Genomic DNA, 57,671 nt, shown 5'->3' on the forward strand with positions numbered 1-57,671 from the left:
GTTTTTTTCCGGACTGATTAATTCTCTTAATTGCTGTTCCTGTTCCTTGGTAAGTAATCGATTACCGGTATGAATACGAACAGAAACTTCATGAGAATCGTCCATGAGCTGTGAATGTGGAAACAATTTCTCTTCAACTTCTTTTAAAAGGTCAAAAAAGGAACAAGTATCATCAAGACGTAACAATAGCCCGTCTTTTGTACCTTTTATCGTGACATTTTGCGTCTTCATCATGCATGATTTCACCTCAATAAAGTAAAGTTCGACAAAAGCCAGGCAATTTCCTTTATTTTTCCTGTAAAAATCCGAAAAACAAATTTTATAAAAAATAAACTCTTTGTACAGGACGATTAACAATCAAATTTTTTCCGAAAATTACACATGAACAATCCGTAAACGCAAAATACTGTAGAGCTTTACCCGTTTCTGGAAGCGAGCGTACACGATTTGCAAAAATATATGTAAAACTCATCTTCAGAACCGTTATGATTGAAACATTCCCTCTTCTTCACTTCTGATTTTTCTTAATCGGGTAAAATACTTTTTCAGTGAATAGGAAAATAATATATAAAATGCCAGGTTTGCGCCTAGGGTTGGGAATAAGCGATGAAAAACAAAAAACTTTAGTGGCATATTGGCTATTTGTAAAATCGAAAAGACCCCATAAATCCCGAATTCGACAAGTGTGATCGCCAGCAAGCTAACAAAAGCTACAATGAAAAGATTCGCATGCCAATTTTTCATTAATTTTGATACAAGATAAATCGTAACCGGGTACCAAAATAAATATATTCCCAAAATATCAATAAACACGATATCCATGACCAAACCCGTAATCAAGGCATAAATGAGACCTAACTTTTTATCATAATATATAGTTATAAAAATCAATAATAGAAAGAGAAAACGCGGGACAACAATCCAATATTGTGAAAACAGCCGGGTTGGAATAAAATTAACAAACTGACTTTCCACGCAAAAGAAAATAATCACAAGAACCGGAATCCACCATTGCTTTCTCATGACTCATTCCCCCGATTCTTCCGAAGCTGTCATTTCCCTCTCAACGACAATGACATTTTCAAGGTTATAAAAATTCGCGGCTGGTTTCACATAAGCTGTTTGTGTCAATCCGTATTGATCAGGTTCTACCTTTTCAATTTTTCCAATGTATAATCCCTTAGGAAAAACATTTGCTAAACCGGATGTAATCACATCCATGCCCTTTTCGACTTTTTCTTCTGCCGGGATTTGTTTAATAATCAACTGCTGCTTTTCAACATCAAATCCCTCAATTAAACCGTAAATATCATGTTCGCCTTGAATAGCGACGTGGGTTCGGTTTGTCCGATCTACGGTAGAAAGTAATTGAACAGTAGAAGTTATCTTTCCGACACTTTTAATTTTTCCGATCATTCCATTAGCAGTTATAACAGCCATATCTTTCTTTATTCCTTGTACCTCACCTTTATCGATTGTTAACGTTTCTTGCCAGCGATCTTGATCACGGGCAATAACCGAAGCATGATGGATAGTAAAAGAGGCTAAATCTTTTTCCTTATCAATCAAGGCTTTAAGCTCCGCGTTTTCTTTTTCTAACCGATCCGCTTTCACTTTAATTTGGGCGTACTCATCCAATCTTTCTTTTAAAATTTTATTTTCTTCATAGGTTTGCAGTAAATCTCGCATATTTTCGACGAGGTTTGAAACAAGATGAGCAGGCTTTGCAAAAACCATCTGGGCAAAGCCTGCTGTATCTTTGACAAATTGTTCCGGCCACGATAATTGATCCCGTTCTCTTAATGAAAAACCAATCAATGCCACAAGGATAATAATCCCTGAAAGTAAAATGATAAGACGCTTATTCTTAAAAAATTGTGGCATGATTTACACCTCTTTAACTAATGGCTGATTCTTATATGTTGTTACTTGCACTTTACCGCATGAAGTCGCGAAAGCAATTGACTTTAACGACTGCTGATTCTTATATGTTATTGCAATGAACGACAACATTGAACAAATTACGTAGAAGGTAACGAGACCACTGATAAGTTTACCTTACACAATATAGTGTAGGATAAACACACTAAACCAACGAGAAATTCCTTGACAGCCTCTCCCGATATCTACTCTCCCATATCTAAGGCCAGGTGGCTAAGCAAACAAGAAAGAAACTCGTGTTCAGCTGATTTTTGTCTTTTTCAGTGACCTCGAAGTTGTTGAAAATCCAATTTTTTAAAAAACAGAAGTAGCAACATTGTTTTACAAAGGCTTCTTACATTTACCCTCTTACTTTATTTTTAAATAAATCAATATGTTCCAGAGCTTTACCGGTTCCGATAGCTACACAATCGAGCGGGTTTTCGGCAATTAAGACGGGCATATTTGTTTCGTTGGCAATGACTCGGTCCAAGTTTCTAAGTAATGCTCCACCACCTGTAAGGACAATGCCACGATCCATAATATCTGCTGCCAATTCAGGCGGAGTTTTTTCCAACGTATTTTTGACCGCTTCAACAATCGCAAATACCGTATCTTTTAGGGCTTCGGCAATTTCTTCAGGCGTTACTTCAATGGTTTTTGGCAAACCGGTTAATAAATCACGCCCGCGAATTTCCATATTTCCAATTCCCTCAGGCATACCGGCCGATCCAACTTCCATCTTAATCGTTTCAGCAGTCCGATCCCCAATCATCAAATTATAATTTTTCCGAATATAGGTAATAATGGAATCGTCCATTTCATCACCGGCAATACGAATCGATTGACTCGTAACAATTCCACCTAAAGAAATAATTGCAACCTCTGTTGTTCCGCCACCAATATCAACCACCATACTGCCGGTTGGTTCCCAAACAGGGAGATCAGCACCAATGGCAGCTGCAAACGGTTCTTCAATCGTATATGCGTCCCGTGCCCCGGCTTGACGAGTTGCATCGATGACAGCACGTTCTTCAACCGCAGTAATTCCGGATGGTACACATACCATGACATACGGTTTTCTCCCAAATCCGCCTTTATTTTTCAAAGCTTGATTAATAAAATATTTCATCATTTTTGCTGTTGTTTCATAATCTGCAATTACCCCGTCTTTCATCGGGCGGAGGGCAACAACATTTCCGGGTGTACGACCGATCATATTTTTCGCATCATTTCCGACCGCAACAATTTGCTTTGTATCCGTCTGATATGCTACAACGGACGGTTCTCTCAATACGACACCTTTTCCACGGATGTAGACAAGTGTATTCGCTGTTCCTAAGTCAATTCCTAAATCTTTTGAACCAATTCCAAACATGGTTGTATCTCCCTTTCTCATACATTCTCTTGTTCATCATGTTGTATATAAACAGCACGTTTTTATCGTTTGTCAAATGTTGTCATTTTATTGACCAATTTTCGTTTCTTACTTTTTTCATTTAAATAAGGGTTCGTTCGTTTTTTTAAAAACAAAAAAATCATACGTATTATTATATCTCATTGTGCAAAAAAATAATAGTAGTAATTGGCTTATAAATATCCTTTTTCTTTTAAACTGACATATCGTTTGTCACCGATAATAATATGATCGAGTACATCCACTCCTAAAATTCTACCACATTCGACAAGTCGCCTGGTAACCTCAATATCTTCCCTGCTTGGTTCGGGATTTCCGGATGGATGATTATGAAGGCAAATCATCGAGGCGGCTGAACGTCGGAATGCTTCTTTAAACAGTTCACGCGGGTGGACAATGGAAGCATTTAAACTTCCTATAAAAATGGTTTGTTTGTGAATCACTTCATTCTTGGTGTTAAGGAATAAACATACGAAATGCTCCTGAGTTAAGAAGCGCATTTCTTCCATGACATAGTTTGCGCCGTCTTCAGGAGAATGGATGACGTAACGTTCTTCATTTTTCATATTGGCAATTCGTTTTCCAAGTTCGATTGCGGCCAATAATTGGATGGCTTTTGCTTCACCGACTCCCTTTATTTTCGTCAATTCTTCCAGTGAGGCATTCATCAGCATTCGTAATCCTTGAAATTCTTTTATAAGCCGTTGTGCCAATTGGAGAACCGATTCATTTTTTGTTCCCGTTCGTAAAATAATTGCCAAAAGTTCTTGATTTGAAAGACTACTCGGTCCGTGATGGATAAATCTTTCGCGCGGCCGCTCTTCTTTCGGAAAATCTTTAATTAATAATTGTTGCGTAATAACTATCTCCTCCTATTCATTTTTTGGGGAAAAGTCACCGAAAGTTTTCCTAAAAATGGATTAGCGTCTTACACAAAAATCTTACGGGCATGTTAAAGAGGGGCATCGTTATTTTATCGCTGAACGGCTGAATTTTTATATTGTTTTATACCAGTTCGGGCGCCTCATGAACGACTGATTTCCATTTGATTTTATACCAGTTTGATTGCCTCACAAACTGCTTATTTTCATATGATGATCTAGGCTTGTCCTTAGGTCGGATAACCCATCTTTTTCAATGCCCGATATAGTTTTGCCACCGGTAGACCAACAACAGAATAGAAATCACCATGAATCGATTTCACCAAGATTGCCCCATATCCTTGGATCCCATAACTCCCCGCTTTATCTAAAGGCTCTCCTGTACGAATGTATCGATCGATTTCTGCTTCCGCCAATTCCCAAAATGAAACCTCTGTCTTTTCATAAAAAATTTCTTTATCGTTTCCATGTAAAATGCATGTACCTGTAAAAACAGCATGTGTATTGCCAGATAACATCATTAACATCTGCTTTGCATCATCGCGATCGGCTGGTTTTCCTAAAATCCGGTCATTATAAACAACGATTGTATCTGCCCCGATAACAAATGCATCATGATTTTCCTTTGCAACTGTTTGCGCCTTTCGTTCAGCCAATGTCATAACAATTTCTTCAGGAGGCATGTTACAATTGACCGATTCATCTGCATTGCTTGTTATAATCTCAAAGGATGCTCGCAAAGATTTGAGGATTTCCTGCCTACGCGGTGATGACGAAGCTAAAATGAGGCGTGCCATATTTTCACCTTCCTGTTTAAGATCTGTACGAGGGGGAGATACAAAATAATACTATCAAACGATACTTTTATACTCAACGACATAAAAATTAATTTTCACTTACAAAAAATCCATTTTCGACATCATTTTCTGACATAAAACATCATTTTGAAACGAAAAAGACATCAAAAATGAGCTTTTGTTATATTTTATCTATAGGTTAGCACAAAGTCCACCTTTCCCTACTATATGTAAGACAAATCGTCTCTTTATGTATACCCCTTCCCTACTTGTGTGGGGGATGAATCGGGGTTTGGATCGATGTCTCTTTAAGTACCACTGTCCCTCCTCAAAAATCGACATTTGGGTAGATAATCGACTTTAATCCCCTTCCCCACTATGTGCGGAATGGGTCGATTATTTGACGGTTGCCAAATAATTCCAATAAAAATAGCGGCTTCACACTCCGACTAAAAAGAGGCGACCTGGATCCACCTCTACGAATTGGCCGTTGAAAATAATAGCAATCCACCACTCCGAACGAAAGCTAAGTGGTGGAATGTTTTAAAATAAGTAATAGCTTGAAACAAAAGTCAATAAATATTGCTGTAGTTTTTGCCAATTCTCGATGTTTCGCTCTTTCAAATATCCATTCAATGCCTCATACGCATGAATTAAATTTTTCTGTAATTCTTGGACCGGCTTTTTTTGTAACTTTTTGAAGTTTTTCATCTTGTCAATTTCACTTGTCAATTCATCCATATTGATGTTTTGGCCATCTTGTAAATATGCTTTTGTTCCCTCTACTACTAGTTTTTCATATATTGGATAAGCTGATTCTAAAAATGTTTTTTCATCGCCCGTTAAATGCTGGATCACTTTTTCATTCATTTCTAATTTCGTTGGCCATATTTCAGTGAACGTATTTTTATAAAATTCGGTTTCCCTCATTTGTTTGCCTGTCTCGAGTGTATCTGTTACAGCAATGAAAACACGTATATTGTCCCCGGAATTTATGGAAGCAACCGGTTGATTTTCCTTTTTATAATCTTGAATGATTTTATCCACCGATTCTTGACTCTTGTATGCCCCTTGTTGCAAAATATACAAACTCACTGCGGGTAAAATAACCTGCTCATTACCGGTTGTTGTTGTACCATTGTTCGCTGGAACCGTTTGAGAGCCTTGTCCGTTTCCATTTGCGTCTTTTGTCATAAATTGTAATAAGATAATTCCAATTAAGATTCCTATTACAATGGCGGAGATGCAAGAAATAATGATAGCCGGATGGTTTCTTCCTTTTGGGAGTGCAGGTCTTTTTTTCTTTTTATTTTTTAACAGCGGAATCGCTCGTTCTTCCGTTGCTGCAACTTCCCTTTTCGCTTTCCAATCATGAATGATCAATTCCTCTTTAAATTCTTTATCTTCACCATTTATTTTTATTTTAATTTGATTTTTATTTTCCTCATCCACTATACGTACCTCCCAGCTTGCTAGATTTGTAGAATACTTCATTAGCTGCACAATTTAGAAGAGTTCCCTTCTATCCTATCATATGATTTTTAAAAAATAACAAGACTTTTGTCGTTTCATATGGAAAGGTGTTCGTGGAATTTCGACAATTTTGGTGGTGCTGTTGAATTGGGGGGACTGGTGAATTCCGACAAAAGGACAACAGTTGAAGAAAAGTAATTCCAAAAAAGCTACTGCATTAACGATGGAATTGCTAAAAAGGAACTAGTAATTAACCAGTTCCTTCCTTTTTCTTACAACACTTTATTCAAAAAGTCTTTTGTCCGTTCATTTTGTGGGTTTCCGAAGATTTCTTCCGGGGTTCCTTGTTCGACAATGTATCCTCCGTCCATAAAAATGACCCGATCGGCTACTTCTCTTGCAAAGCCCATCTCATGCGTGACAATGACCATCGTCATACCTTCTTCGGCCAATTGTTTCATAACGGCCAGCACTTCACCGACCATTTCCGGGTCGAGTGCACTTGTCGGCTCATCGAACAGCATGATATCAGGTTTCATGGCTAGGGCACGTGCGATGGCTACCCTTTGCTTTTGCCCGCCTGATAATTGATCCGGTTTTACCTCTGCTTTATCCTTTAATCCAACCCGCTCCAAAAGTTTCAACGCCGCTTCCTTTGCCTCTTCCTTCGTTGCTTTTTTCAATTCAACAGGTGCTAACGTAATATTTTCCAATACCGTTAAATGGGGAAACAAATTAAAATGTTGGAACACCATCCCGATATTTTCTCTAACTTTATTAATATCTATATTTTTATCTGTTAAGTTAACACCATGGACAATAACTTCCCCTTCTGTCACTTCTTCCAATAAATTTAAACAGCGAAGAAATGTACTTTTTCCGGATCCGGATGGTCCAATGATACAAATAACTTCACCTTCATGGACATCTAAACTAATCGACTTTAACACTTCTAAGTCGCCAAAGTTTTTCTTCAAATTCTTTACACTAATTTTCTCCATGTTTAATCCTCCTTTCCAAATGATTCGATACTTTCGTTAAGATCATTATAATAATAAAGTAAATAATACCGACGATTAACCACATTTGGAAAGATTCCAAATTTCTTGCAATAATAATTTTCCCGCTTTGTGTCAATTCATTAATTCCGATAATGGAAAGAATCGAAGTATCCTTTAATGTGATGACGAATTGGTTAATAAAGGATGGAATCATGATCCGAATCGCTTGTGGCAAAACAACTTTCGACATGGCTTTTCGATATGGAAGTCCTAAACTGCGGGAAGCTTCCATTTGTCCTTTATCGACCGACTGAATACCACCGCGAACAATTTCAGCAATATACGCACCGGCATTTAAACTTAACGTAATAATCCCGGCAACAACTGCGGTAATTCGAATGTCTAGCGCTGCAGGAACTCCAAAATAAATAAAGAATGCTTGAACAAGTAATGGTGTGCCGCGGAAAATATCTACATAGATCGTTGCAATAGCACGCAAAAGTTTCTTATTTGACACTTGGAATAAACCGAAAATAACTCCAAGGATGGTGGCGGCAACTAATGAAACAACTGTTAAGATGATTGTCATTTTTAGACCGGACATTAAACTTGGAAAACTTTCCTTTAATAATCCGAAGAAACCTGAATCAGCCTCTTCATCACCCGTTTCTAAATACTTGTCCAATATTTTTTGATATTCACCGGATGCTTTTAAGTTGGATAGTCCGTCATTAAACATTTGCAGCAGTTCGGCATTTTCCCCTTTTGCCACAGCAAATCCATATGAACTACCAGACTCTTTATCTGTTACGATTTTTAACCCGTTCCCTTGTTTAACCCCATAAGCCAAAACCGGATAATCATCAAAACAGGCGATGGAATTTCCTGTTTTTACATCTTCATACATATTGGCAGAATCATCAAATGTAACGATTTTAAATCCGTATTTATCTTGGATACTTTGGGCAAAAGCAGCTCCCTCGGTACCGGTTTTTACGGCAACTCGCTCACCTTTTAAATCTTCATAAGATGAAACCTTGTTATTGTCCTCATCAACGGCCATAATGACGCCGGAATCAAAATACGGATCCGAGAAATCGAATTTCAGTTTACGCTCATCTGTAATACTCATCCCGGCAATAACCGCATCCACTTGTTTTGCTTCTAAAGCTTGGACTGCTGCATTAAAACCAAGTGGCCTCACTTGATATTTAAATCCTTGATCTTCGGCAATAGCCTTTAGTAAGTCCATATCAATTCCGACAAAATCACCATTCTCATCTTGGAATTCAAATGGAGCAAAGGTGACATCGGTCGCAATGATATAAGTTTTTTCCTCTGCTTTTGCGTTAGAAAATGGTAAAACTAGCGAAATAATAGTAAATAAGGTGAAAATCGATAGAAACAGTTTGGAAACAATTTTTCTTTTATTCATCCACTTCTACTCCTTTTAATAAATTGAATAAGATTTATGTCAGAATTAAAAAATGATCGTTATTATTTTCATATGAATCTTGGAATCTTTACATGAACATGTATATATTGGTTGAAAATTTTGGAAGTGTAACATTGGAAAATAGGCAAATTACGATTATCTATTCAATCCAACCTTAAAAAATCCTTATCTTGATACAATCATTCAATTCAATAATATTATATTAAAAAAGGAAACCAATATCAGTCAACTATAAAACAATGGAAGTATGGAACTATCGATTCATGGATACGAAAAAGAAGGAATCCGTTCCAATATATACTGGATTCCTTAAACATTTCCAAATTACTGACCCATTTTCCGCAAAACATTTCAAAAATTAAACCACTGCCTCATGTACCAGATTCCCATCTACCATACTAGAAAAACATACCCAAATACCATTGAATCAATGAATCTGTATAAAAATAGGCGATGATTGCACCAATGCTGATGAACGGGCCAAAAGGTATCGGGATTCGTTTTTGGTATCCTTTTATCAAAATGAAGCCTAATCCAAATATGGCTCCGACTAATGAGGCAAGGAAAAGTGTCATCAGCGTGGCTTTTGTTCCGAGAACGAGACCTAAGACAAAAAACAACTTAATATCTCCGCCGCCCATTCCGCCACGACTAACGACTGCCAATAAATAGAGAATCCCAAAACCGATCACGGCCGCTAATCCAGCATCCCACCATGGTGAAAGCGGATAAATCATCCGTAAAATGAGAAATACAATCAAGAAAAACAACAGAACTTTATCAGAAATAATCATATAGGCAATATCAGAAACTGTGATAATGACGAGCAGTGAACACAGTAAAACGGCAATTACTGTTTCAAACGTCCAGCCAAATTGATGAAAAGAAAAGGCAAATAATATGCCGGTAACAAGCTCCATGACCGGATAAATGGGAGAGATCCGAGCTTTACAAACCCGGCACCTTCCCCGTAAAAAAATATACGAAAGCACGGGTATATTTTCATACCAAGACAGTTCATGATGACATTTTGTACAATGAGAATTTGGATATATGATCGACTCCTTTTTCGGAATACGAAGTCCGACCACATTGAAAAACGAACCAAAAACTAAGCCAAATATAAAGAAAAACAAAGTGACGATTTCATTCATGGCAAATTCCTCTTCAAAGATCATTTCGATTATTTACCACCATTATAATAAAAAGTAGTGATTTGTACATCTGCCGTGACAACTTGACTACCATCTTTTTCATATAAAAGCTCACGTTCAGCCGGTTTTGTAAAAGTCAGCGTATCGACACGAGTAATCCGTTCCAGTTTTTCCAATTCCTGTAAAAATAGTTGAAAATGCTCAAAATCAGGTGATACTACGGATAGATTTATCGTAATTAATTTTACATTTGTTGGTAAATTAGTTACTGTTTCATCCGTCGCTTGTTCACTTTCATCATTCGTATCGGATTCATTATCCTCACTGTTTTCATTATCCTCTGTCGCTTGTTCATCCGACTGATTTTCATCTGTTTCATTCATTGTCGGATCGTCTTTACTATCTGTTAATTCATCATTATTATTTGTATCATCCGCAGTCGCTTCGTCCGTACCATCTGTAGATTCATTATTTTCATTTGTACCATCCGCTTCCGTTAATCCGCCATCATAATTATTAAAGTTAATCGAGGCAATTTGACTGCCGCTTACCATTTCTATTTCTTGCAATGACAAGATCAGTTCATCTAATTGACGGGATAACGGCATCTTTTTTTCCAGTTTTGCTGTATTTTCCGGCTGATCACTTTCATTTTGGTTTAACCGATTTTCCAAGGCCTCTACTTCTGTTTCCAGTTGCTTCACATTTTGTTCGGCAGCATTTGCATCATCTTTTAACGGCATAAGCAAATAAAAATATAGTAACCCTAAAAGTAGAAATAAAATAATACCAATAAAAAGGATGATTTTCCGTTTTTCTTGAAAAAAATCACTCATCAGCTTCACCCCCGGCCTGCAAAAGGGACGACAGATTAATTACAATGCTCATGTTTACGTCATATCTCGGCATTTCTTTAAAATTTACCTCTTCCGCATTATCTTCTGACTCTTCCAAAGAAAAAGTAGAAATACTGTCCACTTTCACATCGGTAAAAAATTTTGATCCATTTAACTTTGACACGTAACTGGCTACCATATCCAATGATTCAAATTGTGTTTGGATTGTCACATTATTGCCATCGTAGGAATAGTTACTAAGGTAGCTTTTGTCGTTTGGCAATAAATGAATTAACTCTTTAATGACGTTTGAAGTCGGAACAGTGTATTTTTCAATATAAGCTACAGCTTCCGGATAGCCCACTACATTTGTTGCATCTTCCGTTTGCTTTTCTAGTCCCGCCTTTTGAGCTGTCAACATTTCCTCTTTTGATTGGAAAACAGCAATATCCCCTTTTATTTGGAAATATTGGATAACCATAAAGATAAGGAGGAAAACCCATATCATTGAAATGGCGAGCACGATGAACATAGATCGTTGACTCACCCGGTCTTTTTCCGGTAATAAATTAATTTCTGGAATCACTTCACTTCCCCCTTTAATGCAAGTCCCAGCGCAGGGATGAATACCCTGTCCACTTTATCTGTCTTTGCTGGTGAAAGATATGCCTCCAGAATTTCTACCGGAATCGGGACACTGGCAGCAATTTTTTTCACAATAATATCAAGTCGCGGAAAGTCACCAAGTAAGATTATTTTTGAAACGGATTTTTCCCCTTTATGTAACGAGTAACGATAAAAATTCATCATTCTTTCTAGCTCAATCATTTGGTCATCTAACAAACCGTAAAAGACTTCTTCGTCTCCATTAAAAATCCACTTTAATGAACTATCTTTCTGAACATCACAACGCCAATCTTTTAACGATATTTCCAAGTCTAAAAATCTTAAAAACTCCGGACGATTCTCTGAAAAAATACTAATCATAATCGAATTCAAATTAAGTTCAAAAAAGAGAATCGCAGTCTCTTCGTCAAAATGATTTTGCATGGAACGATAATAGCGGTAAACCCCGATGGAACGGATATCGGCGACGACCGGTTTCAAGCCGGCATCTTCAAATATCGCTGTATATTTGTTTAATTCCTCTTCCGGTACGGCAAAAAGCAAACCTTCCCTCTGACTGTTGGAAGGATCTGCCTGTGGTAAAGGATACACGTCAAAGATTGGATTATCAAACGGCAAATACAAGGTCCGTCCGAGTTCCATATAAAAATGACCTTTGACATCTTCATCATTCAATTGAGCCGAAAATTCCACCTTTTTCATGATCATAAGAGAATCCGGGACATAAAAACGGACATTGCGATGCTTGATCCCCCAATCTTGGACGACATCCTTTAAAAATGCGTAAAACTCCATTTCATCAAGAACCCGCCCATGCTCAAGCAGTCCATCTGGAATGGCTTTTTCCTTCAAGTTTTTCACTTTTGTCAAACCACCGCCCGGATAATCTACCATCCGAATAGCATAATCATCGATGACGAAATTGATAGATTTTTTGTTTGAAAATATATTGAGCATGGGTGGACCTCCTAAATTACTTTTATATATTTCAATAATTTGATTTTAATTTTATTTAGCAGCATTCTTTAATTGCTGTTCAGTAGCGGCTTTATCTTTACCAGAAATTTTATCGGATGCTGGGTGTCCGACTATAGTCCAAGTTCCACTTTTATCAGTAGCTTTTGCTTTTGTAAATTTAACCGTGTATTTATTATTTGTAATATCTACATCTACATAAGATTCCAATTCAGTTTTGGTATATGAAAATTCTGTTGCAGTTGAAGGATCTGGACTTCCACTTCCATACTCTCCGTTAGAATAAGCCATTTTTGCTGCATTAATAATATTCAGCGCTTCATTAGCATCCGCCTTATCCCTAGACTTTTCTATAACATTCCCAATCATCGGTATTGCAATCGCAGCAATAATTCCCAAAATTACTAACACAGCTAATAATTCAACCAAAGTCATCCCTTTTTGGTTTTTTAATAACTTCATACGTTTTTGCATTTTATTACCCTCCTATTTTTTTTCATTTTTCGATCTTATTTCTTGCCCTTCATATCCCATCCCCTTGGCAATCACCCCCTATAAGGATTGTTATTTTTACGTAACAAACAAAAGGTGTTAAGAACCACGAAAAACTACTAACCTATTAAATTTGCTGATAAATCGTAAACATCGGGACCATGATGGATAGAATAATTGTTCCTACGACGACAGCTAAAAGGATAATCATGACCGGTTCGATTAATGATTTCAATGTATCGACCGAGCGATCTACTTCCGCTTCATAGAAATCGGCAATTTTCTCCAACATAAAATCGAGTGAGCCGGTTTCTTCACCGATGGCCACCATTTGCGTAACAAGCGGTGGAATCACCCAGCTTTTTTCCAACGGTTCGGAAAGCTTATTCCCTTTTTCCAAACTGTCCCGTGCCTCTAACACAATTTTTCCGATGACCGGGTTATTCACGACTTTTTCAACAATCGTCAACGCTTGCAAGATTGGTACGGAACTGGAAAATAACGATGCGAGCGTTCGCGACATTCGGGCAATAGCTGATTTTTGCAATAGTTTCCCAAAAATTGGTGCTTTTAACATGGCAACATGGACGCCATAATGAAAAGCTTTATTTTGCCTCATCATAAAAGCAAATAGAAACCCTATTGCCAGTACGATTAAAATTACAAGCCACCATAACTTTTGAACGACGTTACTGACACCGAGCATAAATTTTGTAATCCTAGGCAGCTCTGCGTCAAATTGGGAAAACATATCCGTGAAATTTGGAATAATCGTAACCATTAAAAAGATAACTACAGCAATAATGACAATAATTAATGTAATCGGATAAGCCATGGTCGACTGGACTTTTTTCTTTAAGTCATATTGTTTTTCCAAATAAGTAGCCAGTCGATCCAAGGATTCATCCAAGTTACCGGTTGCTTCCCCGGCACGCACCATATTAACAAAAATTTGCGGAAAGACTTTTGGATATTTTCCCGCTGCATCCGAAAACGGAATCCCGGAACGAATATCTTCCTCAATGGCCATCAGCACTTTTTTCAATGCTTTGCTTTCGGTTTGTTTCGCTAAAATATTGGTTGAATCCACGATGGAAACGCCCGCCCGAATCAATGTTGCAAATTGGCGACAATAAATGACGAAATCCTGTTGTTTCACTTGATGTCCAATGGTAATTTCCTTATTTAATACACCTTTTGCTTCCGTTAATTCCCGTGGGCTGATCCCTTGTTCCCGCAATTTATTAATTGCCTGTGTTTTGTTAATTGCATCAACCGTTCCCCGCTTCAATTTCCCTTCTTTTGACCGACCGATATATTTATAAATAGCCATTTGTATCACCTGTATTTAAATATGGGGCGGCAAATTCATAACTGATTGTTCCGTTCTTTACTAAACTTTGAATCGACATCTCAAGCGTATGCATCCCTTGGGCTCGGCTCGTTTGTAAGACGTTTTGAATTTGATGAATTTTTTCATTACGAATTAAGTTAGCAACAGACGGTGTATTAATTAAAATTTCCGTTGCAGCCACCCGACCGCCACCTTTGCGAACCGGAAACAATCGCTGGGAAATAATCCCCTGTAACACATTGGATACTTGCAGTCGAATCTGCCGCTGTTGATGCGGCGGAAATACATCAATAATCCGGTCAATCGTTTGAGCGGCACTGGACGTATGTAATGTTGCAAGCACCAAATGCCCGGTTTCTGCAGCAGTTATGGCCGTCGATATCGTCTCCAAATCCCGCATTTCCCCGACAAGAATGATATCGGGGTCTTGCCGCAGTGACGCCCGAAGCCCATTGGCAAAACTTTTCGTATCTGTGCCGACTTCCCGCTGATTAATAATTGATTTGATATGTTGATGCACATATTCAATCGGGTCTTCCAATGTAATAATGTGTTTGGCAAAATTATGATTAATATAGTTAATCATTGCTGCAAGTGTTGTCGATTTCCCGGAACCGGTCGGACCGGTAACTAATATTAAACCTTGTGGCTTGTCCATTAAGCTTTCCAATATTTTTGGCAAGTTTAAATCGGCAATTGTCGGAATCGTTGCCGGAATCGTCCTAATTGCGATACTAATACTATTTCTTTGATGATATGCGTTAAGCCTAAACCGGGACTTTCCTTCCAATTCATAGTTAAAGTCGACTTCACCCTGTTCAATAAAATGGTCCCAGAGCGACTCCGGAATAAGGTCTCTCGCCATATTTTCGGTATCAACCCGCGATAACGGGTAACCGCCTGCCGGACGTAATTCTCCGTCTATGCGCAAAATCGGCGGGGAATTCACAATGATATGAAGGTCTGATGCCTGTTCTTCGTACGCTTTTTCCAATAATGCTCTTATGTTTGTTGTCATTGTCATCCCCCCTATTCCAATACAGCTACCCGTAAAATTTCTTCCGTCGTTGTTACTCCTTCTTTTACTTTCTTCAACCCGTCATCAATTAAAAATTCCATTCCTTTTTTCCGGACATAGTCACGAATTTCCGTGGTCGATGCTGTATTTAAAATCAAGCGTCGAATTGTTTCATCAATCGGCAATACTTCATGAATCGCCATCCGCCCGCGATAACCGGTCATATTGCAGCTTGGACAACCGCGCCCCCGCCGAACCGTTTCGATGGTTAACCCGCGACCGGTAAAAATTTGTTGTTCCCGCTCCGTCGCAGGAACGGTTTGTCCGCAATCCCGACAAACACGACGAACAAGACGCTGTGCGACGACCCCCAGTATGGAAGAAGAAATTAAAAACGGTTCAATGCCCATATCAACCAGGCGAGAAAGAGCTTCAATTGAACTATTTGTATGAAGCGTGCTTAATACTAAGTGCCCGGTCAATGATGCACGGGTAGCAACTTCAGCCGTTTCGGTATCTCGAATTTCTCCAATCATCACAATATCCGGGTCTTGTCGTAAAATCGACCGCAAACCATTTGCAAAAGTAAGACCAATATTTTCATTGACTTGAATTTGGTTGACACCTTCCATCTGGTATTCAACCGGATCCTCTACCGTAATAATGTTGACATCATCGGAATTTAACTCGTTCAATGTTGCATATAAAGTTGATGATTTTCCCGAACCGGTCGGACCGGTAATTAAAATGATTCCATTCGGTCGTTTCAGCATTCCCGTGAATTTTTCCAAATTTGTTTCTGAAAAACCGATTTTATCAATCCGATTCAAGGTATTAGATAAGTCGAGCAATCGCATTACGATCTTTTCCCCGTAAATGGTTGGCAAACTCGAAACACGAATATCGACCGGTTTAAAATTAATCGTTGTTTTAATTCGACCATCTTGAGGCAAGCGGGTTTCCGTAATATTTAAATTCGCCATAATTTTAATCCGGGCAACAATGACGTTTTGCATATGTTTTGGCAAAGATCGTTCTGTTCGTAAAATCCCGTCAACCCGATAACGGACACGCAATTCAGTTTCCTGCGGGTCAAAATGGATATCGCTTGCTCGTTGCACGAGAGCATTGTCAATGATTTGGTTGACGAGACGAACAACCGGTGAATCATCATCGGCCACTCTTGTTTCATCCAATGTTTCACTTGTTGCAATTTCTCCCATGACTTCTTCCATTGATTCCTGCAGGTCGTAATATTTTGTTATGGTCCGAAATAATTCATCTTTTGTCGCAATCGCCGGTTCAATATGATAACCGGTCGCCATCCGCAGTTCTTCAATGGCAAAATAATCCATCGGGTCTGCCATCGCCACTAATAATTTATTTTTGTCACGACGAATCGGCATCGCATAATGTCTTTTGGCCAATTCTTTCGGGATCAGTTGAATTACATCCGGATCAATCGGATACTGAAAAATATTGATATGAGGAATCCCAAGTTGGAACTCTAAAACTTCAATCAATTGCTGTTCGGTAATATATCCTTCCCGAAGTAAGGCATCCCCTAATTTTTCGTCTGCCGATTTTCTTCTAAGAGTACTGTTTAATTGCTCCTCTGAAATTAATCCGGATTCAACAAGTAAATCACCTAATCTTTTTCTTGCCAACGGGTCCACCTCCTGTTATGGAAAACTTTTTGAAACGATTACTTTTAATCCGGGAGATAAATACATCAAACTCCACAAGCCTTTCGTGCAAGGAATCTGAACTACTTAGATTCAGGACAAAGTCGCCGCATGTACTCAGATTTTTCCATCTATTTTACAACATTCGGTTGTTCATAGATTGAATCATCTGTTGTTGCCGCATGATTAGCGTCATTGCTGTCAGTAGCATTCATTGTATTTCCCGGGCCGGTTGTTGTGTTCGTTTTTTGGTCAGTCGGGACTGTCCCGTCTTCAGTAGTCGTACTTGCTTCACCCGTCCCCGCGTTCTCGCCGGTTTCCGTACCATCACCGGTTTCCTCAACAGCAGGTGCGAGAAGCAAAATTTCCGGTGTTGGTAAATAAAAATCTTTGCTGATCAACTCTTTATCAATCTTTTCTCCGGTTGAAGAAACAGTGATTCGATATACTTCGACCCGTTTCCCTTTCTGTCCCGGTTGAAGCACTTGCCTGTGACCCGGTTGCAAATCTTTGTTATATCGGTTGATTGTTCGATAATCAACATCGAGACTATTTTCAATACTGTAGCGATATGTATTCTCCGGCTTTTTGGACCGTAAACCCATTTTCAACACATTTCCCGTTTGTTCTGCCGTCACGCGAATCTCATTCGGTCCCGAGTTATACACAATGAAATCCTTTTTTTCGTTTTTGCTTACCTTTGCCTCAATCCCCGGCTCTGAATAGCTTGGAATGATTCCTTGTGAATGTCGTTCAACAAATTCTACATTTGTTTGTAAAAGAAGGGCATATAGCATAGATACGACAAAATTTCCTTCTGCTTCACTATAGTAACTTACCTTGTCGGCAATCGATTCAAGATAAGAAAAAGATGAATTAGCAGGAATGGAAATCCTGTTTAATTCCTCAAGCAGTTCATCCATAAACAGATAATCACTCGGTATTTCCCAAGAAGTTTCCGCAATTGTTGCTTCCGCATCGTTCTGATTGGAAGAAACTGCCGTTATTTTATGCTGGCCAAGATAAGAAATCGTGTTTTCTATTAATTGAACGGTTTTTTTAACATCAATCGAGTTTCCAAATTTATCAAGCAGTTCATCAGTAACATCAACACTCACGGTAAGTGGCAATTGTTGCGGTTCAGACTTGGTAAAAAAGGCGTACCATGGCTTGTCAATTTGATTTGTCATTTCCTTTACGGAGGCTTTTACATCAAATTTAATATTTTTATATGGGATGACTACGGAATCATTCGCTGTCTGGACGATAAAATCCCCTTCATTTTTCCAACGTTCAATTGCTGACAATAATAAGGAAACCGCCTCATCTTCCGTTTTTTCTCCCACATCAATTCCGCCGATGGATGATCCTTTCGGGAATGTGGTGGCTGCATAAGCAAAATGATTTGAACCGACTTCATAAAAACCAAATGAAAAAATAAAAATACCGATAAGCAAAACGTAAAGTCCCTTTTTCTTTTTCACCATAGCCATTACGAAACCACCTTACCCTGAATATTTGAAATTTATATGCCGAATGTCATGTATAACAGTTCATTGATACACAAAGTTCTTTTTACCTATATCAGACAAATGTCATGTTATATGGTTAATTCAGATAAAAATTTAGTTTTTCTATTCGTTATATTCGCAAAAAGGACTAAGTCGCCCTGAATATTTGAAATTTATGAGTATATTGTCATATTTTAGTAGTCTAATTTTCCTAATTTAGGTATTATATAAATAGTACAATTATTGTCTAATATTATTTTAACCTAATAATTAATATAAATAAATTGGTAAATTTGCCAAAAACTTGAACATATAATTTGAATTTAACTTAATTTTAATGTTTTCGATAACAAACCGCAACACTTTTTGGGAAAATAGAACTATAACAGATACTAATACAATTTTACTATAAAACGATGGAGTAAAAATTGATACAAATTACAAACAAAATTATTTCGGGGAGGTTGTCCCTGTGGGGAAACGTTTTTCCAATAAACAAGGATTTACTTTAGTGGAAGTCATCGTGTCAATTACGATTCTATCAATCATTATTTTAACTTTCTCAAGTATTTTCTTATTTACAAATAATACAGCGAATCGAAACAACGAAAAACTTGTTGCGGTTCATTTGGCAAAAGCAACGTTGGAAAGTGTAAAAGGAAATCCATCTTATTATTTTGTGTTAACCGAAACCGGCATTACCCCTGCAGAAGGATTTCAAATTGAGGATGACGGCTCAATAAAAATACCTCAAATCATTAATGATAAGGACTATGAAGTTAGAATTAAACCAAGCCGTGACAACGATCAAAAAGATTTAAGCCTTGTTCATGTATTAGTCGAGACAAAACTACTCGATTCAAAAGTGCCGATTACGTCGAAAGTGGAAGGATATGTTAATTATGCAGAATAAATTCATCCGCTCAAATAACGGGTTAACATTAGTCGAACTTTTAGCGACGCTTACGATTTTGTCATTTATAGGAATCGTTATATATTCTGTATTATTTAATGGAATTCGCTCCTACGAAAGAACAATGGAAGAAACAAAATTGAGAGATGAAGCTGATTATATTATGGCTAATTTTATAGATGAGTTTTTTACTTTAAAGGTGAGTGACATTGATATAAAACAACTTCCCAATGAAACGAATAATTTATCCTATATTACAATCAAAAAAGGGACCGAGGAAAAACAATTAGGATTTAAAGATGGCAAAGTCGTTTTAATAAATAAAGAATTAGAACCACTAGATTCGAATGTAGAGTTATCTAATGAATCGAAAATAATAGCAACAAATGAGTCTGAGTATATGGTTGCACTTGTTCTACAGACAAAAGATACAAAACGTAAACTGGAGTTGACAAGTATATTTAACATTCTTGATGATCGAAAGGAGGTTAACCAAAATGCGTTTAACAAATAATGAAAAAGGCTACTCCCTTCTTTTAACGATGTTTGTCTTCATCCTTTTTACTGTACTCGCCATGGCGCTATTAACAGCAACGTTGACAGGATCGAAGCGAAATCAAACAAGTGAACACAATATCCAAGCGCAAGAATTGGCAATGATGGGCATTGACCATTTGACGAATCAAATTAATAAGGACTTGAAGAAAGGACTTGGCGAAAACGGGCTTACGCAGGATCAATTTAAGTCAATATTAGAAACTACTCTCAATGATTACAAATCCGGTATTACAAGAAGTACAGGAGAAACGGGTTCTTATGAGGCAAAAATAACTAATATTGATTCAGTTAAGGATAATTCACTAAAAAAGCGCACAACTATCGTCAGTACCGGAATAGCTGACGGAAAGAAAAAATCAATAACAACAAAAGTCGTATTTGGAGCACAGTCGACACTTGACACTTTGAAATATACTGTTGGTGCATATAAATCAGATGAACTTTCTAAGAAATGTAATACAAATAGCAAATATTGTGTTAAAGGGGAAGGAAACTTGTTCTTACATGGAGGTGTATCGATTAAAGGCGATTTCAAAGTTGATGGAAATATAATTACTACTGACAGGGGCTATGCATATATAAGAGGTCAACAGTGGATTCCATCAGTATTGCCAACTGCTTCCCCTGTTGAGGGACAAAAAGCATCTCATATTGTTTTGAAAGGTAATGTATATACTTTTGACCATAATCCTGATTACGATAAACATATTGAAACGACCAATTTTAATCAAGGAACTACTGATAAAGATTGGGTGTGTACCGGACCTTGGTTTTGGCCAAAATGTAAATATGTTGAAAAAACCATCGACAGTAAATATGTAAATACAACCGGCGACCTTTCAAAAGCTTTTTCCGGGACACTACCGGTCATTACACAGAGAGAACCAGTACGGGATGATATTCAGATTGAAAACCAAAAAAATGTTTTTTATTTTCCAGAGGGCCCTAGTGTCATATATGCTCAAACTTCAGATTCGAGTAATGTTAAAACCTTTTACAATGACTTGAATTTTAAAAATAATTATGTCTACCCACAATATAAAGTCAAAGGATATACTTCAACAAATGAAGATTTTGAGTTTACAGGTAACAATTACTTCGGAAATTTTGCAACAAAAAGAGATCTATATATTCGCGGCTCAAAATCAAACTATAAAGAAACGAAATTTGAAAATGGTGCGTATATAGGAGGAAATTTAATCATTGGAAATACTAATATAACAGAAAAGAATGATCCGAGTGATTTTGATAAAATAAAATTAGATGGTCCCATATTTGTTGAAGGAAACGTGACAATTCACGGTGTAAATGGCCAATTTAATACGATTATGTATGTAAAGAAAGATGTAACTATTGAGTATTCAGTAATTAATGGGTTAAACAACACAGGCTCTTTAATTATTTTTGCGGGGGGAGATATTAAAATAGTGAATAACAGTCTCTACCAAGACAATCCCAGTAATATAAAGGGTTTCTTTTATTCTGAAGGAGCACTAGAGATGTTCGGAGTCGGGTCGAATATTAAAATTGAAGGCGGTGTTTCTGCTCGACGAATTGTTTTAAATGCCATTCGAGGTAAAGCAAGTAAAACTTCATTTAGTGGTTCAAAAAAAGTAGATGACGACTATTATGAAGGACAGGCTAGTCAACTGAATCTGCCACCAGAAAAATCTCGCCTTCAAATCATTTATGATCCAAACATTATGAACACATATGCCGATTTAAAATCAAGGGAACCTATGGTGATAAGCGTCGATCCACCTCAAATAACAGAAAGAAAATTAGAATAAGGATATTTTACTTTATTAATAATAAAATCCACTATGCTTTCATAACATTAGTGGATTTCATTTATTCATTCCCGGTTTATGAAATAAAAATATTAGGTAAGTCGTCTTGCTAATCTTTATGAATACTTCATATGTAAGCAGGAGCGTTCCGGTAGTTAAGAGCGACGCAAATTTTGATAAGTTTTTTTACATGGTCACAAATTTTATACCTCTACCTTCTACTACAGCTCTACAGCTCCTGTTTTTTTTTCGAAGCTGCAATGGATTTTTTCTAAAAAGATTATGCAATAGATACAACTTAATCCATATGTACCAATAGCTCACTTTAATTGCATAACTTTTCACAAAAGCTTGCCAGTCTCATCTTTTTATAAATAGCAACAATATCCGTTTTACTTAAATCTTTTGTCTCACTATTTACACGTTCCCATTTTTTAAAATAGGAATAATTTTGTTTCACCTCACCCCACATACTCCGCCACTTTATTCCTCCCTACTCTTTTTGCTCCAAGATAGAGGGCTCGGTCGGCATAACGAATTAAGCTGATGGCGTTATCGGTATCCGCCGGGGCTGAAGCGACGCCAATACTTACTGTAATTTTTGTCGATATTGTTTTTCGTTCATCTGCTAAATTATCGTGCATATAAAAAGAAAAGTTTTCAATCGTTTGACGAATCGATTCACCCATTTGAATGGCTTCTTCTTTTTTAACATCCGGTAAAATTATAATAAACTCTTCACCGCCATAGCGAGTGAGCGTCCCTCGATTTCCAACAATTTCCCTAAGAAGATCACTCATTTGAATAAGGATTTCATTCCCGCTTTGGTGTCCATACTGATCATTGATTGATTTGAAATAATCAATATCGAGCATCAATAAAGAAATACATTTAATTTTGCCGGTATGCAAAAGGTTGAATCCATCTCGTAATTTCCTTCTGCACACTCTGGCATTATATAGTTTGGTTAACGGATCTCGCTCACTTTCCTTTTTCGTTTGTTCATAATGTCGTGCATTTTCCAGTGCCACTGCCAAATATGAACAAAGAATATAGAGAATCATTAAGTGGTATTTTTGATATTCTACCTTAATTTGCGTTCCAAGGAAGAGTACTCCTGAAACAGCATTGTTTTTTATGATTGGGACAACAAGCACACTCTCCATCTCATCGGGAATTCCCTCGGTGTTGATGTTTTTCCACTGTTGTTTATCCCGATAAAATGCGAACTGTCCGGTCGCCCATACTTGTCCGATGATACCCACGCCTTTTTTTATTAGAGAAAATTTTCGCGTTATAAATTTTCCGTTTTCATAACATCGAACTGCTTGTAAACGGTCATCATTCATATCGTCGAAAATGTACAAATAATCAGCAGGAAACATATTTAATAGATGGTCGATAAATGTGTTCAATACTTCTTCAAACTTTAGCCGTTCGGTCAAACGATGACCAGTTTCAACGGCCTTTTGTAAATATTGATTAATTTCCTTACTCGTATTATATTTTAACAAAATTAGTTGTGTACTAATGATCGGGGCACCTACCAGCAGAAAACTTGACACACCGACTAAATCATATAAAAAGAACAAAGTAATACCTACCGGAAAGGCGATTAGATGTATAAGCCCTTCCCAAAGAAATGCTTTTGTTATTAATGGTTTCCTTGTTTTATACAAAAAAGAAAATGCACCGGTGAAAAGGATTTGATTGATTATGAAATAAGAAGCCATATATAGCCCTGCCAGCACGACAAAATTTATCGTTAAATTTCCTGCTTGAACATGCTCTCCACCGAAAATGTAAAAGATAGCACCGCTTACCAAAGATACGATCATAAACATGATAGAATTCAGAGGAAAGTTATACCGCTTTTCTTTTGGTAAACGTAATCTTAACAAGACGATAAAGGTGATAATTTGAGCCAATATTATTTCAGCAAATAATCCGTATTTTAGAAAAACAAATAAAGTTAACCATTGTGTAACTGAAAAAGGAATTTGATTTACGACGATCGGTATCAAAGCTACGATGCAGGAAAGACCAGACGTGACTAAAAAATCAAAATGATGATAGAAGTGCGTAGGGGGTGAAATTTTATATGCGGTCCATAATCCTATCGGGAAAACGGCAAACCAAGCAACCCATATAAAAATTTGAGTTCTTCTATCTACAACCATTCTATCTCCCCCTCCTTTTGGCATGGGCATTTTTACCTATTATTATAATATAAAAATATTTTATTTAAAGCAAAATTTATGAACATTTTAGCAAACAAGTGACTGCTTGTCGTTGCGATACTATTGAAAATTCCAAAAGGTTAATCGTCAAACATGATATCTGGTTTTTAGGCGGTTCACTTTTGCTGTACAGTGGCCTTGCCGTTGCACTGGATTATTAGCTCGTGAAATTCTTCTTCTTTATGATCGGACCAACGACCAATAGAAGAGGGGTAACGGTAACGATACCCCTCAATCATTTTTAATGTAAAAAAAGAACTGTGTCTGGCTCCGAATACTGATCGCTTTTCTTAAAATACCTTCTTTACTTCTTTGATGAAATAAAGAGAGCCGCAAATGACAAGGAGTTCATCAGCTTGCAATTGTTTTTCTTTTATAAATTTTGGCCAATCCAATACAATTTCTTTTTGAGAAGCATTTGAGAGATCATATAAGTTCTCCGCCTTTGTTGCTCGATGATGGTCAAATTCAGTAAAGTACAAATGATAGTTTTGTTCATCTAGTACGTGAATCATTTTTTTCAAAGGTTTGTCTCTCAGTGCAGAAAATAACACATGAATTTTTTTATCCGAAAAATGACGCTGTAAAGTTGCAACTAGCGTTTCGATTCCTTCCCGATTGTGAGCACCATCAAGAATCACTTGTCCACGTATTTCAAATCTTCCCGGCCAAAATGCCGTTTGTAATCCGGTTTGAAGATGTTCGTTTTCGATATACAATGCGTAAAATTGTTTTAAATATTCTGCTGCCATTACAGCCAATGTCGCATTTTCAATTTGGTGCTTCCCTAACATCGAAATGGAAAGTTCAGTATATGTTTGGTAAGGCGTTTTTACCGAAAATTGCTCACCGGTTTCCGTTGTGCCAAGATCTTTATATGTAAATTCACGTCCCAGTTGATATACGGTGGTCCGTTTCGCTTTTGCCGTATCTTCAAAAATATGAAGGAGCTCTGGATCAGTTACTGCGGTGATGACCGGGGCACCGTTTTTTATAATTCCTGCTTTTTCTTTGGCAATTTCAGTCAGTGTATTGCCAAGGATATTCATATGATCATAGCCAATATTGGTGATGATAGAAAGAAACGGATGAATAATATTTGTGGCATCTTTTCGCCCGCCTAGTCCGACTTCAATGATTGTTATATCAACTTTATGTAATTTACCAAAATAATAGATTGCAATAGCGGTAAGCAGTTCAAATTCTGACGGATAGCCAAGCTCTGTTTGGGCTAATTCATCAGCTAGCGGTTTAATGGCGTTTGCTGCTTTTATCAAATCAGCTTCCGGGATAGGTTGGCCATTAATACTAATCCGCTCCAAAAAAGATTCAATATAAGGGGATGTATATGTCCCTACTTCATAACCCGCCGTTTGTAAAATGGAACGAAGGAATGAAACGGTTGACCCCTTTCCGTTTGTCCCGCCTATATGTATCGCTCGTACAGTTCGCTCCGGGTGATCCAGTTTTTCCATTAACCACAGCATCCGCTCAAGTCCGGGTTTTATCCCTTGATTCAGTTGACGATTAATCCAATTGATAACTTCTTCACTTGTTTGAAACATTGATTTCCACTCCCCTGTTGTAACAATTTTATTTATGCATTCCCGCTGTAAGGAATAAGATGTACATGGATTGAAGGATTTGCATGATGTTTCCAATTCCTATTCCAGTCAAAACAACCGTGTCAATCTTTCCTTCCTCTGTTATTTTGTCTATTTTCCTTCCAGACTAATTTTACTAGTTTTTGGATTGAACGGTCCTTCGATTGGCTTTTTGCCATTTTATAAGGTGCCAACATAGAAACTCTTTTTTATTATACCAGATTGTATAAAATTCCAGCAGAAATGCGAATTCGGCATTGTGATAAATTTTAAGATTAAGTATATGTACATAGGAAGAACTTCGAGATTATAGGCTACGTAGTTGGTGAACTACGGCCTTTTACTGGAACCCGTCGGATGGAACGACGTACAACGGGTATTCAGTGAATATGATCCGGTTACCGGTGAGAAACTTTCTTTTGGTGACCGTCTACTTGCGGGAGGTTTTCTGGCTCTCTCGTTACTTCTCCCGGCAAAAGCAGTAGGGGTTGGCGGGAAAATGTTGATAAAAGGTGCCGATGCAGGAATCCCAGCCCTTGCTAAAACACCGGGAGTGCTCAAGAAAATTCGAAATGTCTTAGATCCAAAGAAATTCCAGCAAGCCTTTCGCTCCGTGTATGATCAGGTAGTAAATGCACCAATTGCCCTAACCAAGGTCTGGTTTGATACAATAAAGAAGAAGATTGGAGAAATTCGACTTCCGCAAGTAGCACAAGAAGCCTATGCAGGAATCGGTGCAGCTGAAAGAACCGTTAAGGATGCGTTTAGTGATGCAAAGGACCTGATCCAACGAATCAAAAACACAAAGCTAGATGAGCTGGATGTTGGTGAGGCAGGAGGGGCTACTAAGGGTACGGGTAAATTCGGGGCAGACAATATTGCATTGCATGCTAAATACAAGGAAATTCTTAAAGCTACTGAATCAGCAAATCCACTAATTGATAGTTTAAAACAAACTGGAAAATTACCTTCAAATTATGTTAATAAGGACGTGGCTGCATTAAACGGCTGGAAACCAGGAAAACCACTTAATAACTATGTATCTGGTGGGCAACTTGGTGGGGATGTATTCAAAAACACAACAAATGTAGTACCTAATGCCCCAGGAAGAGTGTGGTATGAAGCAGATATAGGCTTAAATAACACTATAGCAAGAAGTAAACAGCCCGGTTCAAGACTACTTTATTCTAATGATGGGCAAATGTATATTACAACTGATCATTATAAAACAGTTCATTTTATTGGAACTTATAAATAAAGGAGGAGATTTTATTGAAGTCAAAGGAGAATGGAGCAAAACATGATAAGCTTATATTGGATGTGAGTACGGTTCAAAATTCAACTGAACTTCATTGTTTGTTACAAAAGAATCTTGGATTACCCGATTTTTATGGAATGAACTGGGATGCTTTTTGGGATGCAATTACTGGACTAATTGAATTACCTGAAACTTTAATTTTTGAAGGATGGAATAACGTAGAAGAGAAACTACCAAAAGATTCCCATATCTTGATTAATCTCTTAGATGATTTTAACGAACAATATCCACATTGGAAATGCAAAGTCGTCTATAAATAAAATTCTAAAAACCTTGATTGGCTTTTGCCTTTCAAGGTTTTTATATAATGTAATATGGATTTACGGTTAATCCCATATTTAATATTACATATTCATGGTAAGTAGATATATCAGATAGGTTTCAGCGAATTTCCAAGATAAAATTGATACGACCCAAAGATTAATTAGTCTCACGGCTGCCGAAATGGAAAAAGATGAACAAAAGATGGGTAACAAAGTAAGCGAGTTTTTACTGGAACTCATCGGATGGAACGACGTACAACGGGTATTCAGTGAATATGATCCGGTTACCGGTGAGAAGCTTTCTTTTGGTGACCGTCTACTTGCGGGAGGTTTTTTGGCTCTTTCATTACTTCCACCGGTAAAGAGTACGGGTAATAAAAGTAAGATTGATATTGGTAAAACTGATATAGATGTACAATAGAAAAAATGGAATGTTCCAGAAACTGAAACAGTTGCAGTTGGTAAGACTGATGGAAAAGGATTGGAAAATTTGACTTTTGAAGGAGGAACCAAAAGTACGTAAAGAAGCTGGATTACCTGATTTAGATGAAGTAATGCCTGACAGGAATATTAAAGCTCCAGGAATAACCCATTGTTCACTAGGCATGCAGAAGAAATAGTTCTGAATGAATTTGATTCAGCGGTAATAAAGACAGGTATAAAACCAGAAGATGTTTCAGGAACATTAAAACTACATCAATCGAATCCTTCAGGTGTATGCTAAATAGTGAAGAAAATATAGGGGATATCCTTTATGAATTATTAGATAATGAGGAAAATGGTATAACAATAATTCAAGAGATGTCAGATAATGAAACAGATGTCGAAGCTTGGAACTGTATTATTGACGCAGTTGCTTATACTAGTAGACTAGTAATATTTTTTTGGATAATGGCGAACTTATTTGGAAGAGTAATTAGACATTTATCTCTGGGTTATTCTGCCACAGGAAGATTTTATTTGTGAGGGTAGAGTGTGATTAGATTCTATAAGTTCAGTCTATATTGATATCAGTTACGTCGGTTTAAATCATCTTATACAGCTTATCATCACAAATTCAATTACTACCTAATAGTAAAGCCTGAAACGAAAAAAACTATCACATATGGGTATGTCACATGTGAAAAATGATGTGATCCCATAAGTGATAGCTTTTTCTATTACCTATTTCATCCGTTTTAACTCTTCCAGTCGTTCTTGGACGGTTGCTCGTTTTTCTAAGTAGTCTTTTTCTTTCGCACGTTCTTCTTCAACCACTTGCGCAGGTGCTTTAGCAACAAATTTTTCGTTGGCAAGTTTTTTCTGTACCCGCTCCACTTCTTTATTTAGTTTCTCAAGTTCTTTTTCAAGGCGGGTAATTTCTTCTTCGATATTGATGAGTCCTTGAAGCGGCAAGTAGATTTCCGCTCCGGATACTACGGCAGTCATTGCTTTTTCAGGGGCTAGTGCACCTACACCAATTGTCAACATTTCCGGATTACAGAAACGTTCAAGATAGGCTTTATTTGTTTCTAAAGTGTCCAAGATTTTTTCATCATGGGCATTAATGATCATGGCGATTTTTTTGCTCATTGGCGTATTCACTTCGGCCCGAATATTACGGACAGAACGGATGATTTCAACGAGTAATTTCATTTGTTCGCTTGCTTCTTGGTTTGACAATTCCGGTCGTACCTTTGGCCATTCCGCAACCGTAATCGACTCCCCTTCATGTGGGAGATTTTGCCAAATTTCCTCGGTAATAAACGGCATGAATGGATGAAGTAACCGCATCGTTTGGTCTAAAACATAGGCTAAAACGGAGCGAGTTGTCTTCTTTGCTGTTTCATCCTCACCGTACAATGGAAGTTTTGCCATTTCAATATACCAATCACAAAAATCATCCCAAATGAAGTTGTATAAAGCCCGGCCAACTTCACCGAATTCATATTTTTCAGCCAGATTGGTAACTGTTTCAATCGTTTCGTTGAGTCGGGTTAAAATCCACTCATCCGCTACAGATTTTTTTCCGTTTAAATCAATGTCTTCATATGGGAGTCCACCCATATTCATCAAAGCGAACCGGGATGCATTCCAAATTTTATTAGCAAAATTCCAAACGGATTCAACCTTTTCCGTACTGTAACGTAAATCTTGTCCCGGTGATGATCCGGTTGCCAGAAAATAACGTAAGGAGTCGGCACCATATTGATCGATAACATCCATCGGGTCGACACCGTTCCCAAGCGATTTACTCATTTTCCGACCTTCTGCATCGCGAACTAAACCGTGAATTAAAACATCTTTGAACGGGCGCTTCCCGGTAAATTCAAGCCCTTGGAAAATCATCCGGGATACCCAGAAGAAAATAATATCATAACCGGTGACAAGCGCATCGGTCGGGTAATAGCGTTTCAAATCAGCTGCTTCCTTATCCGGCCAGCCCATAGTTGAAAATGGCCATAATGCCGAGCTGAACCAAGTGTCAAGGACATCCGGGTCTTGCTCCCAATTTTCAGCGTCTTGCGGGGCTTCATGACCAACATATACTTCTCCGGTTTCCTTATGATACCAAGCAGGAATCCGATGACCCCACCAAAGTTGTCGCGAAATACACCAGTCACGAATATTTTCCATCCAATGAAGATAGGTTTTTTCAAATCGTTCCGGAACAAAATGCACTTTTCCTTCCGTTTTTTGCAGCTTAATTGCAGCTTCAGCCAATGGTTTCATTTTGACAAACCATTGGGTCGAAAGATATGGTTCAACAACAGCCCCGCTCCGTTCCGAGTGACCGACGGAGTGAACCATTTCCTCGATTTTGATAAGGACACCTTGTTCTTGTAAGTCTTTGACAATTTGTTTGCGGCATTCAAAACGATCCATGCCTTTATATTTTCCGGCTTTTTCATTCATTGTTCCGTCTTCATTCATAACAAGAATCCGTTCCAAGTTATGGCGATTTCCTACTTCAAAGTCGTTCGGATCATGGGCCGGGGTTATTTTTACCGCACCGGAGCCGAATTCCATATCGACATATTCGTCGGCAATAATTGGGATTTCGCGACCGACGATTGGAAGCACGATTGTTTTGCCAATTAAATGTTTATAGCGCTCGTCTTCCGGGTGAACCGCAACGGCCGTATCCCCGAGCATCGTTTCCGGACGCGTTGTTGCAATTTCAATATAGCCGGAACCGTCTTTTAACGGATACCGCAAATGATAGAAAGCGCCTTGTATATCTTTGTAAATAACTTCAATATCGGAAAGGGCCGTTTTCGTAACCGGATCCCAGTTGATAATATATTCTCCGCGGTAGATGAGACCTTTTTTATAAAGAGAAACAAAAACTTCACGAACCGCTTTGGAAAGACCTTCATCCAGTGTGAATCGTTCCCGGCTATAATCGAGACCAAGCCCTAATTTTGCCCACTGGTGACGAATCGTTTGCGCATATTCCTCTTTCCATTTCCATGTTTCTTCCAAAAACTTTTCTCGGCCTAGATCATAGCGGGATTTCCCTTCAGCACGCAGTTTTTGTTCAACTTTTGCCTGCGTTGCGATTCCGGCATGATCCATTCCCGGCAGCCACAATACATCGTAGCCTTGCATTCGTTTCATCCGGGTAATAATATCTTGTAATGTTGTATCCCAGGCATGCCCAAGGTGAAGTTTGCCGGTCACATTCGGTGGCGGAATCACGATGGAGTATGGTTGTTTGGTTTCATCATCTTCTGCTTCAAAAAATTTGTTCTTTACCCACCATTCATAGCGACCTTTTTCTATTGAATTTGGATCGTATTTTGTGGGCATCGAGAATGTTTGTTCACTCATTTAAATGCCTCCATTTTAATGTAATTTTTTTGCAAATCCTGACAATTAAAAAACCCCACTCGTTAAAGGACGAATGGAGTTGATTCGCGGTACCACCTTTATTCACAAATGCATAAGAAGCATGCATTTGGCACTCAACTAAGTAACGGATTTCCCGGCTTTTGCTACTCTTCGGGTTCACAAAAGCTGCTCCCGGGCGACCTTCCAACAGTTTCACTTAAGAACTCGCACCACCGTTCTCTCTCTGAAAAGCCTAACTATTGTACTCTTCCCGTTCAACGCATTTCGTTTATTTATACTTATTCTATAAAAATAACGGACATTTCGTCAATCATTATCGGCCATTTGAGGAAAAATTATACGAAATGATTTTTATACAATTCTTTTTCCACAGGTTTCAGGAAAAATTATACGAAATGATTTTGAAACCCATAGTCCGGTATTCGACATGTAAATCCAAAGTGCTTATGTTAGTTGGAATGCAGTGGACAGCACCCGAGGCAGATTTTTCACAAAGTACATTCTTTCCACTTTTTAAAATTCGCTCAAAAAAATATGAACAACTTCCCGTTATATTCACATAGAATGAATTAAAGAAAGACTTTTTGCAGGCGTTTCATGTCCGGTTGCGGTCTTGTTTCCTTTTGGGTAGACAACCGTTATAAAGGAGGAGTTTCATGCGTAGAAAATACAATCCATATTTACTGCCATCATGGGCTCGAACAATCAGGGAAGTTGGAAAGCAATTGATTATCCCGTTTACGATTTTCCAAGGAATCCGAACGTTAATCATCCCAACTACTTTTGATGTCGTCTTATTATTAATTTTTTTGTTAATTGTCGCTCTTTTCCAGATGGATCTGATATAAGTGTGTTTTTTGTTAATTGTTTGGCAATCAATCAATTTGGTTTTTCAGAATCCTATATTAAGTTGTTGCCCTCTACCAAATAATATTTGCATGTTCAAAAGGGGGATAAGTGAAAGGAGAATCCGAGAAGAAATTTGCCAACCATCCCCCGAACTTTTTGAACATCATAATTTTTTTACTGACTAATGGAAAAGAGGCGTTAGTGAACCGACTCTCTTTGCTTAGGAAAAAAGCAGTTAGTGAATTCAGGCACCCTTTCCGATTCGATTTTCTTTGGAAATAGGCCGTAAAAACTCGGGTGCCTTCCAAATTCAATTTTTCACGTCTTTAGAAGAAATTCCAATTATCCTCGATTTGCCCTTCCAATTTTTTTATTCAGCTAGTAGCTCTTTTGCACTGATTGTTGTTCTATTCATTGAATTTGCGATGTCTTTATTGTCATTCGTCAATGTTTCAATTGAAGCACTCATTTCTTCCAGATTGGCACTCGCTTCTTCAAGAATTCCCGCAAACTGGGATGTATACGTTTCTATACTTTTACTTTTTTTCACGACTTCATTTGTCATTTCTTTTGAGTGCAGTAAATCAGTGTTTAATTTTTGAAATACTTCTTTCAACTGTTGAAAGTAAGCGACAATATCCTCCGACGAATCTGCCAAGTGGGTAATCTTTTGTTCACTGGCTTGCATTTTTTTCAAAGTCGTTTCGTTGCTCGTATTCAAGTTTTGCAGATTTTTGGTAATATTATTGACCGTATCTTTTGTCGACTCTGCCAGTTTGCGAATTTCTTCGGCAACAACCGAGAATCCTTTGCCGGCCTCACCTGCTCGTGCCGCTTCAATGGAGGCATTTAAAGCCAATAAATTTGTCTGCTCGGAAATTTCTTTAATTTTATTTGAATATGTATTGGTTTCTTGAATGTTCTTTGTTAAATCCAGTAATGTTTGGTTTAAGTCGTTCATAAATGCTCGAATCTCCATTACATCTTGTTTAAACATGAAAACTCTTTTTTCACCGAGAGACGTGATTTCGTCTGTTTTATCCGCCTCTGTTGAAAGTTCTTCCATTATATTTTCCAGCTTTAGCATGACCTCGAGATTTTCCATTGTATGACTTGAAATCATTGCAATTTGGTCGGTTTGCTGTTGACTGCCAATTGTTAACTCTTGTAAACTGTTAGTAAATTCATTTTGAGCCAATTGATTGCTCTGAATCCGTTCATTTGCATTGGCCATTTCTTTTAAAATATTATTCATATTGGCTTGAATGCGTTCTTTTTGTTGCTTTTGTTCCTCACCATGTTTTTCTGACTGCCGCAACAATTCCCGAATCACGGATTGCTGTCTGGCGTTCATGTGGATTAGTACATAAAGTAAAAGTCCTGATAAAAGATAGAGTATGAGAATAGTAACAAAGTTTTCTTTAATTACGGCTGTTTCTTTTGTACCGACAAAAAAGATTGTTAACATGATCGACAATCCTATAGAATAACCAAGGATAAACGATTTTTTGCCAGAACTAATCGTCGAAAAAATGGCTAAAAAGAATGTGATTAGAATAATATTAATTCCGCCGCCGGTAACCGAAATACCTAAAAATGAAAAGGCGCCAATCAAAACAACACTTAAATAAGGAAATAGAGAGTGTTTCTTAACTATTTTTTCACAAACAATATATAAAACAGCCAAACAGATCAATTGAGTAGAATATATAGTAATTACCGGTCCTTGTTTTAAAGCTATTGACTTCAAAACAGCCAAAACTAATGAAACTGAAAAAGTAATAAACATGATCAAATTTATTTTTTTACTATCTTCCAACAACATTTGCTGTATCTTGTCCATTACATTTCACCTTCTTTTTTGTATAGTCATTATTTGTTCGTTTAATAGAAAAGGCACAACTTTATTGAAAACGTTTGCTTATAATAGAAAAGTAACAAGGCTTCCACTCTTTCAAATATTATTATTTTCCCTCTATTATACATGAATACCTATTCAGTGCAATAGATAATTGATGATGGATCGGCTTGTTTTTTGAGAAATGAGTCCGTACGTATTCAGTGCGCGACAGCAAATTTATAATAGTACAGCTTTTTTGTGAAATAAGTCACTAATTTCAAGTGATATGGACATTTCTTCAAAAATTTATGTTTATTTGAATTGTTTGTGTTAATTTTTTATAACTGAGGATCTTATGATGATTGAAATAGTGAGGAATTTTTAGGTCAAGGTTCCTAATTAAGATCACCTTGACCCTTTTCATTATTTTGGAGATTTTTTAACCAACTTAAAAATTGTTGTTGATTTGTTTTACTGTGAAAATCATCATCCAATAGTTGTTTTAACAGTTTTTGGTGCTCTTCTTTTGGCAATGGAGAGTTTTTCAAAAGTTCCCGACATTCATATAGAAAATCAACATATTCTCCGTAATTTTCCGGGAAAGTGGCTTCCAATTGCTGTTTTATTTGCTTTGTCAGCTTGGGACTGGCACCGTTTGTTGCAACACTTATTGTTAATCGGCCTCTATTCATGATCGTGGGAAAATGAATATTCCCATTGGAGGCGTTTGTAGCATCATTGATTAAAGTATTTTTTGGTGCATATTGAAGAACCAATTCGTTCACTTGGGGATTATTTGTTGCAATAATTACGAGAAAAGCGTTGGAAATATCATTAGGTTCAAAATACTTTTTCAACCAATTTACCTTGCCCTGTTCCCAATAATTGCGGATTTCCTGGGTAATTTTTGGACTAGTCACAGTAATTTTCCCACCGCTTTCCAGCAATAGACGAATTCTTCTTTCGGCTACATGGCCCCCACCAATTATGACAATATTTTTGTTATTTAAATCGAACATTAGAGGTATGAATCTTGTCATTGTACAACTTTCCTTTTCAGTTTCATTTTCGTTGTAACATGTCGATTTTAGTGATGTCTTGATTATATACTATTATATCAATTTTTCTGAATACCTAGGAGGACTTAGACAAAAATTTAGCGGAACTCCACTAGATCAACAAACCTCCTCCGATTTCAACAGTAAGGCCTTCTTATTCAACAGTGACGCCTACCAATTCAACAGTTCACACCGGGAATTCAACAGTACCACCAACTCGGCATATTAGGATTCTGTTTGCATTTCCAGCTTCATGATGATATTTTCGATGTTTTTCAGTTTCCAATAAGCTTGCTGAATCTTTTTTGTATACTTCAATTCATGGTTTGGGGCGACTCTCGTTTGATAACGGTTCAATAACCGAATCATGAATCCGGGGTGGGCAAGATAACTTTTCATAAGCAAAAGTTCCGTTTCCTTTAGCGGATAGTGTTTCATATAGATATTCAGCCATTCCATACAATCTTCACCGTTCATCGGGTATGTACTTAATGTGTTGGATAAAAACGGCAATAAGTCCTGATATGAGGAACCGATACGGCTTTCGTCAAAATTAATAAAATACCCGTACCCTTTATCATCAAATACAAAATGATCCAAGCTAACTTTACCGTGAAGAAGGACCGTGCGAATTTTCTTTGATTCAAGCATAGTATCTTTCCAAATTTTTAGAGTTCGAAGTGCATATTCATAGGCTTTTTGAAATTCATGATAATATTGGACAAATTCCCATTCAAAAGGAGACATATACCATTTTTGCTCACACAGTTCAATCCAACTGTCAAGATATTGCATTTCTTTATTCCATTGTCCACTAGTTCGCTCAAAATGGTCCTCGATATTTGTCTGGTCCATTTCCATTTCTTGTGATGTCAAAAGATGAAGTCTGGCAAGTTCCCGAAACATTTTTCTTGCATGATTGGTTTCAACCGGTCTTGACTCGCTACCTAACCAAGGCATTAAGTAATACAGCTTTTGATCTCTTAAAATCATATATTGCCCGTTTTTTGCCGGATAAAGAGGAACGAAACGATAAAACCCTTTATGGTATAAAAAAGGGTAGATGGAAAATAAATTTTTTCCCTTAGTTACTTCGGTTTCTTTTAATGCAAACACATTGTTTCTACTAAATACTTTATATACTTTTCCAATCTTTTCCAAATGTCTCGGTTGAATTTGATATTCTTTTAAAATTTCGTAGACTCTCATTTTTTCACCTCAATGCATATAAAAAACGGGTTTCGTACCCGTTTTCTTTGTTACGTCACTTTTACATAAAGTGATTGGGATATGGTATTTTTCATTGTTATAGTTCGGCTGGTTCCTCGGTTAGTCCATTCAGTTATGACGAATGTATTTTATGTGTATTGGTGGGGATGTAAAGTATTTGTCCTTCAAAGACATCCTGATTTGATTCTAGGTGATTTGTTCGCAACAGTTGGGAAACCGAGACGTCATATTTTTCGGCAATCAAACTTAATGTATCTCTCGCTTGAACAATATAAATTTTCATCCGAACTGCTGGATTTTCATCTTTTCTTCCAAAAAATTCAGTGAGTGAGATGGATTTTTCATCCTGATTTGTTTCTTGCGGCTGATAATTTATGTTTTTCTCGGTTCGATGGGCTTCGTGATCCTCTTCTGCCTGAACTTCCTCAATCGTAATATCAGCAAAATCTTGTTGTTCAGCCGATTCCTGAACACTTGTCTCCCCTGCTACAGTCTCTATTTGTTGATTAAGATCTGCTCTTGTTTTCGGCTCCTCTACCGGTTCATTGTCCCTTTTTGACAGTTCGCCACTGACTTCGATCTCATTTTCCAATTTTGCCTCTGTATTCACAGCTTTCGTTTCATTTCTTTCCACTGCTACTTGGTTTTCATTATCCAAGTCATTTAAAACTGGATCAGTATTACGGTCGTTATCCTTTGGGGACGAATTAGATAGAAGCGGACCGACTTCAGGAACATTCTCTGAATCCTTTAACCATGAACTAATTTCAGGTTTCTTTTCTAATTTTTCAGGTTCTGCTTTCTGGCGTCCGGCTTCCGGCACCACTTTTATGCGATTGACTTCTAAATTGTTCCCCAACTCCTCTTCTATGCGACCGGCTTCAGGTATATTTTCTTTCTCTTCTATAACGTGACTGGCTTCCGGCTCGTTTTCCAATCCCCCCGATTCTACTAAAAGATGATCTGGCTCAAACTGTTTTTCATTTGTATTTGTCGATACAGTTACTTGGTCAGCCTCTACTCGTTTCTTTTCAATTTTTTCCAGTTTATTCATAGTGGAAGTAAATTGAATCGGGATTTGGATATTTTCTTCAAGCTCTTCATCTCGGTCCTCTACTTTTTTAGCCTCTACTGAGAATGTGCTGTCGTCATCAGTTTTATCGGTGAAGAAATCGTTTGAAACCGGAATTAATCGGTCTTTATCAGCTAATGGATCTTCAGATAATGCCGGGATGCCTTCTTCACTACTTGACAAAATATCTTTTCGTTCGTATGCGGATGCATCTGCGGCAATTCCTGTAATTGCGACATTCGTTGACAATTTTAAGCAGTCTTTTTCAGGAATTGAGTAATCAAAAAATTCAATAAGGACATCTAAGTCTTCTATACTGCTTACTTTCTCTCTCGGTACGGTAATATCAACGGGAAAATCAAAATGAAATTCTGATATTCCTTCTTCTCTTGCGTCGAGTACGGTAACATATTTTTGCCCTGAAAAATAAATACGATCTTCTTCATCATTTATTTCAGCTTCTGATTTTTTATATTCTCCGTACATTTTTAATGATCCACGGATGGAAATAAAGTGATTCAAATCTTGGATGGTAACATTTGGCTCTAATGCTAAATTGTATAATTCTCCAATCTCTTCTCCCTTTCGAAACCACACTGTTTCATCCAAAGAAAATTTAATGGCTGCCGGTTGATTATTATCAGTCAACATACTTCCCCCCTTACGAATCTAACTGTGGATTTTCAGAAACTCACTGGTGAAGATGAAATTTGTTTATTAGGATAAACAAAAATAGTCGTGTTTTGAGATAACGTGAATAAGGAGCTATTATTCTACTCATATCATTACAAGTTATGAAAAAGGTAGATGAAATATGCTTAAAAAAGTTACTTTTGTGGAAGAACAACTGGAAAAGCTTTTAAGAATACGTCAAGCATTTTGGAATCAAGCAATGTGGAAAAATAGAAAGGGACTTCACTTGTAGAAGAAGCCGAAATATTATTTTATGTTTCCACAAAAGAATAGGTCCAATATCAATAGGTGATTCAAAGTTGGAAAATGACGTACAAACTGATCCCGAGCCTCCCCGCTAACAAGATCACTGTACGTCATTCCAAGTTTTAATTCATTTCTTTTATTTTTCGAAAAGCATGTTCTGCTGCTTGAATGGTTTTTTCTATATCCTCATCCGAATGAACGGTAGAAATAAACAATCCTTCAAATTGGGATGGCGGTAAAAACACACCTTGCAATGCCATTTCCCGATAATACGTTGCAAAATAATCGAGATTGGATGTTTTTGCTGTATCATAGTTAATCACTTGTTCATTGGTAAAAAAGACCCCGATCATCGAGCCGGCCCGATTGACAGTCAGTGGAATCCCGTATGTTTCTGCTGCTTGACGATAACCGGCTTCCAACATATCCCCTTTTCGTTTAAATTCATCATAGTGTTCGGGTTTTAACTGTTTCAATGTTTCATAACCGGCCGTCATTGCCAAAGGGTTGCCGGATAACGTGCCTGCTTGATAGACCGGACCACTTGGAGCAACTTTTTCCATGATTTCTGCTTTCCCGCCGTAAGCACCGACCGGAAGCCCGCCACCGATTACCTTCCCTAAACAAGTTAAATCAGGTTGAATGTTAAAATAACCTTGGGCACAATGATAATCGGCACGGAAGCCTGTCATGACCTCGTCAAAAATAAGCAGGGCGCCGTATTGCTCGGTCATTTCACGCAATCCTTCCAAAAAACCAGGTAACGGAGGAACAACACCCATATTTCCGGCAATCGGTTCAACAATGATTGCTGCAATATCCTCGCCAAATTTTTCAAAGGCCGTTTTAACCCCGTCCAAATCATTATATGGAACAGTTATTGTGTTTTTTGCAATGCCTTCAGGAACGCCCGGGCTATCGGGAAGTCCAAGTGTTGCTACACCTGAGCCGGCTTTAATTAATAAGGAATCACCATGCCCGTGATAACAGCCTTCAAATTTTAAAATCTTACTTCTCCCCGTATATCCTCGTGCCAACCGTAATGCGGACATCGTTGCTTCTGTACCGGAATTTACCATACGAATAATTTCAATGGATGGTACCCGCTCCTTAACCAGTTCTGCCAATTTATTTTCGATTAATGTCGGAGCACCGAAGCTTGTCCCGGACTCGACTACTTTTTTCAATGCTTCAACAACTTGACGATTCGCATGGCCTAAAATTAATGGTCCCCATGAAAGAACATAATCAATATATTCATTCCCGTCGATATCGTAAATTTTCGAGCCTTTTCCGCTTTCCATAAAAATCGGATTCATATCAACAGCTTTAAAGGCACGCACCGGGCTGTTAACTCCCCCCGGCATTAACTGTACTGCCTCTTGAAATGCTTTTATCGATTTTTCGAATGAACGCATACTATCCCTCTTTTCTCTATATGTTTATGAAGAGCATACATCATTTAAGTGCTATTATTTTTCTTCATTCAGCCATTTGGCAATGTCCTTCGCAAAATAGGTGATAATTAAATCCGCACCTGCCCTTTTGAATGCGGTGTGCATTTCCATGACAATTTTCTTTTCGTCAATCCAACCGTTCAAGGCAGCTGCTTTAACCATTGAATACTCCCCGCTGACATTGTAAGCAACTATCGGAACATTAAACTCATTGCGGACATCACGGATAATATCCAAATATGGCATGCCCGGCTTGACGATTAAGAAATCAGCCCCTTCCGAAAGATCCGAATGGGCTTCTCTTAAAGCTTCCCGACGATTGGCAGGGTCCATTTGATATGTTTTCCGATCGCCAAATTGTGGGGCACTTTCTGCAGCATCACGGAACGGACCGTAAAAAGCGGATGCATATTTAACTGCATAGGACATGATTGGTACATGTTTAAAACCTGCTTCATCCAACCCTTTACGAATTGCAACGACAAAACCATCCATCATATTCGAAGGCGCAATAATATCAGCACCTGCCCTTGCTTGGCTGATTGCCGTTTTCACATGAATTTCCAGTGACTCATCATTGGCAACATCACCGTTCATGATTACACCGCAATGACCGTGATCGGTATATTCACATAAACATGTATCTGCAACAACAAGCATTTTCGGAGCATGTTGTTTAATGGTTTTAATAGCTTTCTGAACAATGCCGTGATCATGGAATGCACCGGAACCTATTTCATCTTTTTCATTCGGGACACCAAATAAAAGAACGGCCTTTATGCCTAAGCTTAATAGTTCATCCACTTCACTAGGCAAATAATCTAAAGAAATTTGCTCAATTCCCGGCATTGAAATAATGGGATTTCTTATCTTTTCTCCTTCAACGATAAATAGCGGATAAATTAAATCATCCGTATGAACATGATTTTCCCGAACTAAATCTCTCATAAAAGCCGATTGTCTTAGTCTCCGATGTCTCTTAAATTGTAAGTCTTCTATGTTCATTTCACTGCCTCCAATTTTATATTTGATAACTTGTTTGACACTCAAAAAGTTTTACGGGAAAATTCATTGCAACTTTGGTTTGTGTGATCCAAATTTAACGCAAAAGCAAGCTCTTCGGGTGTTCATTGCTCGTTTGGCATCTAAAAATTTTTATAGGAAAAGTTCAATTCGACCTTATTTTTTACATTATACCGTTGTATTTATTTCTTAACATTTCTTTCCAAAAAACACCTTCATCTCTTCAAGCAATTGATCGACGGTATATATGTCGGGACAAATATGAACAGGAATCCCGTAATCTTCTAACGCTTTTTTGGTAACCGGTCCAATCGAAGCGACCCATTTTCCGTCGAGAAGATGGCGTTCATTTTTCTCCATTAATATACTCATAAAATGTTTAACGGTTGAAGGACTGGTAAATATTAGTACGTCGACTTTATTTTTCAATGTTACAATCAATTTTTCTTTATTTTCTCCTGGTAAAAATGTTTCGTAAATAATGATTTCCTCGACAATGGCACCGACATTTCGAAGCACTGTACCGACAATATCCCTGGCCAGATTTCCTTTTATCACGCAAATGCGTTCATTCTTTTCAATAAAATCCTTCATCTCGTCAGCCAATGCTTCACCGGTAAATTTTTTCGGAATGAAAGACGGTGATATACCATAATTTACTAAACTGCTTTGTGTTTTCGTACCGACAGCCGCCACCTTTACATGTTCCGGAAAAGATAACCCCATCTCTTCCAACTGTGCCATAAAAAAACGAACACCATTTTGACTCGTAAAAATAAGCCAGTCAAAACTTGTTAATTCGTTCATCAGTTTTCGTTCCCGTTCAGATAAGCTTGTTTTTTTGAATGAGATTAACGGGACAAGCAATGGAATGCCACCAAGAGAACGAATTCCTTCGATTAACGATACAGCTTGTGAAGAATCACGCATAATTAAATATTTTTTGTTTGCCAATCGGTCAAGCGTCAATTTCATCCATCTCCAAAAAAATGATGAGTTGTTCTTCGTGTCTGATTGAAACTGTTGAACCAGGTTTTGCACTATTTTGAACGGCTGTTTCATTTAGTTGTGACAGTATTTCGTGAATATGGGCGCTTCTGTAATCACCCAACACATCTGCTTTATTCCAATTCCTTCAGTATTTCACTGATAAGTTTTCCAGCACCACGCTCCATTAACCGTTCTCCTGCCTTTTCGCCCACTGCCACCGCATCTTTACCGACAACAGTTTCCTTAAAAATTGTTTTACCATTACCGGAAGCGACAAATGCATTTAAAACAACATCATCCTCAGCGTTTATCACTGCATACCCTCCTACAGGAACTTGACAACTACCGCCTATTTTATTCAAGAAAGCTCGTTCAGCCTGCACGGCACGATTCGTTTTTGGACAATTTAATTTTGCCAACCATTGTAAAATTTCTTCGTCATCTTTCCGGCATTCAATGGCCAGTGCTCCTTGACCAACCGCCGGAATACAATCACTTGGTTCTAAGTATTCGGATACAACCTCTGCCTTCCAACCCATTCGTGATAATCCCGCTGCCGCTAAAATAATTGCATCGTATTCTTCCGTTTCGAGCTTTTTCAATCGTGTATCAATATTTCCGCGAATCCATTTAATTTCGAGGTCCGGCCGGATGTTTAAAATTTGTGCTTTCCGCCTCAGACTGCTTGTTCCGACGATGGCACCGGCCGGTAAATCACGTAATGAACGATTTTCTTTTGAGATAAGCACATCCCGGGGATCTTCCCGCTCCGGAATGGTCCCGATGACAAGTCCGTCCGGCAACACGGCAGGCATATCTTTCATACTGTGAACCGCAATATCAATTTCTTTTTTTAACATTGCCTGCTCAATCTCTTTAACAAAAAGTCCCTTCCCGCCGACTTTTGACAAGGTAACATTTAGAATTTCATCACCCTTTGTGACAATTTCTTTCAGTTCAAAAGTAAATGGGGCACCAATCTTTTTCAACTGATCTATGACCCAATTGGTTTGTGTCATTGCTAATTTACTGCGTCTTGAACCGACAATAATTTTACGCATAAAAGCCTCCTGATATATAAAGAAATGGATCATTCAAAACTTAGTATGTAATATGTTAACGATGTACGAAATTACAAGGCAAAACAATCTAACTTAACCAAAAATGAAAATCAGATAATCTGCCCAACAAGAAAAAATTTATCCATACGATTAAAAACGAGGCAATATTCCACAGTGCCAAATTTTTCCCGAACATTTCCTTTCTTGTTTTTAAATAAATAAAGCAAGCATACATGATAATAACAAAAAATGATCCGATAATTTTCCAATCAAAAAAACCGATTTCCGGCATTTTTAGATAAAGCCTTTGCAATCCTAGTATAACACCAATGGAAAAAACAGGCATGCCCAGCAAATTTAAAGTGTAGGAGATTTGCTCTAATTTAACTAAGTCATTGATACGAATTAATTGTCTTCCCCATTTTTTCCGTTTCAATAAATGATATTGCACAATATATAATAACGAAAATAAAAATGATAATGAAAATAGGGCATACGCAACAAGCGATGCCGTAATATGAACAAGTAAAAGTTCCGAAGCCAACTTTTCCGCCAGTGTCGGAGAACCCCAGTGGGATGGTGCAAATGTATAAATAACGATCGTCATAAATCCAAGTACACTGGTAAAAAATATGATAAATTCAACTTTAACAAAAATATTTAAAATAATTGAACAAGTGATTAACACCCAACTATAAAAATACAAACCGTCCGCTAGCGTAAAAATAGGGAACCGGCCTGTCTCGTACATATTAAAAATAAATAAAACCGTTTGCAAGAACCAGACACAACAAAGCAATAGAAAGCCAATTCTTTTCATTTTACGGTTTGTTTGCAGGAAGTCATAGAAGTACATCAATACCGAAGCCGCATAAAGAATAACCATCCCTTCATGCAATTTCATCAACATGTTTTCTCCCATAAGGGTAACCTCACTTACATCTCATCAACCGTTCACATAGCTCTCAAGCGATCTTGTTTTTCTTTCATCGATGCGCTCATGCTGAGATTCTTCCATTTGTTTTTCTTTGTGTGCTTCTAATTGAAAAATTTGCTCAAAATAATGCAAAGCTTGTTCACCTTCAGGACCGGCAGCCAATTCTTTAATTTGTAAAATCGGATCTTTTAACATTTGATTTATAATGCTTTTCATATGTTTACCGATAATTTTCCGTTCCCGTTCGGTTAAGTCAGGCAATTTCCGTTCCAAACTCGTCATCACATCGGCTTGAATAGTTAATGCTTTTTCCCGTAAAGATGAAATGAGCGGAACAACACCCAATGTATTTACCCAATCTTGAAATATCGCGATCTCATCTGTGATAAATGACTGGATTTTGGTAGCAGCACGCTGTCTTTCTTGTAAATTTGCTTCAACGACTCCTTCCAAATCATCAATATCGTAAAGAAAAACGGATTCGAATTGATCAATTTCCGGATCAATATCTCTCGGCACAGCAATATCAATAAATAACATCGGTCGCCCTTTCCGCATTTTTTCAACGGTCGCCATCATTTCTGCATGAATGACATAATGATTCGATCCCGTAGAACTAATAACAATATCAGCCTCGGTCAAACATGACGGAAGTGATTCAAGCGAATAGGCCTTCCCACCGATTTCCTTGGCGAGATCCATTGCTTTTTCCACCGTGCGATTGACAACGGAGATTTTTCCGGCACCACTTCCCAATAAATTTTGAATGGTAATTTTCCCCATCTTTCCGGCACCGATAATTAAAATATGTTTATTATGCAATTGACCAAAAATTTTCTTTGCCAATTCAACAGCGGCATAACTGACAGAAACGGCATTTGAAGAAATATCCGTCTCGGTATGGGCTTTTTTCGCCACGGTAATCGCTTGTTTAAAAAGTTGGTTAAAGACGGTGCCAACCGAATTTGCTTCTTGTGCTTTGAAAAAACTTGACCGCACTTGTCCTAAAATTTGTGTTTCACCGATCACCATCGAGTCGAGACCACAGGATACGTTGAACAAATGCTCAACCGCTTTTTGATTTTCGTAAATGTAAAGATGGGATTCAAATTGTTCCCTTTCTATATGAAACCATTCAGCAAGAAACTCTTTAATATAATACCGCCCCGTATGGAGTTGATCGACGACTGCATATATTTCGGTCCGGTTACAAGTCGATACGATAACATTTTCTAAAATACTCTTTCTTTTCTTTAATGTAAGCATAGCAGCAGTCAGCTCTGCTTCTTGAAAAGAAAGTCGTTCCCGTATTTCTACCGGTGCAGTTTTATAATTTAGACCGACTGTAATAATATACATAAGTAAATACCCTCCAAATGATCCATCCTCTATGAAAAGTGCAGTCTTAACGTATAAAAAGTCATCTATCCGCCAAATTTTATGTTACGATAAAAGAAACACCTAATTCCATTCTATTATATTATAGATTGTATTAAATTAAAATGAATATAAACTGGTTCTTGGTTGAAAACGGCGATTTTCATAAAAAAGACAAAATTTCTTTCGTTAACACCGTGGAAGACTGTTTTTCTAAAAATTGTCTCAAAAGCGTTCACCCAAGCTTTGCATCATTATGCTTATTTTCAAGTAAAATTGCGTTTCTTATACCATTGAAACAGTTTTATGGTTAAAATGCAAAAAGCTGATTTTTTTACTTTTTGCTAAATAGAATTACTACTTTATTTTAATTTTTTTGCTCTCTTTGTCGGCTTGATTTTTTTATAGAAAGTGAGGAAGTTTGATGAAAAAGCAAATGTTTCCCGGGATCGTTTTAATCGGGTTCGGATTATATTTCTTCTTACAAAAATTCACAATACCTGTTCCTGCGGCCGTTTTCAGTTGGCCGACCATTCTTTTGATTGTAGGTGTCGCATTACTTATCCAAGCTTATCGAGGAGGAGATTTCCAACTCATTGTGCCGGGAGTCTTACTCGTTGGCTTAGGGATTCATTTCCATCTTGCGCAACAATGGAATATTCAGTTTGATCTCATTGGTGTCATCATCTTATTTCTTGCATTGGGATTTTTTCTGGCTGCGAAAAAAACAAAAAGCAGTGCAATTTATAGTTGGATTTTTGTTAGTGTTGCACTCATTCAACTGTTTAACTCAAATTTATTTTCCTTTCTCCGACTTACACCGGAACAAATTGGCAGTTTCCAATCACTATGGCCAATCATTTTAATTATCATCGGAAGCTATTTATTCTTTTTTAAGAAAAAATAAGGGTTGGTTTGATTTACTTACATAAAATCCGTGTGCAAGCATACCCGTTTTTTCCGGAAAATTTTTTGGCATCGAGAATGCTCTCCTATCATAACTTTCTTGCACAAATGTTTACAAAAACATTTAAAAGAAAAAGGACTAACCTTACAGAAAATTCTCGGTTAGTCCTACTGTTTACTAAATCTTACTTTATCCATTTTCCGATTACCTGCCATACTTCTTCTTTACCGACACCGGTTTCGGATGAAAAAATGATTACCGGATCTTCTTTTTCAATCGCTAATTTCTCCTTCACAACTTTCGCATGTTTCTCCCATTTGCCACGGGGAATTTTATCCGCTTTGGTCGCAATCACAATGACAGGTATCAAATAATGTTTCAAAAATTGATACATCAAGACATCATCGTTTGTTGGCAGGTGGCGGAGATCAACAATCAATATGACAGATTTCAATTCATGCCGCCCGGTTAAGTACGATTCAATCATATTTCCCCATTTGGCCCGCTCTGTTTTTGACACTTTCGCATATCCGTAACCTGGAACATCCACAAAGTAAAACGCCTCATTAATCAAATAAAAATTTAGCGTTTGCGTTTTACCCGGTTTCGATGATGTTCTTGCCAAATTTTTCCGATTTAACATTTTATTAATAAAAGATGATTTTCCGACATTGGAACGGCCTGCCAAAGCAATTTCCGGCAGGCTGTTTTCCGGATATTGTGCCTTTGATACAGCACTGATGACAATTTCGGCGCTTTTAATTTTCACTTTTTTCACCTACTATTGCATTTTTAAGTACTTCATCGACATGGGTAACAGGAATAAAGGTTAATTCTTCCCGCACACTTTCCGGAATGTCATCCAAATCCCGCTCATTGTCTTTCGGCAAAATAATGGTTGTCAGCCCGGCACGGTGAGCACTTAAAGTTTTTTCTTTTAATCCGCCGATTGCAAGTACCCGTCCCCGTAATGTGACTTCACCGGTCATGCCAACCTCACGACGAACAGGCTTTCCGGTAAGAGCTGAAACAAGTGCCGTTGTAATAGTGACACCGGCTGAAGGACCGTCTTTCGGAACAGCGCCTTCCGGGACATGGATATGGATATCATATTTTTCATGAAACATCGGATCAATGCCAAATTTTTCAGCTGAAGATCTCACATAGCTAAAGGCAGCCTGTGCAGATTCTTTCATAACATCACCGAGTTTACCCGTCAGTACAAGCTTTCCTTTACCGGGTGCAAGGGACACTTCAATTTGCAATGTATCGCCGCCAAATGCGGTATAAGCAAGTCCGGTTGCAACACCGACTTGATCTTCCTTCTCCGCCTGACCATAATGAAAAATCTTTTTCCCGAGAAATTCTTCAATATTTTTATTCGTAACAATGACCCGTTTCTTTTCTCCGGATGTAATAATTTTTGCCGTTTTTCTGCAAATTTTAGCTATTTGTCTTTCCAATCCGCGGACACCGGCTTCCCGGGTAAAATACCGAACGATGGAAAGAATGGCATCATCGCGAATTTGCAGCTGTTGCTTTTGTAATCCATGTTCTTTTAATTGTTTTTTTATGAGATAATTTTTAGCAATATGTAATTTTTCAATTTCTGTATAACCCGCAATAGAAATAATTTCCATCCGATCTCTCAGCGGTCCGGGAATCGTGCTTAAATCGTTGGCTGTCGCAATGAACATTACTTTTGATAAGTCGTACGTTTCTTCAATATAATGATCGCTGAAATTTTTATTTTGTTCCGGATCCAAAACTTCGAGCATAGCCGATGACGGATCACCGCGAAAATCGTTCGACATTTTATCAATTTCATCTAATAAAAACACCGGATTAATCGTCCCTGCTTTTCTCATTCCTTGAATAATTCGTCCCGGCATTGCACCGACATATGTTCTCCTGTGTCCACGGATTTCTGATTCATCACGGACACCGCCTAATGAAACTCTCACAAATTTTCGGTTTAACGAACGGGCAACTGAACGGGCAAGACTGGTTTTTCCGACCCCCGGAGGACCAACCAGACAAAGAATCGGACCTTTTAAGGAGTTCGTCAATTGTTGCACGGCTAAATATTCCAAAACGCGTTCCTTTACTTTTTCCAAACCGTAATGGTCTTCATTTAAAATTCTTTCCGCCCGTTTAATATTTATATCATCTTTCGTTTCTGTCGTCCATGGCAGTGCAATTAACCAATCAAGATAATTTCGAATGACAGCACTTTCCGCCGATGTTCCGGGTAATTTTTCATAGCGGTCTAATTCTTTCATGGCTGCTTCAAAAACATGATCAGGCATTCCTGCTTTTCCAATTTTTTCTTTTAATTTTTCGATTTCACTCGATTTTCCTTCTTTTTCACCTAATTCTTTTTGAATAGCTTTCATCTGTTCCCGCAAATAATATTCTTTTTGCGTTCTTTCCATCGATTGCTTTACGCGTTGCCCGATTTTCCTCTCGAGTTGGATAACTTCCTTTTCATTATTCAAAAAAGTAATGATGGCGTTCATACGATCTTTCACATTTACTTTTTCCAAGAGGTCTTGCTTGTCTTTCAATTTCAGTGGCAAATACGATGCCACAATATCAGCTAATCGACCCGGTTCTTCAATATCTTGAACAGAAGCAAATGTTTCAGCCGATACTTTTTTAGACATTTTTATGTATTGCTCAAACAAATCCAAGATCATACGCATTAGTGCTTCTTCTTCAAAGTCTTTTACTTCTTCATTTTCGTATGTTTGAATACGTACTTCAAAATATTCATCGGTCCGGAGAAACTTTTCAATTTTTCCCCGTTTCAAACCTTCTACCAAAACACGGAATGTTCCGTTTGGAAGTTTGAGCATTTGTTTTACCTGTGTCAATGTGCCCATTTCAAAAAAGTCATCCTCTGTTGGGTCTTCAATGGATGTATCTTTTTGTGTTGTCAAAAAAATGAAATGATCATTCATCATTGCTTTTTCAAGCGCTTGTACCGACTTTTCCCGCCCGACATCTAAATGAAGCACCATTGTCGGGAATACAAGCAATCCTCGAAGCGGCAGGAGGGGAACGATAATTCGTTGTTGTTCATTCATACGGATACCTCCAATTCTCCACCTTTAGTCTCGTAATAGATGGTTATTCTCTTGTGTAGAAACGTTTTATGTTGATAAAACGGACTTACGGATTTTGTAACTTTTTTGTCAAACATTGTACTGATAAGATTTTTTCAATCGGGTGAAACGACTTTGTATGGTTCGAATTGTTTTTAACATTGACGATTACCTATTTAAAAATTTTAACGTATTTACTGGCAACTGTCTAATTTGAATAAACGATGAAACTTCAACCGGTTTGGAAAGCAATATCTATTAAATGATTACATAAACAGAGATTTTTCCGGTACAAGTTGTCAATTTGACAAAAAAAGGCGGTTTGTTCATTGACAAACCGGAATTTCAGGTTTTATCTATGCCGCCCAATATCCATTATGATTTGCGAGCTTACCCTGTGATTTTTCTATACACTTTCTTTTCTTTGCTCTTGATAGGAAAAAGCCGTTTCCGGCAGATTGCTCTCTTCTTTATTATGTATTTTCATTAAGGCTAATTCAAATACTTGTTTTATACTGGCGACCGGTATAACTTCAACTCCTTCGATTTCATGAAAAATGGATTCCATATTGTCTTCCGGTATAATCACTTTTTTTACACCTGCTTTTTGTGCCGCCTTTATTTTTGTATACACACCGCCGACCGGTTTTACTCTACCGTGAATACTGATTTCTCCGGTTAGGGCAACTTCATTATGAATCGGAATTTTATAAATGGCCGAATATATTCCGGTAGCAATCGCGATTCCCGCTGATGGACCGTCAACAGGTACGCCGCCCGGAAAATTAACATGAATATGATATTCATCTGCAGGTACACCAAATGATCGTAAAATGGTAATGACATTTTCAATGGAACCTTTTGCCATACTCTTTCTTCTAATTGATTTTCCTTGTGTTCCAATACTTTCTTCCTCAACAATTCCGGTAATCGTGATTGCTCCTTTTTCCAGAACAGGTATGGCAGCAACTTCGATTTCCAATACCGAGCCGCTGTTCGGCCCATAAACAGCCAAACCGTTAACAAGTCCCACTTCCGGTTGTTTATAGATTTTTTGTTCTAATCGTGGAGAAAGTTGACTTGAATGAATGATCCACTCGATATCTTCATCTTTTATTATTTTTCGATTTTCCGTAATCGCAAGTCCTGCAGCAATTTGTACCATATTCACCGCTTCTCGCCCGTTTTTCGCATATTGTGATAATTTTTCTAATGCATATTCACTCATCGTTAAATGAACCTTTTCCATCGCTCGTTTCGCCACTTGCTTGATTTCTTCTTGGTCAAGTTCCCGGAAAAACACTTCCATGCATCTCGAACGAATCGCCGGAGGAATTTCTTCAGGTGTTCTTGTCGTCGCACCAATTAAGCGAAAATCAGCAGGAAGTCCATTTTTAAAAATATCATGAATAAAATTGGGGATTTGCGCATTTTCTTCACTATAATAAGCACTTTCTAAAAATACTTTTCGGTCTTCCAAAACTTTCAACAGTTTGTTCATTTGAATCGGGTGCAATTCACCAATTTCATCGATAAAGAGAACACCACCATGTGCATTCGTTACTGCCCCTTGTTTTGGCTGTGGGATTCCTGCTTGTCCCATCGCACCGGCCCCTTGGTAGATCGGGTCATGGACGGAACCGATTAAAGGATCAGCAATTCCTCTTTCATCAAATCTTGCCGTTGTCGCATCCAATTCAATAAATTTTGCGTCTTTTTTAAAGGGCGACATCCCCAGCTTTTTCGCCTCTTCAAGAACAAGTCTTGCTGCAGCTGTTTTTCCGACGCCGGGTGGTCCGTAAATAATGACATGTTGGGGGTTGGGGCCACAAAGACCGGCTTTTAATGCTTTGATCCCGTCTTTCTGTCCAATAATATCTTCAAAACTTGCCGGACGAACCTTTTCTGCGAGCGGTTCAGTCAATTTAATTGAACGTAATTTTTGTAATTGTTCCATTTCTTTTTTTGATTCTTTGTCTATTGATACTTTTTGGCTCCGTTGATTTCGCAACAAGTTCCAAAAATACACCCCGATGATAACCCCGAAGATAAGCTGGATGATTAACACGATTCCAGGTAAGTTCATTGTATTCCCTCCATTGGCATATTCTGTGTTCTTTAGTATCTCCTATAGAACGAGGGAATAAACAAGAAATTGCCAATTGAAGAATGTTTACAAAACAAAACAAAAAAGCTTAAGTACACATACAAAAAGAGTTACCATGTAACAAAAACTTTGCTGTTACATGGTAACCCGATCGATTCATGTTTGTATGTTATGCCGAAGTTTTTTCTTCTTCTTCAATAACCGTTCCATCTTTCAATAGTAGTTGAGGACGTTTGTTTTTCGTAATCGTCTCCTCCGTGATAATACATTTTGCGATATCTTCCCGTGATGGTAATTCGAACATCACATCCAACATAATTCCTTCAATAATGGAACGTAAACCACGTGCACCGGTTTTTCTTTCAATTGCCTTTTTCGCAATTTGTTCCAATGCTTTCTTTTCAAATTCGAGTTCCACATTATCCAGTTCCAATAATTTTTGATATTGTTTAACGAGCGCATTTTTCGGCTTTGTTAATATTTCGATTAATGCAGCTTCATCTAATTTTTTAAGCGTTGCGATAACCGGGAGACGTCCGATGAATTCCGGAATTAAGCCAAATTGTAATAAGTCTTCCGGCAATACATGGGTTAATAAATTCATTTCATCAATTTCTTCTTTTTTCGGATCCGTTCCGAAGCCGATAACTTTTTTACCTAGACGGCGTTTAATAATTTGTTCAATTCCGTCAAATGCACCGCCGCAAATGAATAAAATATTCGTCGTATCAATTTGAATAAACTCTTGATGCGGGTGTTTTCTTCCTCCTTGTGGCGGAACACTGGCAACCGTACCTTCTAAAATTTTTAACAGTGCTTGTTGGACACCTTCACCCGAAACGTCACGGGTAATCGACGGGTTTTCTGATTTACGGGCAATTTTGTCGATTTCGTCAATATAAATAATCCCTTTCTCAGCCCGCTCGACATCATAGTCGGCAGCTTGGATTAATTTTAACAAAATATTTTCAACATCCTCACCAACATATCCGGCTTCTGTTAAAGATGTCGCATCCGCAATGGCGAACGGTACATTTAAAATTCGCGCCAAAGTTTGGGCAAGTAAAGTTTTTCCGCTTCCGGTCGGCCCAATCAAACAAATATTACTTTTTGACAACTCAACATCATCAACCCGGTTTTTAGTATTGATTCTTTTGTAATGGTTATAAACCGCAACGGCCAATGTTTTTTTCGCCTGATCTTGACCGATGACATATTCATCCAAAATTGTTCGAATTTCCGTCGGTTTTGGAACATCCTTAAATTCTAATTCTTCATCATTGCCTAATTCCTCTTCCACAATTTCTGTACATAATTCAATACACTCATCGCATATATAAACGCCCGGACCGGCAACCAATTTACGGACTTGATCCTGAGATTTTCCGCAGAAGGAACATTTCAATTGTCCTTTTTCATCATTAAATTTAAACAATTTTTTCACCCCTTAATTTGATAAACCATCTATATGAGTAAAGCCCTGCGAATGTATTTTTACAGTGCCCGAAAGCAGATCATTATTATTATGAATTTGTTTATTTCTTTTGTTAATCTTTTAGCCGTTAACGCCAAGTCTTTGTTTTTCTCTATGTATATGTATATGGATTGTAACATATTGTTCTGATGAAAAGAAAATAAAATGATTCAATCGATTATGTATAGTCTATGCAAAACATTTTTATAAAAAGACGGTAAAAACTAGAACCTAACACACATTTTTGGGATACAGCGAATTCCCATCAGTGTTGTCATTGTTTTTAAAGGCAGGCATCCCCTATAACCACGCATCCTTTTCATTCGAAGTTGAGGCGGGAGACAAACCTTGCCGTTAAGAGTAGGATAAAACAAGGCACGAAAAGAAATCGCGCCTTGTTTTATCTAAGTTGATTAAAAATGTGCAACTAAACACCGTTAATTCGTTCACTTTAGTTTATTTAAACACAATGGATCTGTTTTCCTAATTATTCTTCTACCGTCTTACTGTTGTCAACCAATAATTGAACAGCTTTGTTAAATTTCAATTCTTCTTTAATGCCGGCAGTTGAACCAAGAATTTGCTGGATTTGTTCCACCGGCATGTTGTACATTTCTGCCATATTTTGAAGTTCTTTTTCCACTTCTTCTTCTGTTACATCAATATTTTCCGCTTTAACAATCGCCTCTAGCGTTAAGTTAACGCGAACCCGTTTTTCAGCATCTTCACGCATTGTTTCTTTCAAGTTGTCGATATCTTGACCTGAAAATTGCGAGTACAGTTCAAGATTTAGACCTTGTTGTTGCAGACGTTGATCAAATTCTTTTACCATCCGTTCAACTTCATTATCGATCATGACTTCAGGAATATCAATTTCTGCGTTCTCAGCAGCTTTTTCAATTACCGCATTTTCAACTTCATGTTTTGCAGTATGTTCTTTTTCATCTTTTAGACGATTTTCAATTTTTTCTTTTAATGCGTCTAATGTTTCCACTTCATCATCGACATCAACAGCAAAGTCATCGTCCAGTTCAGGTAATACTAATTGTTTTACTTCATGAACTTTTACTTTGAATACAGCCGGCTTGCCCGCTAATTCTTCTGCATGATATTCTTCCGGGAAAGTGACTTGAACTTCTTTTTCATCTCCGGCTTTTACTCCGACTAATTGTTCTTCAAAGCCCGGAATAAAGGAATCAGAACCGATTTCAAGAGAATGATTTTCTGCTTTACCGCCTTCAAAAGCTTCTCCGTCAACAAACCCTTCAAAATCGATAACAACTGTATCACCTTGCTCAGCCGGTTCATCTTCTTTAACAACTAATTCGGCATGGCGTTTTTGCAGTTCTTTAAGTTCTGCTTCAACATCTTCATCAGTTACTTCCGTATTTACTTTTGGAACTTCAAGGCCTTTATATTCGCCTAATTTTACTTCCGGTTTTACTGTAACATCGGCAGTGAAAATTAATGATTGACCTTTACCAATTTGTTCGATATCGATTTCCGGCTGATCAACCGGTTCAATGCCGGTTTCGTCAATGGCATTTGAATATGCATCCGGTAAAACAATATCTAGTGCATCTTGATAAAGAGATTCGACACCAAATCTTTGTTCAAAGATTTGACGCGGTACCCGACCTTTACGAAATCCAGGTACATTCAATTGTTTTTGAACTTTTTTAAATGCTTGATCGAGTGCTTTGTTAAATGTTTCTGCGTCTACTTCAACCGTTAATTTACCTTGGTTGCCTTCTAATTTTTCCCATTTTGCAGACATTCCTTTTCCCTCCAACTACTATTTATCAAAAATTTACTATTGTTCTTATATGTAGACCTTGTTCATCCGCTTTCAATGATCGTCCAAAAAGCAAATGTAATTATGTATCAAGCTCTAAAGACTTTACAAGGCGTATAAAGAGAAGAACATCATTCTAACCATATCATTATATCATAGGAATCATTTGTTTCAAGATAAAAGGGTGAAAAATAGGCGAAATTCACCTCTTGGAACAAATTGTCATTGTGTTGTGATCCAAAATTGTTGTTCCACCTCGGTAATAAAGTCTATCGCTTTTGCCAATTCCTCTTTGTTCATTTCCATTTCCGATAAATTGGAAATATTATCTGTATGCTGGTCAAAATAGTCTTCAACAACAAAGAGGATAGCATTCACCCATATATCCAAACTCGAAAAGTTCATCTCCAATGGGTAGATCATGAAAAAAAAGCGTTCGGTTAAAGTAACGGCATACGTTAATAAGCTAGGATTTTCATGAACGAGTAGAACTTCCAATTTCTCTTTGACTTTCCGGGGAAAAGGCGCATCTTGAACATCGGCATAGGTTTGGATATTCAATTGTACGGTTTGATTAAATTTCTTTACAACAACTTTTTCTTCGTAATGATTTTCTCTTAAAACATTCAATAAAATTGTTTTTAAAAAAGGATTTCCTGTTTCACTTTCCAGATATTCTTTTATTTCCGGTAAATGTCGGGCAATTCCGTTTTTATCGAGATTTTCCAAATTTTGTATCGTTGTTTTTAAGTCATCTTCAAAAAGATTTATATGTACATCCGATGTCGGTAGCTCATCAATCCCATTTGCTAAATTTCTGCTTAGTTCCAGCAATTCCTTATATTGATCAATTTTTTCTAACGGTACTTGATCCTCATCCAATAACATTGTTAACATTGTAGTTATTTTTTTATACTCATGAAGTTGAAAAAGAACTGTCATATATATTTCCACTGTTTCAAAGTAATCACCAACTCCTGTGTGAACCATTTCTTCCAACAACATTTTCGCCTTGGTAAAATTTCCTTGTTCCAGGTAAGCACCAATTAATGTATATAAAATATCCGGATTTTCCGGTTCCAGTTGCTCGGCCTTCTCAAGATAAGGAATAGCTTCCTTAATTCTCCCTTCAATCAATAAATTACTCCCCTTATCCAATAAGCGTAACGGTAAATTGGGGAAAGGAATTACTTTATAGTTTGAAAAATCGTCATTCATAACATCAAATCCCACGCTTTTTTCTTTTTTAGTTATTGTAACACCGGAATAGACTTTTGCAAAATGATGGACTGGGGCTAATGCAAATAGTGCTCGAATTTTTTCAAAAGTGAACGAGCGAACGTTCTTTTCGTAATCAATGAAAATTAATAAATTGATTCGCCAACTCTACCCAATCATTCTTTTATAAGCGTGTTAAAAATTTCGGGCTGTTCAATTTGCAAACAAACTTTATCAAAAAGTCTGTCGAACACCTCAGGAGCCCTTGCAAACAGTTCTATAAATAAAATTCTAAACGTAACTAATACGAAAATTTTTCCAACTGCACCAATTTGGATCTATGTTGGAAACTTTTACGTTCTTAACGTATAAAAAAAGGATACCCACAGTGTTCTATTCTGTGCTAGTATCCCTACTTATTTAAAACCCTATTATTTCAAGACTTGAAATGTAAATCAAAACGTCCCAGACGAGATTCGAACTCATGACCTACAGCTTAGGAGGCTGTCGCTCTATCCAGCTGAGCTACTGGGACATAATTTTAATTTAAGACATTAAATATTTTATCATATTCTATTATTTCCATCAATGATTTCAGGAAATATTTACGGTAAGTAAGTTAAAAAAACTTTCTGCAACGTTGTCATAAAACGAATTACGGCGAAGAGGAATTCGATAATGTGGGCAAATTACCGGCATGGAAGGCTGTTGAACTTTTCGGAAATATTGTTGTGAAAAAAGAGGGATACTTCCACAGTATTTATATCTGTGTTAGCATCCCTTTTCTGTTCAAAATCCTTTCAAGTCAAGGCTTTGATCTTCCTTTTCAGTACGTCCCAGGAGAGATTCGAACTCCCGACCGACGGCTTAGAAGGCCGTTGCTCTATCCAGCTGAGCTACTGGGACATGATATAAATATTTGTATAATTTTTTCTTCGTCTACTTGGTAACTCCGTCGTCCCAATCTCAGTAAGCTTACTCATGAAGCGGTTCGATTGGTACGCTGATGTTTATTCAAAGAAGCTTATTCGGGCGTGCTCTATCCAGCTGAGCTACTGGGACATAATATAAATAATCGTATAATTTTTTCTTCGTCTATTTGGTAACTCCGTCGTCCCAATCTCAGTAAGCTTACTCAAGAAGCGGTTCGATTGGTACGCTGATGTTTATTCAAAGAAGCTTATTCGGGCGTGCTCTATCCAGCTGAGCTACTGGGACACAATTATTTATCAAAGACAAGATTTATTATATGCCCTATTGTGATTAATGTCAATAATATTGTTCAATTTTTTTGGAAGAAGAAGAGAAGAGAAATTAATTCTGTATTGTTTCCTTCTTCTTCCAAAATATTAGATGTCATATGACTCTTGAAAAAGTTCCCCATGTCCATATTCGTATACATGAACAGTTTTTGTTTTCCCATTTATTTCCAAGATGACATACGTTCTTTCTTTCCGCATACGTGGTAAGGCAATGCTGCCCGGGTTAATAAATAAAATTCTTTCAATATTTTCAACCCCGAGAACATGGGAATGACCGAAACAAACAATGGTTGCATTTTGTTCGATAGCCCGGTAATGTAAATTCATTAAACTTGTTTTGACATGATCTCGATGCCCATGCGTAATAAATATCCTTTCATTTCCGGCTGCAATCAAATCCCGTTCAGGAAAATCGTTGCCAAAATCACAATTTCCCCTAACCACATGATAGCCTTGAATTGCAGAATGATCTTTGTCCAATTCAGAGTCACCACAATGAATATAATAGTCCATATCCGGATGAGTTTTTTTTAATTGGATAAGTTCTTCCGTTAATCCGTGACTGTCACTGCAAATCAAAACCTTCATGAAAGAAAATCCCCTCTTTCCATAGCTTCTTGGACATGTTCAGATAATTTTCGAATTGCATTTCCCCGGTGGCTGATTCGATTTTTTTCCTCAGATGTTATTTCTGCCATTGTTTTTTTCAAATGAGGGAGATAAAAGATCGGATCATAACCAAAGCCGTTATTTCCGCGTTTTTCGGTTAGTATTAATCCGTTACAAGTGCCTTCTACAATGATGGGATCCTTTCCCGGTACAACTAAAGCCAAGGTGCAATGAAAGTGAGC

At 37.6% G+C, this 57,671-nt stretch carries 48 protein-coding genes, 2 tRNA genes, 1 pseudogene and 1 other annotated feature (1 of these 52 running past the window's edge); of the genes and pseudogenes, 10 read left to right on the plus strand and 41 right to left on the minus strand.

The genetic code is table 11. The features are described from left to right. The 18 genes and pseudogenes from minC to BT1A1_RS11605 all read right to left on the minus strand — a co-directional run. A pseudogene (minC, locus tag BT1A1_RS11520) lies at positions 1–231 on the minus strand (septum site-determining protein MinC); the annotation flags it as partial. Between the two features lie 252 nt (positions 232–483). Next, positions 484–1,023 carry a rod shape-determining protein MreD gene (mreD, locus tag BT1A1_RS11525; protein WP_034771424.1) on the minus strand — a complete coding sequence of 180 codons (540 nt, stop codon included), beginning with the start codon at positions 1,021–1,023 and terminating at the stop codon, positions 484–486. Between the two features lie 3 nt (positions 1,024–1,026). After that, positions 1,027–1,884, minus strand: a complete 858-nt coding sequence (mreC, locus tag BT1A1_RS11530) for a rod shape-determining protein MreC (protein WP_034771426.1) — start codon at positions 1,882–1,884, stop codon at positions 1,027–1,029. Between the two features lie 397 nt (positions 1,885–2,281). Further along, positions 2,282–3,298 carry a rod shape-determining protein gene (locus BT1A1_RS11535; protein WP_034771430.1) on the minus strand — a complete coding sequence of 339 codons (1,017 nt, stop codon included), beginning with the start codon at positions 3,296–3,298 and terminating at the stop codon, positions 2,282–2,284. Positions 3,299–3,510: 212 nt separating this feature from the next. After that, positions 3,511–4,197 (minus strand): RadC family protein, encoded by a 687-nt coding sequence (gene radC, locus BT1A1_RS11540; protein WP_034771433.1) that lies wholly within the window; start codon positions 4,195–4,197, stop codon positions 3,511–3,513. Positions 4,198–4,448: 251 nt separating this feature from the next. Continuing rightward, positions 4,449–5,015 carry a Maf family protein gene (locus tag BT1A1_RS11545; protein WP_034771436.1) on the minus strand — a complete coding sequence of 189 codons (567 nt, stop codon included), beginning with the start codon at positions 5,013–5,015 and terminating at the stop codon, positions 4,449–4,451. A gap of 543 nt (positions 5,016–5,558) precedes the next feature. Further along, positions 5,559–6,467: a hypothetical protein gene (locus BT1A1_RS11550; protein ID WP_034771439.1), complete on the minus strand. Its 909-nt coding sequence runs from the start codon at positions 6,465–6,467 to the stop codon at positions 5,559–5,561. A gap of 293 nt (positions 6,468–6,760) precedes the next feature. After that, the gene (locus BT1A1_RS11555; RefSeq protein WP_034771442.1) at positions 6,761–7,489 is read right to left on the minus strand and encodes an amino acid ABC transporter ATP-binding protein; all 729 of its coding nucleotides are present in this window, start codon (positions 7,487–7,489) and stop codon (positions 6,761–6,763) included. Then, entirely contained in the window at positions 7,476–8,924 is a 1,449-nt protein-coding gene (locus tag BT1A1_RS11560) for an amino acid ABC transporter substrate-binding protein/permease (protein ID WP_034771445.1), read from the minus strand. Before BT1A1_RS11560 ends, BT1A1_RS11555 begins: the two co-directional genes overlap by 14 nt. A gap of 419 nt (positions 8,925–9,343) precedes the next feature. Further along, positions 9,344–10,099, minus strand: a complete 756-nt coding sequence (locus BT1A1_RS11565; protein ID WP_034771542.1) for a prepilin peptidase — start codon at positions 10,097–10,099, stop codon at positions 9,344–9,346. Between the two features lie 29 nt (positions 10,100–10,128). Beyond that, the gene (locus tag BT1A1_RS17445; RefSeq protein ID WP_051989115.1) at positions 10,129–10,935 is read right to left on the minus strand and encodes a midas domain-containing protein; all 807 of its coding nucleotides are present in this window, start codon (positions 10,933–10,935) and stop codon (positions 10,129–10,131) included. Continuing rightward, positions 10,928–11,521: a PilN domain-containing protein gene (locus BT1A1_RS11575; protein ID WP_034771454.1), complete on the minus strand. Its 594-nt coding sequence runs from the start codon at positions 11,519–11,521 to the stop codon at positions 10,928–10,930. Before BT1A1_RS11575 ends, BT1A1_RS17445 begins: the two co-directional genes overlap by 8 nt. Continuing rightward, entirely contained in the window at positions 11,518–12,519 is a 1,002-nt protein-coding gene (pilM, locus tag BT1A1_RS11580; RefSeq protein ID WP_034771457.1) for a type IV pilus biogenesis protein PilM, read from the minus strand. The genes BT1A1_RS11575 and pilM overlap by 4 nt, the downstream gene beginning before the upstream one ends. A gap of 51 nt (positions 12,520–12,570) precedes the next feature. After that, entirely contained in the window at positions 12,571–13,011 is a 441-nt protein-coding gene (locus tag BT1A1_RS11585; RefSeq protein ID WP_034771460.1) for a type II secretion system protein, read from the minus strand. Positions 13,012–13,156: 145 nt separating this feature from the next. Continuing rightward, positions 13,157–14,362, minus strand: coding sequence for a type II secretion system F family protein (locus tag BT1A1_RS11590; protein ID WP_034771463.1), 1,206 nt, complete (start codon positions 14,360–14,362; stop codon positions 13,157–13,159). Continuing rightward, positions 14,349–15,401 (minus strand): type IV pilus twitching motility protein PilT, encoded by a 1,053-nt coding sequence (locus BT1A1_RS11595; protein ID WP_034771467.1) that lies wholly within the window; start codon positions 15,399–15,401, stop codon positions 14,349–14,351. The genes BT1A1_RS11590 and BT1A1_RS11595 overlap by 14 nt, the downstream gene beginning before the upstream one ends. 11 nt (positions 15,402–15,412) lie before the next feature. Continuing rightward, entirely contained in the window at positions 15,413–17,068 is a 1,656-nt protein-coding gene (locus BT1A1_RS11600; RefSeq protein ID WP_081912352.1) for a GspE/PulE family protein, read from the minus strand. A 149-nt stretch (positions 17,069–17,217) separates the two neighbouring features. After that, positions 17,218–18,579 carry a G5 domain-containing protein gene (locus BT1A1_RS11605; protein ID WP_034771472.1) on the minus strand — a complete coding sequence of 454 codons (1,362 nt, stop codon included), beginning with the start codon at positions 18,577–18,579 and terminating at the stop codon, positions 17,218–17,220. 490 nt (positions 18,580–19,069) lie between these two features. Between BT1A1_RS11605 and BT1A1_RS17450 the strand changes: the two genes are divergently transcribed. From BT1A1_RS17450 to BT1A1_RS11620, 3 genes are read left to right on the plus strand one after another with little or no spacing between them, the layout of a single operon-like run. Next, positions 19,070–19,510, plus strand: a complete 441-nt coding sequence (locus tag BT1A1_RS17450) for a prepilin-type N-terminal cleavage/methylation domain-containing protein (protein ID WP_051989116.1) — start codon at positions 19,070–19,072, stop codon at positions 19,508–19,510. Next, positions 19,500–20,024 carry a PulJ/GspJ family protein gene (locus BT1A1_RS17455; RefSeq protein ID WP_197057098.1) on the plus strand — a complete coding sequence of 175 codons (525 nt, stop codon included), beginning with the start codon at positions 19,500–19,502 and terminating at the stop codon, positions 20,022–20,024. The genes BT1A1_RS17450 and BT1A1_RS17455 overlap by 11 nt, the downstream gene beginning before the upstream one ends. Next, positions 20,008–21,858, plus strand: a complete 1,851-nt coding sequence (locus tag BT1A1_RS11620; protein ID WP_034771475.1) for a hypothetical protein — start codon at positions 20,008–20,010, stop codon at positions 21,856–21,858. Before BT1A1_RS17455 ends, BT1A1_RS11620 begins: the two co-directional genes overlap by 17 nt. Before the next feature lie 461 nt (positions 21,859–22,319). Here the strand turns inward: BT1A1_RS11620 and BT1A1_RS11625 are convergent, their stop codons facing one another. Together BT1A1_RS11625 and BT1A1_RS11630 are read right to left on the minus strand one after the other, a co-directional pair. Next, the gene (locus BT1A1_RS11625; protein ID WP_034771478.1) at positions 22,320–24,038 is read right to left on the minus strand and encodes a sensor domain-containing diguanylate cyclase; all 1,719 of its coding nucleotides are present in this window, start codon (positions 24,036–24,038) and stop codon (positions 22,320–22,322) included. 350 nt (positions 24,039–24,388) lie between these two features. Continuing rightward, the gene (locus BT1A1_RS11630) at positions 24,389–25,663 is read right to left on the minus strand and encodes a bifunctional folylpolyglutamate synthase/dihydrofolate synthase (protein ID WP_034771481.1); all 1,275 of its coding nucleotides are present in this window, start codon (positions 25,661–25,663) and stop codon (positions 24,389–24,391) included. Positions 25,664–26,027: 364 nt separating this feature from the next. On the opposite strand from BT1A1_RS11630, the gene BT1A1_RS18225 reads away from it, so the two are divergent. The 5 genes from BT1A1_RS18225 (at position 26,028) to BT1A1_RS19335 (ending at position 28,249) form a co-directional block, all read left to right on the plus strand. Beyond that, positions 26,028–26,960: a pre-toxin TG domain-containing protein gene (locus BT1A1_RS18225; protein ID WP_197057099.1), complete on the plus strand. Its 933-nt coding sequence runs from the start codon at positions 26,028–26,030 to the stop codon at positions 26,958–26,960. 14 nt (positions 26,961–26,974) lie between these two features. Continuing rightward, positions 26,975–27,280, plus strand: a complete 306-nt coding sequence (locus tag BT1A1_RS11645; protein ID WP_034771484.1) for a barstar family protein — start codon at positions 26,975–26,977, stop codon at positions 27,278–27,280. 205 nt (positions 27,281–27,485) lie between these two features. Next, on the plus strand, positions 27,486–27,704 hold the full coding sequence (locus BT1A1_RS11650) for a pre-toxin TG domain-containing protein (protein WP_051989118.1): 219 nt from the start codon (positions 27,486–27,488) through the stop codon (positions 27,702–27,704). A gap of 76 nt (positions 27,705–27,780) precedes the next feature. After that, complete coding sequence (locus tag BT1A1_RS19505; protein WP_269147497.1) at positions 27,781–27,903, plus strand: hypothetical protein; 123 nt, start codon at positions 27,781–27,783, stop codon at positions 27,901–27,903. Positions 27,904–28,000: 97 nt separating this feature from the next. Next, positions 28,001–28,249, plus strand: coding sequence for an Imm6 family immunity protein (locus BT1A1_RS19335; RefSeq protein WP_034771487.1), 249 nt, complete (start codon positions 28,001–28,003; stop codon positions 28,247–28,249). A 198-nt stretch (positions 28,250–28,447) separates the two neighbouring features. On the opposite strand, the gene BT1A1_RS11660 is transcribed toward BT1A1_RS19335, so the two are convergent. Further along, positions 28,448–31,096: a valine--tRNA ligase gene (locus BT1A1_RS11660; RefSeq protein WP_034771490.1), complete on the minus strand. Its 2,649-nt coding sequence runs from the start codon at positions 31,094–31,096 to the stop codon at positions 28,448–28,450. Between the two features lie 62 nt (positions 31,097–31,158). After that, positions 31,159–31,384 (minus strand) — a binding site (T-box leader). A gap of 389 nt (positions 31,385–31,773) precedes the next feature. Between BT1A1_RS11660 and BT1A1_RS11675 the strand changes: the two genes are divergently transcribed. Further along, on the plus strand, positions 31,774–31,965 hold the full coding sequence (locus BT1A1_RS11675) for a hypothetical protein (RefSeq protein WP_034771497.1): 192 nt from the start codon (positions 31,774–31,776) through the stop codon (positions 31,963–31,965). 371 nt (positions 31,966–32,336) lie between these two features. Here BT1A1_RS11675 and BT1A1_RS11680 read toward each other — a convergent pair whose 3' ends face one another. From BT1A1_RS11680 to hemA, 10 genes are all read right to left on the minus strand, one after another. Further along, complete coding sequence (locus tag BT1A1_RS11680; RefSeq protein WP_034771499.1) at positions 32,337–33,809, minus strand: methyl-accepting chemotaxis protein; 1,473 nt, start codon at positions 33,807–33,809, stop codon at positions 32,337–32,339. Between the two features lie 392 nt (positions 33,810–34,201). Then, positions 34,202–34,846 (minus strand): NAD(P)-binding protein, encoded by a 645-nt coding sequence (locus BT1A1_RS11685; protein ID WP_034771501.1) that lies wholly within the window; start codon positions 34,844–34,846, stop codon positions 34,202–34,204. A 243-nt stretch (positions 34,847–35,089) separates the two neighbouring features. Then, entirely contained in the window at positions 35,090–36,073 is a 984-nt protein-coding gene (gene ysxE / locus BT1A1_RS11690) for a spore coat protein YsxE (RefSeq protein ID WP_034771503.1), read from the minus strand. Positions 36,074–36,206: 133 nt separating this feature from the next. Next, a complete protein-coding gene (locus BT1A1_RS11695; protein WP_197057100.1) occupies positions 36,207–37,814 on the minus strand; it encodes a LysM peptidoglycan-binding domain-containing protein in 1,608 nt (535 codons plus the stop codon). Between the two features lie 413 nt (positions 37,815–38,227). Then, positions 38,228–39,523, minus strand: coding sequence for a glutamate-1-semialdehyde 2,1-aminomutase (gene hemL, locus BT1A1_RS11700; protein WP_034771505.1), 1,296 nt, complete (start codon positions 39,521–39,523; stop codon positions 38,228–38,230). A 54-nt stretch (positions 39,524–39,577) separates the two neighbouring features. Beyond that, positions 39,578–40,567, minus strand: a complete 990-nt coding sequence (hemB, locus tag BT1A1_RS11705) for a porphobilinogen synthase (RefSeq protein WP_227139416.1) — start codon at positions 40,565–40,567, stop codon at positions 39,578–39,580. 207 nt (positions 40,568–40,774) lie between these two features. Next, entirely contained in the window at positions 40,775–41,554 is a 780-nt protein-coding gene (locus BT1A1_RS11710) for a uroporphyrinogen-III synthase (protein WP_034771566.1), read from the minus strand. A gap of 152 nt (positions 41,555–41,706) precedes the next feature. After that, a complete protein-coding gene (hemC, locus tag BT1A1_RS11715) occupies positions 41,707–42,636 on the minus strand; it encodes a hydroxymethylbilane synthase (protein ID WP_034771506.1) in 930 nt (309 codons plus the stop codon). Between the two features lie 88 nt (positions 42,637–42,724). Then, a complete protein-coding gene (ccsA, locus tag BT1A1_RS11720) occupies positions 42,725–43,546 on the minus strand; it encodes a cytochrome c biogenesis protein CcsA (RefSeq protein ID WP_330939317.1) in 822 nt (273 codons plus the stop codon). 36 nt (positions 43,547–43,582) lie between these two features. Further along, on the minus strand, positions 43,583–44,932 hold the full coding sequence (gene hemA / locus BT1A1_RS11725; protein WP_034771510.1) for a glutamyl-tRNA reductase: 1,350 nt from the start codon (positions 44,930–44,932) through the stop codon (positions 43,583–43,585). A gap of 442 nt (positions 44,933–45,374) precedes the next feature. Here hemA and BT1A1_RS11730 point away from each other — a divergent pair, with 442 nt between their 5' ends. Further along, positions 45,375–45,857 (plus strand): LiaI-LiaF-like domain-containing protein, encoded by a 483-nt coding sequence (locus BT1A1_RS11730; RefSeq protein WP_034771513.1) that lies wholly within the window; start codon positions 45,375–45,377, stop codon positions 45,855–45,857. A 184-nt stretch (positions 45,858–46,041) separates the two neighbouring features. On the opposite strand, the gene yihA is transcribed toward BT1A1_RS11730, so the two are convergent. From yihA to BT1A1_RS11780, 10 genes are all read right to left on the minus strand, one after another. Next, positions 46,042–46,626 carry a ribosome biogenesis GTP-binding protein YihA/YsxC gene (gene yihA, locus BT1A1_RS11735; protein WP_034771516.1) on the minus strand — a complete coding sequence of 195 codons (585 nt, stop codon included), beginning with the start codon at positions 46,624–46,626 and terminating at the stop codon, positions 46,042–46,044. Continuing rightward, positions 46,616–48,946 carry an endopeptidase La gene (gene lon / locus BT1A1_RS11740; RefSeq protein WP_034771518.1) on the minus strand — a complete coding sequence of 777 codons (2,331 nt, stop codon included), beginning with the start codon at positions 48,944–48,946 and terminating at the stop codon, positions 46,616–46,618. Before lon ends, yihA begins: the two co-directional genes overlap by 11 nt. A 424-nt stretch (positions 48,947–49,370) precedes the next feature. Next, entirely contained in the window at positions 49,371–51,050 is a 1,680-nt protein-coding gene (gene lonB / locus BT1A1_RS11745) for an ATP-dependent protease LonB (protein WP_034771521.1), read from the minus strand. A gap of 190 nt (positions 51,051–51,240) precedes the next feature. Next, on the minus strand, positions 51,241–52,506 hold the full coding sequence (gene clpX / locus BT1A1_RS11750; RefSeq protein ID WP_034771524.1) for an ATP-dependent protease ATP-binding subunit ClpX: 1,266 nt from the start codon (positions 52,504–52,506) through the stop codon (positions 51,241–51,243). Positions 52,507–53,032: 526 nt separating this feature from the next. Beyond that, entirely contained in the window at positions 53,033–54,322 is a 1,290-nt protein-coding gene (gene tig / locus BT1A1_RS11755; RefSeq protein WP_034771527.1) for a trigger factor, read from the minus strand. A 240-nt stretch (positions 54,323–54,562) separates the two neighbouring features. Further along, a complete protein-coding gene (locus BT1A1_RS11760; RefSeq protein ID WP_081912357.1) occupies positions 54,563–55,558 on the minus strand; it encodes a tetratricopeptide repeat protein in 996 nt (331 codons plus the stop codon). A gap of 461 nt (positions 55,559–56,019) precedes the next feature. After that, positions 56,020–56,093: transfer RNA gene (locus BT1A1_RS11765), tRNA-Arg, on the minus strand. Between the two features lie 297 nt (positions 56,094–56,390). Then, positions 56,391–56,464 (minus strand) — tRNA-Arg (locus BT1A1_RS11770). Between the two features lie 443 nt (positions 56,465–56,907). Beyond that, positions 56,908–57,408, minus strand: a complete 501-nt coding sequence (locus BT1A1_RS11775; protein ID WP_034771533.1) for a metallophosphoesterase family protein — start codon at positions 57,406–57,408, stop codon at positions 56,908–56,910. After that, a protein-coding gene (locus BT1A1_RS11780; protein ID WP_034771536.1) for an XTP/dITP diphosphatase crosses the window boundary here: on the minus strand, positions 57,405–57,671 show its final stretch. Its footprint extends 348 nt past the window's final position; the window shows 267 of its 615 coding nt (coding positions 349–615); the start codon falls outside the window, past its right edge; it ends in the stop codon at positions 57,405–57,407. The genes BT1A1_RS11775 and BT1A1_RS11780 overlap by 4 nt, the downstream gene beginning before the upstream one ends.

The sequence above is a fragment of the Caldibacillus thermoamylovorans genome (assembly GCF_000751775.1).
GTDB lineage: Bacteria > Bacillota > Bacilli > Bacillales > Caldibacillaceae > Caldifermentibacillus > Caldifermentibacillus hisashii.

Excerpts from the sequence above, each read along its gene's own strand:
- mreD (WP_034771424.1), bottom strand. The coding sequence starts at position 1,023 with ATGAGAAAGCAATGGTGGATTCCGGTTCTTGTGATTATTTTCTTTTGC.
- mreC (WP_034771426.1), bottom strand. The coding sequence starts at position 1,884 with ATGCCACAATTTTTTAAGAATAAGCGTCTTATCATTTTACTTTCAGGG.
- BT1A1_RS11535 (WP_034771430.1), bottom strand. The coding sequence starts at position 3,298 with ATGTTTGGAATTGGTTCAAAAGATTTAGGAATTGACTTAGGAACAGCG.
- BT1A1_RS11545 (WP_034771436.1), bottom strand. The coding sequence starts at position 5,015 with ATGGCACGCCTCATTTTAGCTTCGTCATCACCGCGTAGGCAGGAAATC.
- BT1A1_RS11555 (WP_034771442.1), bottom strand. The coding sequence starts at position 7,489 with ATGGAGAAAATTAGTGTAAAGAATTTGAAGAAAAACTTTGGCGACTTA.
- BT1A1_RS11560 (WP_034771445.1), bottom strand. The coding sequence starts at position 8,924 with ATGAATAAAAGAAAAATTGTTTCCAAACTGTTTCTATCGATTTTCACC.
- BT1A1_RS11565 (WP_034771542.1), bottom strand. The coding sequence starts at position 10,099 with ATGAATGAAATCGTCACTTTGTTTTTCTTTATATTTGGCTTAGTTTTT.
- BT1A1_RS17445 (WP_051989115.1), bottom strand. The coding sequence starts at position 10,935 with ATGAGTGATTTTTTTCAAGAAAAACGGAAAATCATCCTTTTTATTGGT.
- pilM (WP_034771457.1), bottom strand. The coding sequence starts at position 12,519 with ATGCTCAATATATTTTCAAACAAAAAATCTATCAATTTCGTCATCGAT.
- BT1A1_RS11585 (WP_034771460.1), bottom strand. The coding sequence starts at position 13,011 with ATGCAAAAACGTATGAAGTTATTAAAAAACCAAAAAGGGATGACTTTG.
- BT1A1_RS11590 (WP_034771463.1), bottom strand. The coding sequence starts at position 14,362 with ATGGCTATTTATAAATATATCGGTCGGTCAAAAGAAGGGAAATTGAAG.
- BT1A1_RS11595 (WP_034771467.1), bottom strand. The coding sequence starts at position 15,401 with ATGACAACAAACATAAGAGCATTATTGGAAAAAGCGTACGAAGAACAG.
- BT1A1_RS11605 (WP_034771472.1), bottom strand. The coding sequence starts at position 18,579 with ATGGCTATGGTGAAAAAGAAAAAGGGACTTTACGTTTTGCTTATCGGT.
- BT1A1_RS17455 (WP_197057098.1), top strand. The coding sequence starts at position 19,500 with ATGCAGAATAAATTCATCCGCTCAAATAACGGGTTAACATTAGTCGAA.
- BT1A1_RS11620 (WP_034771475.1), top strand. The coding sequence starts at position 20,008 with ATGCGTTTAACAAATAATGAAAAAGGCTACTCCCTTCTTTTAACGATG.
- BT1A1_RS11625 (WP_034771478.1), bottom strand. The coding sequence starts at position 24,038 with ATGGTTGTAGATAGAAGAACTCAAATTTTTATATGGGTTGCTTGGTTT.
- BT1A1_RS11630 (WP_034771481.1), bottom strand. The coding sequence starts at position 25,663 with ATGTTTCAAACAAGTGAAGAAGTTATCAATTGGATTAATCGTCAACTG.
- BT1A1_RS11650 (WP_051989118.1), top strand. The coding sequence starts at position 27,486 with ATGGGTAACAAAGTAAGCGAGTTTTTACTGGAACTCATCGGATGGAAC.
- BT1A1_RS19335 (WP_034771487.1), top strand. The coding sequence starts at position 28,001 with ATGCTAAATAGTGAAGAAAATATAGGGGATATCCTTTATGAATTATTA.
- BT1A1_RS11660 (WP_034771490.1), bottom strand. The coding sequence starts at position 31,096 with ATGAGTGAACAAACATTCTCGATGCCCACAAAATACGATCCAAATTCA.
- BT1A1_RS11675 (WP_034771497.1), top strand. The coding sequence starts at position 31,774 with ATGCGTAGAAAATACAATCCATATTTACTGCCATCATGGGCTCGAACA.
- BT1A1_RS11680 (WP_034771499.1), bottom strand. The coding sequence starts at position 33,809 with ATGGACAAGATACAGCAAATGTTGTTGGAAGATAGTAAAAAAATAAAT.
- BT1A1_RS11685 (WP_034771501.1), bottom strand. The coding sequence starts at position 34,846 with ATGACAAGATTCATACCTCTAATGTTCGATTTAAATAACAAAAATATT.
- ysxE (WP_034771503.1), bottom strand. The coding sequence starts at position 36,073 with ATGAGAGTCTACGAAATTTTAAAAGAATATCAAATTCAACCGAGACAT.
- hemL (WP_034771505.1), bottom strand. The coding sequence starts at position 39,523 with ATGCGTTCATTCGAAAAATCGATAAAAGCATTTCAAGAGGCAGTACAG.
- hemB (WP_227139416.1), bottom strand. The coding sequence starts at position 40,567 with ATGAACATAGAAGACTTACAATTTAAGAGACATCGGAGACTAAGACAA.
- hemC (WP_034771506.1), bottom strand. The coding sequence starts at position 42,636 with ATGCGTAAAATTATTGTCGGTTCAAGACGCAGTAAATTAGCAATGACA.
- ccsA (WP_330939317.1), bottom strand. The coding sequence starts at position 43,546 with ATGTTGATGAAATTGCATGAAGGGATGGTTATTCTTTATGCGGCTTCG.
- hemA (WP_034771510.1), bottom strand. The coding sequence starts at position 44,932 with ATGTATATTATTACAGTCGGTCTAAATTATAAAACTGCACCGGTAGAA.
- BT1A1_RS11730 (WP_034771513.1), top strand. The coding sequence starts at position 45,375 with ATGAAAAAGCAAATGTTTCCCGGGATCGTTTTAATCGGGTTCGGATTA.
- lon (WP_034771518.1), bottom strand. The coding sequence starts at position 48,946 with ATGAATGAACAACAACGAATTATCGTTCCCCTCCTGCCGCTTCGAGGA.
- lonB (WP_034771521.1), bottom strand. The coding sequence starts at position 51,050 with ATGAACTTACCTGGAATCGTGTTAATCATCCAGCTTATCTTCGGGGTT.
- tig (WP_034771527.1), bottom strand. The coding sequence starts at position 54,322 with ATGTCTGCAAAATGGGAAAAATTAGAAGGCAACCAAGGTAAATTAACG.
- BT1A1_RS11760 (WP_081912357.1), bottom strand. The coding sequence starts at position 55,558 with ATGAATGACGATTTTTCAAACTATAAAGTAATTCCTTTCCCCAATTTA.
- BT1A1_RS11775 (WP_034771533.1), bottom strand. The coding sequence starts at position 57,408 with ATGAAGGTTTTGATTTGCAGTGACAGTCACGGATTAACGGAAGAACTT.